61 protein-coding genes and 1 tRNA gene (1 of these 62 only partly in view) are annotated in these 53,517 nt (G+C 73.9%); 36 read left to right on the top strand and 26 right to left on the bottom strand.

What is annotated here, in order from left to right; genetic code table 11:
- Positions 1-527, bottom strand: partial view of a HEAT repeat domain-containing protein gene (locus tag AB0C78_RS39270; protein WP_360758374.1) — the 5' end (the start) only. It extends 685 nt beyond the left edge of the window; the window shows 527 of its 1,212 coding nt (coding positions 1-527); its start codon is at positions 525-527; its stop codon lies beyond the left edge, outside the window.
- 168 nt (positions 528-695) lie between these two features.
- Between AB0C78_RS39270 and AB0C78_RS39265 the strand changes: the two genes are divergently transcribed.
- Together AB0C78_RS39265 and AB0C78_RS39260 are read left to right on the top strand one after the other, a co-directional pair.
- Complete coding sequence (locus AB0C78_RS39265; protein WP_360758372.1) at positions 696-884, top strand: hypothetical protein; 189 nt, start codon at positions 696-698, stop codon at positions 882-884.
- 229 nt (positions 885-1,113) lie between these two features.
- On the top strand, positions 1,114-1,500 hold the full coding sequence (locus AB0C78_RS39260; protein WP_151545449.1) for an SCO5389 family protein: 387 nt from the start codon (positions 1,114-1,116) through the stop codon (positions 1,498-1,500).
- A 101-nt stretch (positions 1,501-1,601) separates the two neighbouring features.
- On the opposite strand, the gene AB0C78_RS39255 is transcribed toward AB0C78_RS39260, so the two are convergent.
- On the bottom strand, positions 1,602-2,588 hold the full coding sequence (locus AB0C78_RS39255; protein WP_360758369.1) for an LLM class flavin-dependent oxidoreductase: 987 nt from the start codon (positions 2,586-2,588) through the stop codon (positions 1,602-1,604).
- 55 nt (positions 2,589-2,643) lie between these two features.
- Between AB0C78_RS39255 and AB0C78_RS39250 the strand changes: the two genes are divergently transcribed.
- The 4 genes from AB0C78_RS39250 (at position 2,644) to AB0C78_RS39235 (ending at position 6,265) form a co-directional block, all read left to right on the top strand.
- Positions 2,644-4,215, top strand: coding sequence for a 3-hydroxybutyryl-CoA dehydrogenase (locus AB0C78_RS39250; protein WP_360758367.1), 1,572 nt, complete (start codon positions 2,644-2,646; stop codon positions 4,213-4,215).
- 13 nt (positions 4,216-4,228) lie between these two features.
- Positions 4,229-4,549, top strand: coding sequence for an ATP/GTP-binding protein (locus AB0C78_RS39245; RefSeq protein WP_360758365.1), 321 nt, complete (start codon positions 4,229-4,231; stop codon positions 4,547-4,549).
- An 85-nt stretch (positions 4,550-4,634) separates the two neighbouring features.
- The gene (locus AB0C78_RS39240; protein WP_190861950.1) at positions 4,635-5,357 is read left to right on the top strand and encodes an alpha/beta hydrolase; all 723 of its coding nucleotides are present in this window, start codon (positions 4,635-4,637) and stop codon (positions 5,355-5,357) included.
- Positions 5,358-5,473: 116 nt separating this feature from the next.
- The gene (locus AB0C78_RS39235) at positions 5,474-6,265 is read left to right on the top strand and encodes an alpha/beta hydrolase (protein ID WP_360758363.1); all 792 of its coding nucleotides are present in this window, start codon (positions 5,474-5,476) and stop codon (positions 6,263-6,265) included.
- 66 nt (positions 6,266-6,331) lie between these two features.
- Here AB0C78_RS39235 and AB0C78_RS39230 read toward each other — a convergent pair whose 3' ends face one another.
- From AB0C78_RS39230 to mce, 3 genes are all read right to left on the bottom strand, one after another.
- Positions 6,332-7,816, bottom strand: coding sequence for an AI-2E family transporter (locus AB0C78_RS39230; RefSeq protein ID WP_360758360.1), 1,485 nt, complete (start codon positions 7,814-7,816; stop codon positions 6,332-6,334).
- 155 nt (positions 7,817-7,971) lie between these two features.
- Positions 7,972-9,309 (bottom strand): DivIVA domain-containing protein, encoded by a 1,338-nt coding sequence (locus tag AB0C78_RS39225; protein ID WP_360758358.1) that lies wholly within the window; start codon positions 9,307-9,309, stop codon positions 7,972-7,974.
- Positions 9,310-9,712: 403 nt separating this feature from the next.
- Positions 9,713-10,135: a methylmalonyl-CoA epimerase gene (gene mce, locus AB0C78_RS39220; RefSeq protein WP_360758356.1), complete on the bottom strand. Its 423-nt coding sequence runs from the start codon at positions 10,133-10,135 to the stop codon at positions 9,713-9,715.
- Positions 10,136-10,241: 106 nt separating this feature from the next.
- Between mce and AB0C78_RS39215 the strand changes: the two genes are divergently transcribed.
- The gene (locus tag AB0C78_RS39215; RefSeq protein WP_360758354.1) at positions 10,242-11,432 is read left to right on the top strand and encodes an acetyl-CoA C-acetyltransferase; all 1,191 of its coding nucleotides are present in this window, start codon (positions 10,242-10,244) and stop codon (positions 11,430-11,432) included.
- A gap of 17 nt (positions 11,433-11,449) precedes the next feature.
- Here AB0C78_RS39215 and AB0C78_RS39210 read toward each other — a convergent pair whose 3' ends face one another.
- On the bottom strand, positions 11,450-12,145 hold the full coding sequence (locus tag AB0C78_RS39210; protein ID WP_360758352.1) for a DUF4230 domain-containing protein: 696 nt from the start codon (positions 12,143-12,145) through the stop codon (positions 11,450-11,452).
- Between the two features lie 35 nt (positions 12,146-12,180).
- Positions 12,181-12,978 (bottom strand): DUF2127 domain-containing protein, encoded by a 798-nt coding sequence (locus AB0C78_RS39205; protein ID WP_360758350.1) that lies wholly within the window; start codon positions 12,976-12,978, stop codon positions 12,181-12,183.
- Between the two features lie 142 nt (positions 12,979-13,120).
- Between AB0C78_RS39205 and AB0C78_RS39200 the strand changes: the two genes are divergently transcribed.
- Complete coding sequence (locus AB0C78_RS39200; RefSeq protein WP_360758348.1) at positions 13,121-13,441, top strand: DUF3817 domain-containing protein; 321 nt, start codon at positions 13,121-13,123, stop codon at positions 13,439-13,441.
- A 48-nt stretch (positions 13,442-13,489) separates the two neighbouring features.
- Here AB0C78_RS39200 and AB0C78_RS39195 read toward each other — a convergent pair whose 3' ends face one another.
- Positions 13,490-14,836 (bottom strand): hypothetical protein, encoded by a 1,347-nt coding sequence (locus tag AB0C78_RS39195; protein WP_360758346.1) that lies wholly within the window; start codon positions 14,834-14,836, stop codon positions 13,490-13,492.
- Positions 14,829-16,010, bottom strand: a complete 1,182-nt coding sequence (locus tag AB0C78_RS39190) for an ATP-binding cassette domain-containing protein (protein WP_360758344.1) — start codon at positions 16,008-16,010, stop codon at positions 14,829-14,831. Before AB0C78_RS39190 ends, AB0C78_RS39195 begins: the two co-directional genes overlap by 8 nt.
- Positions 16,011-16,472: 462 nt before the next feature.
- Between AB0C78_RS39190 and AB0C78_RS39185 the strand changes: the two genes are divergently transcribed.
- From AB0C78_RS39185 to AB0C78_RS39175, 3 genes are all read left to right on the top strand, one after another.
- Positions 16,473-17,417: a tetratricopeptide repeat protein gene (locus tag AB0C78_RS39185; protein ID WP_360758342.1), complete on the top strand. Its 945-nt coding sequence runs from the start codon at positions 16,473-16,475 to the stop codon at positions 17,415-17,417.
- Positions 17,418-17,530: 113 nt separating this feature from the next.
- Positions 17,531-18,304 carry a cytidylate kinase-like family protein gene (locus tag AB0C78_RS39180; RefSeq protein ID WP_360758340.1) on the top strand — a complete coding sequence of 258 codons (774 nt, stop codon included), beginning with the start codon at positions 17,531-17,533 and terminating at the stop codon, positions 18,302-18,304.
- 102 nt (positions 18,305-18,406) lie between these two features.
- Complete coding sequence (locus AB0C78_RS39175; RefSeq protein ID WP_360758338.1) at positions 18,407-19,810, top strand: NAD-dependent malic enzyme; 1,404 nt, start codon at positions 18,407-18,409, stop codon at positions 19,808-19,810.
- Between the two features lie 43 nt (positions 19,811-19,853).
- Here AB0C78_RS39175 and AB0C78_RS39170 read toward each other — a convergent pair whose 3' ends face one another.
- Positions 19,854-20,510 (bottom strand): hypothetical protein, encoded by a 657-nt coding sequence (locus AB0C78_RS39170; protein WP_360758336.1) that lies wholly within the window; start codon positions 20,508-20,510, stop codon positions 19,854-19,856.
- Between the two features lie 165 nt (positions 20,511-20,675).
- Between AB0C78_RS39170 and AB0C78_RS39165 the strand changes: the two genes are divergently transcribed.
- The 4 genes from AB0C78_RS39165 (at position 20,676) to AB0C78_RS39150 (ending at position 24,547) form a co-directional block, all read left to right on the top strand.
- The gene (locus AB0C78_RS39165; RefSeq protein ID WP_151546084.1) at positions 20,676-21,251 is read left to right on the top strand and encodes a YqgE/AlgH family protein; all 576 of its coding nucleotides are present in this window, start codon (positions 20,676-20,678) and stop codon (positions 21,249-21,251) included.
- 4 nt (positions 21,252-21,255) lie between these two features.
- Entirely contained in the window at positions 21,256-21,525 is a 270-nt protein-coding gene (locus AB0C78_RS39160; RefSeq protein WP_151546083.1) for a DUF3039 domain-containing protein, read from the top strand.
- A 235-nt stretch (positions 21,526-21,760) separates the two neighbouring features.
- Complete coding sequence (locus AB0C78_RS39155) at positions 21,761-22,687, top strand: zinc metalloprotease (RefSeq protein WP_360758333.1); 927 nt, start codon at positions 21,761-21,763, stop codon at positions 22,685-22,687.
- A 120-nt stretch (positions 22,688-22,807) separates the two neighbouring features.
- A complete protein-coding gene (locus AB0C78_RS39150) occupies positions 22,808-24,547 on the top strand; it encodes a DEAD/DEAH box helicase (protein ID WP_360758380.1) in 1,740 nt (579 codons plus the stop codon).
- Positions 24,548-24,574: 27 nt separating this feature from the next.
- Here AB0C78_RS39150 and AB0C78_RS39145 read toward each other — a convergent pair whose 3' ends face one another.
- The 3 genes from AB0C78_RS39145 to AB0C78_RS39135 form a co-directional block, all read right to left on the bottom strand.
- A complete protein-coding gene (locus tag AB0C78_RS39145) occupies positions 24,575-25,102 on the bottom strand; it encodes a gluconokinase (RefSeq protein ID WP_360758331.1) in 528 nt (175 codons plus the stop codon).
- 2 nt (positions 25,103-25,104) lie between these two features.
- On the bottom strand, positions 25,105-25,686 hold the full coding sequence (locus tag AB0C78_RS39140; RefSeq protein WP_360758329.1) for an isochorismatase family protein: 582 nt from the start codon (positions 25,684-25,686) through the stop codon (positions 25,105-25,107).
- A gap of 73 nt (positions 25,687-25,759) precedes the next feature.
- Positions 25,760-27,079, bottom strand: a complete 1,320-nt coding sequence (locus tag AB0C78_RS39135) for a nicotinate phosphoribosyltransferase (protein WP_360758327.1) — start codon at positions 27,077-27,079, stop codon at positions 25,760-25,762.
- Positions 27,080-27,306: 227 nt separating this feature from the next.
- Between AB0C78_RS39135 and clpS the strand changes: the two genes are divergently transcribed.
- The 17 genes from clpS (at position 27,307) to AB0C78_RS39050 (ending at position 39,061) form a co-directional block, all read left to right on the top strand.
- Positions 27,307-27,603: an ATP-dependent Clp protease adapter ClpS gene (gene clpS / locus AB0C78_RS39130; RefSeq protein ID WP_151546078.1), complete on the top strand. Its 297-nt coding sequence runs from the start codon at positions 27,307-27,309 to the stop codon at positions 27,601-27,603.
- 83 nt (positions 27,604-27,686) lie between these two features.
- Positions 27,687-28,214, top strand: coding sequence for a DUF2017 domain-containing protein (locus AB0C78_RS39125; RefSeq protein WP_360758325.1), 528 nt, complete (start codon positions 27,687-27,689; stop codon positions 28,212-28,214).
- A 162-nt stretch (positions 28,215-28,376) separates the two neighbouring features.
- A complete protein-coding gene (locus tag AB0C78_RS39120; RefSeq protein ID WP_360758323.1) occupies positions 28,377-29,312 on the top strand; it encodes an MEDS domain-containing protein in 936 nt (311 codons plus the stop codon).
- A 19-nt stretch (positions 29,313-29,331) separates the two neighbouring features.
- Positions 29,332-30,183: an MEDS domain-containing protein gene (locus AB0C78_RS39115; RefSeq protein WP_360758321.1), complete on the top strand. Its 852-nt coding sequence runs from the start codon at positions 29,332-29,334 to the stop codon at positions 30,181-30,183.
- The gene (locus AB0C78_RS39110) at positions 30,180-31,235 is read left to right on the top strand and encodes a sensor histidine kinase (protein WP_360758319.1); all 1,056 of its coding nucleotides are present in this window, start codon (positions 30,180-30,182) and stop codon (positions 31,233-31,235) included. The genes AB0C78_RS39115 and AB0C78_RS39110 overlap by 4 nt, the downstream gene beginning before the upstream one ends.
- 34 nt (positions 31,236-31,269) lie before the next feature.
- Entirely contained in the window at positions 31,270-31,689 is a 420-nt protein-coding gene (locus tag AB0C78_RS39105; protein ID WP_151547003.1) for a M67 family metallopeptidase, read from the top strand.
- 65 nt (positions 31,690-31,754) lie between these two features.
- Complete coding sequence (locus AB0C78_RS39100; RefSeq protein ID WP_360758316.1) at positions 31,755-31,883, top strand: hypothetical protein; 129 nt, start codon at positions 31,755-31,757, stop codon at positions 31,881-31,883.
- Between the two features lie 82 nt (positions 31,884-31,965).
- Positions 31,966-32,238: a MoaD/ThiS family protein gene (locus tag AB0C78_RS39095; protein WP_151547004.1), complete on the top strand. Its 273-nt coding sequence runs from the start codon at positions 31,966-31,968 to the stop codon at positions 32,236-32,238.
- Between the two features lie 22 nt (positions 32,239-32,260).
- Positions 32,261-33,208 carry a cysteine synthase gene (locus AB0C78_RS39090; protein ID WP_360758314.1) on the top strand — a complete coding sequence of 316 codons (948 nt, stop codon included), beginning with the start codon at positions 32,261-32,263 and terminating at the stop codon, positions 33,206-33,208.
- A 157-nt stretch (positions 33,209-33,365) separates the two neighbouring features.
- Positions 33,366-34,166 carry a thioesterase family protein gene (locus AB0C78_RS39085; RefSeq protein WP_360758312.1) on the top strand — a complete coding sequence of 267 codons (801 nt, stop codon included), beginning with the start codon at positions 33,366-33,368 and terminating at the stop codon, positions 34,164-34,166.
- A 150-nt stretch (positions 34,167-34,316) separates the two neighbouring features.
- Entirely contained in the window at positions 34,317-35,189 is an 873-nt protein-coding gene (gene murI, locus AB0C78_RS39080) for a glutamate racemase (RefSeq protein WP_360758310.1), read from the top strand.
- A gap of 30 nt (positions 35,190-35,219) precedes the next feature.
- On the top strand, positions 35,220-35,969 hold the full coding sequence (locus AB0C78_RS39075) for an MBL fold metallo-hydrolase (RefSeq protein WP_360758308.1): 750 nt from the start codon (positions 35,220-35,222) through the stop codon (positions 35,967-35,969).
- A gap of 30 nt (positions 35,970-35,999) precedes the next feature.
- The gene (rph, locus tag AB0C78_RS39070; RefSeq protein ID WP_151547008.1) at positions 36,000-36,719 is read left to right on the top strand and encodes a ribonuclease PH; all 720 of its coding nucleotides are present in this window, start codon (positions 36,000-36,002) and stop codon (positions 36,717-36,719) included.
- The gene (gene rdgB, locus AB0C78_RS39065; RefSeq protein ID WP_151547009.1) at positions 36,716-37,351 is read left to right on the top strand and encodes an RdgB/HAM1 family non-canonical purine NTP pyrophosphatase; all 636 of its coding nucleotides are present in this window, start codon (positions 36,716-36,718) and stop codon (positions 37,349-37,351) included. Before rph ends, rdgB begins: the two co-directional genes overlap by 4 nt.
- A 132-nt stretch (positions 37,352-37,483) precedes the next feature.
- Positions 37,484-38,023 carry a hypothetical protein gene (locus tag AB0C78_RS39060; protein ID WP_360758305.1) on the top strand — a complete coding sequence of 180 codons (540 nt, stop codon included), beginning with the start codon at positions 37,484-37,486 and terminating at the stop codon, positions 38,021-38,023.
- Between the two features lie 13 nt (positions 38,024-38,036).
- On the top strand, positions 38,037-38,549 hold the full coding sequence (locus AB0C78_RS39055) for a SigE family RNA polymerase sigma factor (RefSeq protein ID WP_360758303.1): 513 nt from the start codon (positions 38,037-38,039) through the stop codon (positions 38,547-38,549).
- Positions 38,546-39,061 carry a hypothetical protein gene (locus tag AB0C78_RS39050; RefSeq protein WP_360758302.1) on the top strand — a complete coding sequence of 172 codons (516 nt, stop codon included), beginning with the start codon at positions 38,546-38,548 and terminating at the stop codon, positions 39,059-39,061. Before AB0C78_RS39055 ends, AB0C78_RS39050 begins: the two co-directional genes overlap by 4 nt.
- 63 nt (positions 39,062-39,124) lie before the next feature.
- On the opposite strand, the gene AB0C78_RS39045 is transcribed toward AB0C78_RS39050, so the two are convergent.
- From AB0C78_RS39045 to AB0C78_RS39025, 5 genes are all read right to left on the bottom strand, one after another.
- Complete coding sequence (locus tag AB0C78_RS39045) at positions 39,125-39,448, bottom strand: STAS domain-containing protein (protein ID WP_151546470.1); 324 nt, start codon at positions 39,446-39,448, stop codon at positions 39,125-39,127.
- Positions 39,449-39,453: 5 nt separating this feature from the next.
- Positions 39,454-40,371 carry an anti-sigma factor RsbA family regulatory protein gene (locus AB0C78_RS39040; RefSeq protein ID WP_151546469.1) on the bottom strand — a complete coding sequence of 306 codons (918 nt, stop codon included), beginning with the start codon at positions 40,369-40,371 and terminating at the stop codon, positions 39,454-39,456.
- Positions 40,371-41,285, bottom strand: coding sequence for an MEDS domain-containing protein (locus AB0C78_RS39035; RefSeq protein WP_360758299.1), 915 nt, complete (start codon positions 41,283-41,285; stop codon positions 40,371-40,373). The genes AB0C78_RS39040 and AB0C78_RS39035 overlap by 1 nt, the downstream gene beginning before the upstream one ends.
- Positions 41,286-41,365: 80 nt before the next feature.
- The gene (locus AB0C78_RS39030) at positions 41,366-42,346 is read right to left on the bottom strand and encodes a sensor histidine kinase (RefSeq protein ID WP_360758297.1); all 981 of its coding nucleotides are present in this window, start codon (positions 42,344-42,346) and stop codon (positions 41,366-41,368) included.
- Between the two features lie 130 nt (positions 42,347-42,476).
- On the bottom strand, positions 42,477-43,142 hold the full coding sequence (locus AB0C78_RS39025; RefSeq protein ID WP_360758295.1) for a TetR family transcriptional regulator: 666 nt from the start codon (positions 43,140-43,142) through the stop codon (positions 42,477-42,479).
- A gap of 73 nt (positions 43,143-43,215) precedes the next feature.
- Between AB0C78_RS39025 and AB0C78_RS39020 the strand changes: the two genes are divergently transcribed.
- Positions 43,216-44,754, top strand: a complete 1,539-nt coding sequence (locus AB0C78_RS39020) for an MFS transporter (RefSeq protein WP_360758293.1) — start codon at positions 43,216-43,218, stop codon at positions 44,752-44,754.
- Between the two features lie 75 nt (positions 44,755-44,829).
- Here AB0C78_RS39020 and AB0C78_RS39015 read toward each other — a convergent pair whose 3' ends face one another.
- From AB0C78_RS39015 to AB0C78_RS39005, 3 genes are all read right to left on the bottom strand, one after another.
- Positions 44,830-45,072: a hypothetical protein gene (locus AB0C78_RS39015; RefSeq protein WP_360758291.1), complete on the bottom strand. Its 243-nt coding sequence runs from the start codon at positions 45,070-45,072 to the stop codon at positions 44,830-44,832.
- Positions 45,073-45,144: 72 nt separating this feature from the next.
- Complete coding sequence (locus AB0C78_RS39010) at positions 45,145-46,551, bottom strand: amidase (protein WP_360758289.1); 1,407 nt, start codon at positions 46,549-46,551, stop codon at positions 45,145-45,147.
- A 90-nt stretch (positions 46,552-46,641) separates the two neighbouring features.
- Positions 46,642-47,427, bottom strand: coding sequence for a GntR family transcriptional regulator (locus AB0C78_RS39005; protein ID WP_360758287.1), 786 nt, complete (start codon positions 47,425-47,427; stop codon positions 46,642-46,644).
- 338 nt (positions 47,428-47,765) lie between these two features.
- Between AB0C78_RS39005 and AB0C78_RS39000 the strand changes: the two genes are divergently transcribed.
- Positions 47,766-47,849 (top strand) — tRNA-Leu (locus AB0C78_RS39000).
- A gap of 70 nt (positions 47,850-47,919) precedes the next feature.
- Here the strand turns inward: AB0C78_RS39000 and bcp are convergent.
- Positions 47,920-48,387, bottom strand: a complete 468-nt coding sequence (bcp, locus tag AB0C78_RS38995) for a thioredoxin-dependent thiol peroxidase (RefSeq protein WP_360758285.1) — start codon at positions 48,385-48,387, stop codon at positions 47,920-47,922.
- 124 nt (positions 48,388-48,511) lie between these two features.
- On the opposite strand from bcp, the gene AB0C78_RS38990 reads away from it, so the two are divergent.
- On the top strand, positions 48,512-48,811 hold the full coding sequence (locus AB0C78_RS38990) for a DUF3618 domain-containing protein (RefSeq protein ID WP_360758283.1): 300 nt from the start codon (positions 48,512-48,514) through the stop codon (positions 48,809-48,811).
- Here AB0C78_RS38990 and AB0C78_RS38985 read toward each other — a convergent pair.
- The 4 genes from AB0C78_RS38985 to AB0C78_RS38970 form a co-directional block, all read right to left on the bottom strand.
- Positions 48,762-49,085, bottom strand: a complete 324-nt coding sequence (locus tag AB0C78_RS38985; RefSeq protein WP_360758281.1) for a zf-HC2 domain-containing protein — start codon at positions 49,083-49,085, stop codon at positions 48,762-48,764. The genes AB0C78_RS38990 and AB0C78_RS38985 overlap by 50 nt on opposite strands.
- 44 nt (positions 49,086-49,129) lie before the next feature.
- Complete coding sequence (locus AB0C78_RS38980) at positions 49,130-49,795, bottom strand: SIMPL domain-containing protein (protein ID WP_360758279.1); 666 nt, start codon at positions 49,793-49,795, stop codon at positions 49,130-49,132.
- 37 nt (positions 49,796-49,832) lie between these two features.
- A complete protein-coding gene (locus AB0C78_RS38975; protein ID WP_360758378.1) occupies positions 49,833-51,017 on the bottom strand; it encodes an amino acid deaminase/aldolase in 1,185 nt (394 codons plus the stop codon).
- Positions 51,018-51,132: 115 nt separating this feature from the next.
- A complete protein-coding gene (locus AB0C78_RS38970; protein ID WP_360758277.1) occupies positions 51,133-52,071 on the bottom strand; it encodes a PHB depolymerase family esterase in 939 nt (312 codons plus the stop codon).
- Positions 52,072-52,267: 196 nt separating this feature from the next.
- Here AB0C78_RS38970 and AB0C78_RS38965 point away from each other — a divergent pair, with 196 nt between their 5' ends.
- Complete coding sequence (locus AB0C78_RS38965; RefSeq protein WP_360758275.1) at positions 52,268-53,434, top strand: epoxide hydrolase family protein; 1,167 nt, start codon at positions 52,268-52,270, stop codon at positions 53,432-53,434.
- The last annotated feature ends 83 nt before the right edge of the window (positions 53,435-53,517 follow it).

Below are 53,517 nucleotides of genomic sequence, written 5' to 3'. Positions count from 1 at the left end.
ACGGGCAGCCCGGACCGGACGGCGTCGTAGGCGGCCAGTTCGGCTTCGGCGTTGCGCAGCAGGTAACCGGCGTCCACGAGCTGCCGGTGGCGCCGCCTGGAGGAGCGCTCGGCGCGATCGCCGGCCTCCTCGACCCAGGCGTCCAGCCGGCGTTCCTCGTCGGCGGGGTCGGCGGCGCGCAGCCGGGCGACCTCGCGCCGCCACCCGGCGATGTCGACGCCGGACGGCAGGTGCGACTCGTCGAAGCCGATCGCCATCCCGGCGGCCAGGTACAGCAGGTCGTCGCGGTCGGGGGTGGCGGGGTCGGCGGCGAGCGCGAGCAGGAACGGCACGGCGGCACCGGACGCCGGGTAGCGGCTGCCCTGGTGGTAGATGCTCGCGTAGAGCATGTGCAGCGCGTCTTGGCGGTCCTCCTGGCCCGGGGCTTGCAGCGTCCGCAGGAGGTCTGGGACGTCGTCGGCGGAGCCGTAGGCGTGGCCGAGCCCGGCCCAGTCGACGTCGTCAAGCCCCGCCAGGAGTTCGTCCATGCCGCGGGATTCTGCCAGCCGCGACCGACATCGCATTGGCCTGCATAAGAGCGTCTAAGACCCCCGTAAGGCCGGATATAGGGCGTCGTCCTGATGTGGGGGCGGGGGCCTTAGGACGAACCTCTTGGATGTCGGGTCGTTTCCGCGGCCCGCGACGGAGGAGGGGCCGTGTACCACCACGACATCATGCGGTCGATCATGCAGGAGCGGGCCCGCGAGCGGCGCGCCGAGGCGCGGGCGGCGCGGAACGCGACGCTGGCGCGGCGGGCGCGCGAGTTCTGGGAGGAGCGGGCGCAGCGGGGCACGCGCCCGGTGCGGCGGCCGTCCGGACGGCACGGAGCGGCGCCCGCGGGCTGACGGCGCGGGCCGCCGGCCGCCGGGCCGGCGGCTTCCCGAGTCGACGAGCGGACGCATTCCGGCCGGGACGAACGAGGCCTTCCGGCCGGGACGAACGGGGGCTCCCGGCCGGTCGGCCGCGGGTCGCGCATGGCTCATGTAAGGATCTCTGTCAAGCCTGGAATTGTCGGGATGCCGTGATTAGCGTCGCGGGTGGTGGGTTTCATCCGTCTGCGAAAGGACCCCCGCGATGTCCCTCGACGTGACCCCCGAACTCCTGGAGACGGCTCGCCAGGGCGAGATCGGCGACAGGGAGTTCGTCGAATGCATCAGGACGTCCCTCCCGTACGCGTGGGAGCTGATCAGCGGTCTGGTGGCGCGGCTGCAGGTGGACGGCGGCGAGTTCGCCGACAACCTGACGCCGCCGCCGGACGAGCGGGCGCGCGGCCAGTTGCTGCGCGTGCTGGCGAGCGACGCGATGCGCGGCACGCTGGAACGCTACTTCGGGGTGAAGCTGGCGTTCCAGAACTGCCATCGGGTCGCCGTCTTCCCGTCCGGCGATTCGGCGGCGTACCGCACGTTCGTGACGCCGCGCGAGCAGATCCTGAACCAGTCTCCGGAACTGCGCGACTGCTGATTCGGCGGCCCTCGCCGAATCGCTCCCGGACGCGCCGCCCTTCCGCGAAGGGCGGCGCGTCCGCGCGTCAGGAGAGCGCCCCATGTCACGGGAGCGCCGCGTCAGGAGAGGGCGGCGCGCGTTTTCGGGAGGACCTCCTCGCCGAGGCGGGCGATGTTCTCGAGCGTCGCGCGGTGCGATCCGGCGGCCTCGACCAGCAGGACGAGGTGCCGGATCCCGGTCCGCCCGGCGGTGGCGGCGAGCGCGGCGGCGCAGTCGTCGGGGGAGCCGACGGGGTGCAGGTCGCAGAGGCGGCGGGTGTAGGCGGCGGGGTCGCGGGACGGCCGGGGCCGGTCGTCGACGGGCACGTACCCGTCCAGGCCGGGGCCGAGCCAGCGCGGCATCTCGGCGAGCAGCGTCCGGACGGCCGCGTCTCGCGAGTCGGCGACCTGCGCGAGGTGGACGGAGACGTGCGGCAGATCCGGGTCGCCGTGGCGGGCGACGGCGGCGGCCTTCTCGTCGTCGCCGACGTGCATTCCGAGGAGCATCGGCAGGCCGCGTTCGGCGGCGACGGCCTCGGTGGCGGGAGAGGTGCACGCGACGGAGACCGGCGGCGGCACGTCCGTTCTCGGCACGACCGGGACTTCGCGGAACGAGAAATGCTCGCCCTGCCATCCGAGCCGTTCCGAGCGCAGCCAGGCGAGCAGCAGGTCGAGGGATTCGGCGAACCCTTCCTCGTAGCGGCGGAGCCCGGTTCCGAAGACCTCGAGACCGCGCCACGGGCCGCCGCGTCCGACGCCGAGCCGGAAACGCCCCCCGGAAAGCAGTGACAGCATCGCCGCCTGTTCCGCGAGCGCGACGGGATGCTGGTCGGAAAGGACGCTGACCGCCGTGCCGACGTGAATGCGGCCGGTCAGGGCGAGAATGTGACCCGCCATGAGCGTGGCGGACGGGATGACGCCGTAGGACATGAAATGGTGCTCGGCCAGCCACACGTCGTCGAATCCGGCGCGTTCCGCGGCGACGGCGGCCTCGACCGTGCGGGCCAGGGCGGCGGCGTCGTCCTGACCGGGATAGCGGGCGGCGAGCAGGAAGATTCCGAAGCGCACGTCCCGGTCGTACCCGGCATCCGGGCGGGCCGAGCGCTCTGGGAGACTGCGGTGCATGACTGGTGGTTCGTTCAGCAGGGTCGGGGTCGTCGGACTGGGCACCATGGGCGCGGGCATCGCGGAGGTGCTGGCGCGCGGCGGCCTCGCGGTCGTCGGCATCGAGGTGAACGAGGACGCGCTGGAGCGCGGCCGCGGCCACCTGGAGAAGTCGACGGGGCGCGCGGTGAAGCGCGGGAAGCTCACCGAGGACGCGCAGCGCGAGATCCTCGGCCGGGTGGCGCTGTCCACCGACTTCGCCGACCTCGGCGACTGCGACCTGGTCATCGAGGCGGTGCCGGAGCGGCTCGACCTGAAGCGGAAGGTGTTCGCGACGCTGGACGGGGTGTGCCGCGCCGACGCGGTGCTCGCCACCAACACCTCGTCGCTGTCGGTCACCGACATCGCGGTCACCACCGAGCGGCCCACCAAGATCGTCGGGGTGCACTTCTTCAACCCGGCGCCGGTCATGAAGCTCGTCGAGGTGATCCGCACGGTGCTCACCGAGCCGGACGCGGTGGACCGCGTCGCCGCGCTGGTGAAGGACCTCGGCAAGACCCCGGTGACGATCGGCGACCGCGCCGGGTTCGTCGCGAACCGGCTGCTGTTCGGCTACCTCAACCAGGCCGCCGGGATGCTGGAGTCCGGGCACGCGACCCGCGACGACATCGACACCGCGATGACGGCGGGCGCGGGCCTGCCGATGGGCCCGTTCACCCTGATGGACCTGATCGGCCTCGACACCTGCGTTGAGGTGCTGGAGGCGATCCACGCCGAGACCCGCGACCGGCGGCACGCGCCGTCGCCGCTGCTGCGCGAGCTGGTCACGGCGGGCCTGCTCGGCCGCAAGACGGGCCGCGGCTTCTACGACCACGGCGCGCCGAAGGAGGAGGCGCCCGCGCGGGCGGACGGTCCCGCGCCCGTCGTCGGCGTCCTCGGCACCGGTGCCCTCGCCGACGCGTTCGCGGCGATCTGCGACCGCGCCGGCGCGCAGGTCCGCGACGCCGCCGCCGACCTCGCCGACTGCGACCTGATCGTCGAGGCGTCCGGTGACGCCGGCGCGGGCCGGGAGCTGCTCGCCGCCGCGGCGCAGGCCGCCAAGCCCGGCGCGGTCCTCGCCGTCACGTCCGCGACGGTCCCGGTGGCCGAGGCGGCGATGGCGTCCGGACGTCCCGCCGACGTCGTCGGCCTGCACCTGCCGGACGCGGCGGGCGCGCTCGCGGAGATCGCGGAGACCGTCGCGACCGGCCCCGGCGTCGCCGACCGCGCCGCCGAGCTGGCCGGACGGCTCGGCCTCACCGCCGTCCGCTGCCGCGCCCGCGCCGGGTTCATCGTGGACGCGCTGCGCTTCCCCTACCTCAACGACGCCGCCGCGATGCTCGGCGCCGGCTACGCCGACCCGGACGCGATCGACGCCGCGATGACGCTCGGCTGCGGCTACCCGACGGGTCCGATCGCCGACCTCGACCGCCTCGGGATCGACCGGGCCGTGGCCGTGCTGCGCGCCCTGCACGCCGAGACCCGCGAGCCGGCCCTCGCGCCCGTCCCGCTGCTCACCGAGCACGTCACCGCGGGCGTGCCGATCCGCTGAATATCCTTGGGACATGAGCCCCCGCAAGAACCGCCGTGCCGTGTCCGGGAAACCGCCACAGGGCAGCGGCGGCGGGGGCTGGGCGCAGCGGACGGAGGACGGCCCGGACGGCGAATGGATCGTCCGGTCCATCGCCGGGGCGGGCGCGACGAAGGCGTACCGGTGCCCGGGCTGCGACCAGGAGATCCCGCCGGGTATCCCGCACGTCGTCGCGTGGCCGGCGGACGAGCGGGGCGGCGCCGACGACCGGCGGCACTGGCACCGCCCGTGCTGGCAGGCGCGGGCCCGCCGGGCGCCGCGCGTCCAGCGGAGCAGGAACGCGCCGCGCTACTAGCGCACGGCGTGACGAGCGCACGGCGCTACCAGCGCACGGCGCTACCAGTGCGAGCAGCGCACGGCATCACCGAGTGAGGGAGTCGATGGCGGAGATCAGGGCGGCGACGGTGCTCCCGGCGCGGCGCGAGGAGATCACCCTGCACACCTCCGACGGGCTGCGGCTCGTCGGTGAGCTGGCGCTGCCGCCGGACCGGCCGCCGGTCGCGACGCTGGTCTGCCTGCACCCGCTGCCGACCGCCGAGGGCATGATGGACAGCCACGTGCTGCGCAAGGCGTCCTACCGGCTGCCCGCGCTCGCGGGCCTCGCCGTCCTGCGGTTCAACACGCGGGGGACGACGTCGGCGCGCGGCACCAGCGAGGGCGAGTTCGGCGAGGGCGAGACCGAGCGCTTCGACGTCGCGGCGGCGCTGGAGTACACCGAGTACCACGACCTGCCGCGGCCGTGGCTGCTCGGCTGGTCGTTCGGCACAGAACTGGCGCTGCGCTGGGGGCTGGACCCGCTGGTCGAGGGCGCGATCCTGCTGTCGCCGCCGCTGAAGCGGGCCGGGGACGCCGACCTGGACGCGTGGGGCGCCGACGGGCGGCCGCTCGTCGCGCTCGTCCCGGAGTTCGACGACTACCTGCGCCCGGCGGAGGCGCGGGAGCGGTTCGCGCGCGCGCCGCAGGCGGAGGTGATCGGCGTGGACAACGCCAAGCACCTGTGGGTGGGAGAGCCGTACGTCCGGACCGTGCTGAACGAGATCGTCCGGCACGTCGCCCCGGACGCGTATCCGCTCCCCACAGAATGGGACGAACCGGACAGATAAACGCGCGCGGCCGATCGCGGCCACTCCCGTCCCACCGCCCCCGATCGCGGGTAACGATTGTCCGACCGCCGCGTGAACGCGGCGGCGTTTCGCGGACGCGGACGTGAGGGAACCGGATGACCGTGCAGCTGTACGCCAGGGACGTCGGGACGGGGACACCCCTCGTCCTGCTGCACGCCTTCCCGCTCTCCTCGGCGATGTGGCTCGAGCAGCGGCAGGGCCTCGCGAACCGGTTCCGCGTCATCACCCCGGACCTGCGCGGGTTCGGCGGCTCGCGGCTCGGCACCGACGAGCCCTCGGTCGACGCGATGGCCGACGACGTCGCGCACCTGTTCCGCCGCCTCGGCCTCCAGCGCGCCGTCGTCGGCGGCCTGTCCATGGGCGGGTACGTCGCGATGGCGCTGTGCCGCCGCCATCCCGACCTGGTCCTCGGCGTCGTCCTCGCGTCGACCCGCGCCGCCGCCGACACCCCCGGCGTCCGCGAGAACCGGCTGCGGCAGGCCGACGTGATCGACCGCGACGGCAGCGTCCAGGTCCTGCTGGACGAGATGCTGCCCGGGCTCGTCGGGCCGACCACCTACCGGCAGCGCGCCCTCGTGTACGGGCGCGTCCGCGGGCTCGTGCAGGCGACGCCCGCGCCGGCCGCCGCGTGGGCGCAGCGGGCGATGGCCGCGCGTCCCGAGTCGTTCGAGACGCTGCGCGGCCTCAAGGTGCCCGCGCTGGTGATGGTCGGCGACGAGGACACCCTCGCCACCGAGGACGAGGCGCGCGCCATGGCCGACGCCCTCCCGAACGCCGAGCTGCTCGTCATCCCGCGGGCCGGGCACCTGTGCGCCGTCGAGCAGCCCGACCTGTTCAACCAGGCCGTCGCCGAGTTCGCCGCCGCGGCGGCCCGCACCACCCGCTGACGGCGCGGCCCCGCCGACCGCGCAGACCCGCTGAGGGCGCGGACCCGCCGACCGCGCAGACCCGCGCTAGAGCGTCTCCTGCCGCGGCATGACCACCTCGCGGATCAGCAGCGAGATCGCCGCCGCCGTCGGGATCGCCAGCAGCGCCCCGACCACGCCGAGCAGCGCCGCGCCGACCAGCGCCGCGACGATCGTCACCGCCGGCTGCACGTCGACCGTCCGCTTCATGACCCGCGGATACACGAGGTAGTTCTCGACCTGCTGGTACACCACGTAGAAGATCACGCAGATGATGAGGTCGGTGGTCGTCCCGGTGAGGAACGCGACCAGGCAGACGATCACCGCGCCGATCGTCGCGCCGATCAGCGGGACGAGGTCCGTCACCGCGACGATCAGCGCCAGCGCCAGCGCGTACTTCACCCCGAGGATCGACAGGAAGATGTACGAGCAGAGCCCCGCGATGAACGCGATCGTGAACTGGCCGGCGACGTACCCGCCGATCCGGTCCAGGATCTCGTCGCCGAGCAGCGCGACGCGGGCCCGCCGGGAGCGCGGCGCGAGCTGGTAGAAGAACGTCTTGATCTGCGGCAGCGAGCTCATGAAGTAGAGCGTCAGGATCAGGATCGTGACGGTCTGGAACACGCCGTTGATCGCGACCTTGCCGATGCCGGTGGCGGTGTCGGTCAGCCCGTTCTGGAACCCGGGGCTGTTGACGGCCTTCTCCGCGCGCTTGAGCAGCCCGTAGCGCTTGTCCCAGTCGGCCAGCGTCTTGTTGTTCTGCAGCTGGTTCACGAAGTCGGGGATGGAGTGCCGCAGCTCGGTGACCTGCTCGGTGACCGGCTGGACGAGCGACGCGACGAACCCCGCGAAGAACAGGATCACGATCAGGAACACCGTGCCGACCGCGGCGCCGCGCGGTAGCCCGAACCGGCGCAGCCGCTCGACCGCCGGGTTCAGGCCGACCGCGAGGAACATCGCCACCACGATCATGACGAGCACCGACTTGGCGTTCGTCGCGGCCTTCACCAGCATCCACGCGGTGATCACGCCGAGCGCGGCGGTGAACCCGAACACGAACGGGTGGGCGCGGCCGAGCGGCTGCCCGGGCCGGCCGAACGGGAACAGCGGGTTCACGCCGGCCTCGCGGCGGCGCTGCTCCACGTCGTGCGCCGGGTCGGGCGCGTCCGGGTCGGGCACCGCGCCGCCGTCGCCGGGCGCCGGCGACCGCTCGGTCACCGGTTCGACCTCCGCCGGGCGCGTCCGCGGGCCGCCGGTCGCCGGATCGAGCTCCCAGGCGGGCTCCTCGTCCACGGCCTCGGGGTCGAGCGCGCCGGTGGGGGCCCCGGCGGCCGCGGCGCCGTCCCCGCCCTCCGCGTCCTTCCCGTCCTTCGCGGTCTCCGGATCCTTCGCGGACTCCGGGTCGTCCGGGGTCTCCGGGGCGTCCGTGGTGTCGGCGGGGGGTGCGGGCGCGGGGACCTTGCCGGCGGTGCCGGTGCGCGCCTTTCCGGGCGCCCCGTCCGGCCGGTCCTCGCTGGGGGTGTCGTCGGGCACGCCGCTCTCCTTCGCCGTCCTGCCGTCGTCGTTCACGGGTCCGGACGGAGGGCCGCCGACCACGCGTTACGGGTGTAGACGACGGAAAGCCCGGAGACGTTTCCGCCTCCAGGCTCTCCGTCGGGACGCTCCGGGCCGTCAGCCGGCCCGGCGGGTCACTCCTGCCACCAGTCCTCGTCGTCCTCGTCGGACTTCTTGGCCTGGGCCTGCTTGGCGGGCGCGGCCTTGCCGGCGGGCTGAGCGGGCTGCTGCTTCGGCTGGCCCTGCTGCTGCGCCGGGGCCGGCTTCGGCTCGGCGGCCGGGATGGCGGCCTTCTCCGGCGGCGCGGCCAGCTCGGGCTCGCCGCCCATCGCCGGGGCGACGCCGCCGATGAGCTGGCGCAGCTGGTTGAGGTGGCTGGTGATGCTGTCGCGCTGCCGGGTCAGCTCGTCGACCTGGCGCTGCGCGGCGGTGCGGACGCGGTCGGCCTCGGCCTTGGTCTCGGCGAGCAGCTGCTCGGCCTGCGACTTGGCCTCGGCGATGACGTTGTCGGAGTTCTTGCGCGCGTTGGCCATGAGCTGCTTGGCGTGCGAGTCGGCCTCGCGCCGGGTCTGCTCGGCCTGCTGGGTGGCCTTGGCTGCGCGCTGCTCGGCGGACGCGGCGCGCTGCTCGGCCTCGGCGACCAGCTTCTGGGTGGCGGCCTGCGCGGCGGCGTGCCGCTCGGCGTCCTGCCGGTCGGCCTCCTCGCGGCGGGCGGCGAGCTGGATCTCGAACTCGGCCTCGGCCTGTGCCCGCTGCGCCTCGCTCTCCTCCAGGATGCGCTGGGCCTGCGCGCGCATCTCGTCGGCCTGCCGCTTGGCGGTGGTGAGGATCTCGTCGCGCTCGCGCTTGGTGGACGCGCGCAGCTGCGCGACCTCGCGCTCGGTGGTGGTGCGCAGCTTGGCGATCTCGCGCTCGGCGGCGGCGCGCTTCTCGGCGACCTCGTGGTCGGCGGTGGCGCGCAGCTTGGCGACCTCGCGCTCGGTCGTGGAGGTCAGCTCGTCGGCCTCGCGGCGGGCGGAGGTGCGCACCTCCTCGGCCTCGCGCTCGGCGGCCTGGCGCATGTCGTCGCCCTCGCGCTGGGCGGTGGCGCGCAGCTCGGCGGCGTCGTTCTCGGCGGTGGCGCGCTGCTCGGCGGCGTCGACCTTCGCGGCGGCCTTGATCTCGTTGGCCTCGGAGCGGGCGGCCTGGACGAGCTCGGTGGCCTGCTCCTCGGCGAGCCGCAGCAGCTGCTCGATGCGGGCGCCGAGGCCGGAGTAGGTGGGACGTTCCTGCTCCTGCAGCTGCCGATGGGCGTCCGACAGCTCCCGCTGCAGGGCCTGGGACTGCTCGCGTGCCTGCCGGCCCTCGTTCTCGAGCTGTTTGATGTGCTCGTCGACCTGGTGCCGGTCGTAGCCACGGAGCACCACGTCGAAATCGCGCGGGGGCGTGTCCTCGAAGAAGTTGCTGAGCTGGGCGTCGATGTCGGACTGCATAGGGCTCAATCCTGATGTGACGGGGCTACGGGTGGTTCCGGGGACCGGTTGATCGCCTGGCATGGACGGCCGCCATGAAAGGGCGCGGTGCCCCAGACCTCTTCCGGTGGATGAAGCGTACTCCGGACACTGCCGTGTTGGGGGCTCATCTTGACGCGCTGCGTGGTTTGTCCCAGTTTGCGGTTACGGTGTCCGGTGCCCCGGGTGCCCAGGTACGGGGGCCGCAAATGCACCAGATGTGTCCGAATGCTCACAGAGCGGCGGTCTTGCACCCCACCGGCCTGCGAGGTGATATCGAACACGTCACGATCCGATCGCGCCCGCGCGGCGCGCGCGCGAGACCGCGCCGGTGCGCGGGCCGCGCCCCCGTCCCGCCGGATCCCGCGGCCCCCGCGCCCGCCGGCTAGGCCTTCTGGACCAGCTCGGTCAGCACGCCGTGGCAGTCCTTCGGGTGCAAAAAGTTGATCAAGGAACCCATGGAGCCGTTCCTCGGCGCGTCGTACAGCACCCGGACGCCCTTGCCGCCGATCTCCGCCGCCTCGTCCGCGACGGCCTGGTCCGTGCCGAACGCGATGTGGTGCACGCCCTCGCCGTTCTTGGCCAGCCACTTGGCGACCGCCGAGTCGTCCCGGATCGGCTCGATGAGCTGCAGGTAGCTGGCCGCGCCGTCGCCGGTCTCGTTGATCTTGAGCATGCACTCCCGGACGCCCTGCTCCTCGTTCACCTCGAAGTGCGCGTCGGTGAAGCCGTAGGTCGCCTGGTAGAACGCGACGGTGGCCTCCAGGTCGTGACAGGCAATGCCGATGTGGTCGATACGGGTCAGCATGGGCGTTTCTCCCTACGGACGGCCAGACAGGGGCGAACGGAAGCGTGCGCCGCTTCCCTGGGTATGGTGGCAAACGTCGCCGCAGCACCATCCTGGAGGCCCCCACATGACCGCCACGTCCGTGATCGTCGCCGGAGCGCGCACCCCCGTCGGGCGCCTGCAGGGCGCGCTGAAGGACTTCTCCGCAGCCGACCTCGGCGCCCACGCGATCAAGGCGGCGCTGGAGCGCGCGGGCGTCTCCGGCGACCAGGTGCAGTACGTGATCCTCGGGCAGGTGCTGCAGGCGGGCGCGGGGCAGATCCCGTCCCGGCAGGCGGCGGTCAAGGCCGGCATCCCGATGAACGTCCCGTCCATCACGATCAACAAGGTCTGCCTGTCCGGGCTGGACGCGATCGCGCTCGCCGACCAGCTGATCCGCGCCGGCGAGTTCGACATCGTGGTGGCGGGCGGCATGGAGTCGATGACGCAGGCCCCGCACCTGCTGCCGAAGTCCCGCGCCGGCTACAAGTACGGCTCGATCGAGGTCCTCGACCACATGGCCTACGACGCGCTGACCGACGCGTTCGACGGCATCGCGATGGGCGAGTCCACCGAGCACCACAACGCCAAGCTCGGCATCAGCCGCGAGGAGCAGGACGAGTTCTCCGCCCGCTCCCACCAGCGCGCCGCCGCGGCCATCAAGAACGGCGTGTTCGACGACGAGATCGCCCCGATCGAGATCCCGCAGCGCAAGGGCGACCCGATCGTGTTCGCCAAGGACGAGGGCGTGCGCGCCGACACCACCGCCGAGTCGCTCGCGCGGCTGCGCCCCGCGTTCAGCAAGGACGGGACGATCACCGCGGGGTCGTCCTCGCAGATCTCCGACGGCGCCGCCGCCGTCGTGGTGATGTCCAAGGCGAAGGCCGAGGAGCTCGGCCTGACCTGGCTCGCCGAGATCGGCGCGCACGGCAACGTCGCCGGCCCGGACAACTCGCTGCAGTCCCAGCCGTCCAACGCCATCAAGCACGCCCTCGGCAAGGAGGGCCTGACCGTCGACGACCTCGACCTCATCGAGATCAACGAGGCGTTCGCGTCGGTCGGTATCCAGTCGATGCGCGACCTCGGCGTCGGCCCCGAGAAGGTCAACGTCAACGGCGGCGCGATCGCGCTCGGCCACCCGGTCGGCATGTCCGGCGCCCGCATCGCGCTGCACCTCGCCTACGAGCTCAAGCGGCGCGGCGGCGGCGTCGGCGCGGCCGGGCTCTGCGGGGGCGGCGGCCAGGGCGACGCGCTGATCCTCCGCGTCCCGAACGCGTAACGCGTAACGGCGGGAGGCTACTGGGCGTTGGGCTGCTGGACGGTGACCGTCCTGAAGCCCAGCGCCTTCAGCATGTTCTCCAGCATCCGCTTGGTGTTGGCGTCCGCCTGCGCCGCCAGGTTGCTCTGCTGCGCCGCCGTCTGGATCTTCTGGCTCGCCAGGACGTACAGCTGCTGCTGGTTGTCGGGGTTGCTGCTGAAGAAGTCGCCGAACCGGTCGAACAGGCCGCGCTCGGTCGCGTAGACGTAGCTGCGCTTGGTGTCGAGGTTCGTCGGCTCGAGCTGGGCGTGCGGCAGCGTGATGACCGCGGCCGTCCGGTCGGCGTTCACCTTGACGGCGCCGGAGGCGATCTTCGAGAAGTCCACGTAGGCGTCGACGGAGCCGTTGCCCACGAACAGGGTCCGCTTGCCGCGCAGCGACGACGGCAGGAACTTCGCGTCCTTCTCCAGGTCGACGACGACCTGGAAGTTGCCGCTGGCGGCCTCGTACCGGTTCAGGTCGCGGATCGACTGCAGCAGCACCGGGCCGCTGCGGTCCTTCGTCTCCTCGTGGAACGGGTTCAGCCAGTGCGGCAGGCCGTCCACCGCCCGCTGCACGACGATGACGACCGCGATGGTCGCCACGACGAGCAGGAGGGCGGTGAGGAGACCGCGCCGGGGGACGGGTCGCACGCGCTGGGGGGCGGGCTCGCGGGCCGCGTCGTTCTTCGGCATGTCCCCCACATTCCCGGACTTACCGCCCACTCACCTCACCCGGGCGACCCGGCGGCGGGACGCGGCGTCCCCGCGACGTCCGGATCGGTCGCCGCGTGCTCCACCTCCATCAGCGACTCGCTGCGCAGATGCGCCTCGTGGGCCGCCCGGCCGCCGCGCACCCCGAACAGCCGTTTGGTGACGATGATGTAGACGATCAGACCGATATTGATGGCCAGCGCGCCGATGCGCAGCACGGTCACCTTCTCGGACAGCTCGTAGATCTCGACCGGCAGGCCGAAGCAGGTCGCGACGACCGCGAAGTACTCGCCCCAGCGCTGCAGCAGCCACAGCCCGACCGCCTCGATGATCTCGATCGCCGCGTACACCAGCAGCCCGATCGCGAGCCAGCGCAGCGTCCTCTCCTCCAGCCCGAACACGTGCCGGATCGAGGTGACGATCTTGGAGTGGTCCAGGTCCCAGCCGAACTGCTTGGCGATCGGCCGCAGCAGCGGGATCTCCTTCTCGAAGACCTGCTCGATGGAGCCGCGGCTCTGCGCGAACCGCCACACCCCGTACGCCGCCACCGCCACGATCAGCCCGCGGATCAGCCGCTCCACCGCGAAGAACCGCATGATGAACGCGTCCCGCAGCTCCTTGCCGCGCTTCACCAGCGGCGCCCGGTCCGCCGGGCCCGAGCCGTGCGGCTCGCCGTGCACGTACGCGCCGCAGCGCAGGCACCGCCACGCGTCCCCGACGGGGGACGACACCAGCAGCCGCTCGCGGAGCGGCTTCTCGTCGGGGGCGTAGGTGATGTGCCCCTTGCGCGCACAAGTCAGCAGGCTCCAGTCCACCCCGACACCTTAGAGCGGGTGGGTGCCCGGCATGTCGTCCCATCTTGGTAACGGTCCGTGCCCTGCACGTGAACGCGGGGCGTGTGAGCAGGGCCATAGGGGGGCGGGAAACCCGGAACGGGGGCGGGACGTTGAGGGGTCCGTGGACATCGTGCGCGCATTCCGTGTCGTCTCCATCGCCGAGGCGACCTCGTTCCTGGTCCTGCTGCTGATCGCCATGCCGCTGAAGTACGGCGCGGACCTGCCGGTGGCCGTCCAGGTGATGGGGCCCATCCACGGCATCCTGTTCCTCGCCTACGTCGGGCTGGCGTACGTCACCGGCGAGAAGCTCGGCTGGGGACTCAAGCGCACCGTGCTCGCGCTCATCGCCGCGGTGCTGCCCGTCGCTCCGTTCTTCGTCGAGCGGCACTGGGCCAAGCCGGCCGCCGCCCGTCCCGAGCCGCAGCCCGCCGGACGGGCCTGAGGCCCGCGACTTCCGCGTGACCGCGGCCGAATGGGGGTTCCGCCGCGGTCACGCGGGGGAACTCGCGCTGCCGAGCTCCCGCGGACCCGCCGGGACGGCCCGGTGCGCGTCCCGTGCCGTCCGTCCCGCGCCACGGTGGACGCGCCGGGGCGCGGGCCGGAAGTCCGCCGGGCCCAGCGCGCACGCCCGGTAGCCGGCGAAATGGCGGCGCAGCCATGCGCGCCGCCGGTCGTCGTCCCATGAGCCGAACCGGCGCGCCGCCACCGCGTCGCGGATCGCCGGCGGCTGCTCGCCGAGCAGCCACGCGTCCACCAGCGAGCCGTAGCCGCGCGGCCGTCCGGGGGCCGCGCACGCGCTCGCGTTCAGCAGGCCGTCCCGGATCTGCCGGACGGCCCGCTCCTGGTAGCCGGGCGACAGATCCTCGTCGAGGTGGATGCCGGCGACGCCGTCCGCCACCCCAGTGGGCGTCCAGCCCGGGAGCTGCTCGACGCGGGTGAACGCGCCCGGCGTGCCGCGCAGCCGCGCCGCGAGCGGCGTCACGGCCGTCATCAGCGAGGGCAGCGCCGCGCGGAGCGCCGGATGCACGCAGACGGTCAGCGGCCATTCCCGGCACACCCGCTCCGCCGGTGCGGGCGCCACCGTCCCGCCGGCGTCGCGCAGCCCGAGCGTCGCACCGCCGGTCGCCGCGAGCGCCAGGGTCAGCGGCAGGACGAGCAGGAACCGCCGCGTCGCCCACAGCACGTACCCGAGGACGAGCGCCGCCGTCAGCCCCGACGCCCACAGCACCTGGTAGGCGAGCACGCCCGCGCGCAGCGTGGTGAAGAGGTGGATGCGGCTGAACGCCGCAGGGGGGAGCAGGCTCAGCCAGGACGTCCCCGGCACGCGCACGGCCGCCCACAGGGCCGTCACGGCGAGCACGACAGCCGCCGTCGCCCGGTGCGGGACGACCCGTCCGGCCAGGTACCCGACCGCGACGTGCAGGACCAGCGCGCCCGCCCCGGCCACCACGCCTAGCGGGTGCGGATGCCCGGCCTCCTGCCGCAGCAGCGTGACCGCGACCACCAGCGCGGTCACCACCAGGTAGGACGCGAGCGCCGCCGCGGAGAGCAGCAGCAGGTCGAGCAGGGCGCCCGTGGCGGGCGAGCGCGCCGTCAGGTCGCGCAGGTAGTCGAGCGGGCGCTCCCGCACGGCCGTCCACGCGGCGAGCCCGGCCGCCGCCGGGCCGAGGAAGCGCACCGCGTTGAGCAGCGCGACGACGGAGTTGTCCCAGTACGCGACCGAGGGCAGCAGCGGCGGTCCCGCCGCCGCCGTCCCGACCGCGGAGAGGATCGGCACCGCGACCAGCAGCGCCGAGCGGCGGGCGTCCAGCCGGAGCACCCGACCGAGGTCAGACACCGGCGCCGCTCCCCGCGGCCGCCCGCCTCGCCCGCAGCCTCGTCACCGGCAGCGACACCTGCCGCAGCGCCGCGGGCCCCAGCGCGGCCGGACGCAGCGCCGCCGGCCGAAGGGCCGCCGGGCGCAGCGCGGCGGGACGCAGGGCGGCGGGCCGCAGCCTGACATGCGGCAGCGCGAGCCGCGCCGGCCGCCGCTTCGGCCCGCCGCGGCGCGGCCGACCGGCCGCGCCGCGCGTGCGCTTCTTCGGTGTGTGCGCGGACGCGTCGTCGCCGGTCGCGGCGGCCGCTGCGCGATGGTCCGCGGGGACCCGGTCGGCCCCGGCTCGCGGATCGGTCCCCATCAGGCGTCCGGCCGCGCCGCTCGCGTCGGCGGGACGGCCCGCCTCCGTGCCGAGATCGGCTCCGGCCGGCCGGTCCGCGGGCTCGTCCGCGAGGCGCCCGGCGGCGTCCGGGCGGTCGGCCGGGACGCGCCGGTCCGCGGCGGAGCGGCCCCGGCGGGCCGCCGCCGAGTGCGTGGGCTGCTCGCTGAGCCGGCCGCGGGCCAGCGTGAGCAGCCGGTCGCACCAGCCGGTGAGCGTCTCGGTGTCGTCCGCGCTGACCAGGACGGTCGGCGCCAGCGACCGCAGCACCGGGACCAGCTCGGCCATCGCGGCCGAGTACGCGGACCCGCCCGGGCCCGCCGCGCCGGTCGGCCACGGGTCGGCGGCGGCCCGCAGGTCGCCGAACGGGTCGTCCAGCACCAGCAGGTCGGGGCCGTGCACGCACGCGGCGGCGAGGCCGGCGCGCAGCCGGACGTCCGGCGGCAGCAGCGACAGCGCCGTCCCGGCGGCCTCGGCGAGGTCCAGCCGCTTCATGATGGACCGTGCCACTGAGGTGCTCGTGCGCTTGTAGTACGCCGCGTACGCGACGAACTCGCCCGCCGTCATGCTCTCCGCGCGGTCGAACCGGGCCGGCAGGTAGCCGATCCGGGCCCGCGCGGCCCGCAGGTCCGCGGCGTTCGCTATGTCATGCCCGAGAATGTGAAGCACGCCGGAATTGGGCCGGCGCAAGGTCGCGAACGTGGCCAGCAGAGTGGATTTACCGACACCAGGTGGACCGGCGAAGCCGACCACGCCTTCGGTCACGCCGAAGGTCACCGGGCGCAGGAGCCACCGCCCCCCGCGGCGGACACCCATTCCTCGGGCCACGATCGCGGAATGCTCCGCGATCACTTGTTTCCCCCCGTTGCTCGTCATGCGAGCGCGACGGTCGTCCGAGCCGGGCCGGTGGCCGCTCCCGGCGCCACGCGGCGCCCGTGCGCCCGGGCCGGCCGGATCGGCGGGGCCCGGGGCACCGGATCTCTTTTGCCGTCGCACGATGCATCGACATCGCGACTATAACCGGGCTTGGTGATGGCTGTCAGCAATCTTTTTGCCTTTACGGCAGGACGCCTGGATTCTTTGCCTTCCGACCGAAGGTGAGAATTCAAAAAAGGCGGACAATTGCGTTGGCATCCCTCGGAACGGGGCGTCGCGGTCGGCGGCCCGCGGCGGCGCCGGCGGCGCCCGGCGCGCGCGGCGGTCCGCTCCGAGCGGACGGGCGCACGGACCGGGCCGGTCATGGGGCAGGATGGACCCATGCCTTCTCGGGACTTTTCGTTGCACGGGGCCATTGACCTGGGGGCTCGCCAGGCGGCCGCCAGGAAGCAGCAGGAGCGCCGGGCGCAGGCCGGTGCCGCGCCCGCGGGCGGCCCGGCCGGCGGCGCGCCCGCCGGCGGGCCGTACGTCGTGGACGTCACCGACCAGACCTTCAACACCGAGGTCGTGGAGCGGTCGCAGACCGTCCCGGTCCTCGTCGACTTCTGGGCCGACTGGTGCGGCCCGTGCAAGCAGCTCGGCCCGATCCTGGAGAAGCTCGCCACCGAGGCGGCCGGCAAGTGGATCCTCGCCAAGGTCGACATCGACGCCAACCCGCAGCTCGGCGCGTACATGCAGCAGATGGGCGTGCGCGGCATCCCGTTCGTCGCGGCGGTCGTCGCCGGGCAGCTGCTGCCGTTCCTGAACGGCGCCGCGCCCGAGCCGCAGGTCCGGCAGGCGATCGACCAGCTCTTCGAGGCGCTGCGCCAGGAGGGCATCCTGCCGGAGCCCCCGCCGGGCGAGGAGGCCGCCGCCGGCGAGGCCGCGGCCCCGGCCGGGTCGGTGTACTCCGAGGCCGAGGACGCGCTGCAGCGCGGCGACCTCGACGGCGCGAAGGCCGCCTTCGAGCGGATCCTCGCCGGGAACCCGAGGGACGGCCAGGCCAAGCAGGGCCTCGCGCTCGTCGAGCTGAGCCTGCGCGTGGAGCGGCTGGACCCCGACCGCACCGTCCAGGAGGCGGCGGAGAAGCCCGGCGACGTGCAGGCCCAGATCCACGCCGCGGACGTCGAGATGGTGTCCGGCCGGATCGAGGACGCGTTCGGGCGGCTGCTCACCGCGGTGCGCGGCAGCGCGGGCGACGACCGCGACGCGGCCCGCACGCACCTGCTGTCGCTGTTCGAGCTGCTGCCCCCGGACGACCCCCGCGTCGCCAAGGCCCGCCGCTCGCTCCAGTCGGCGCTGTTCTGACGAGCCCGGCCCGGCGCGCTCGCGCGGCGGCGGGGCGCCGAACCGCCGTGCCCGCTTGGGATTGCGGCGCGTCCGGGCCGTTGGGGCGCGCCGAATCGGGCATGTAGTGCGGTGTGAGCGCTCGTGTCGTGACCATCTCCGCCGCGTTCGGCGCGCGGGGCGACGTGGTCGGCCCCGCGGTCGCCGAGCGCCTCGCGCTGCCGTTCCTCGACCGGGCCATACCCGTGCAGGTCGCCGGGGAGATCGGCTGCACGCTGGAGGAGGCGCTCGCGCACGACGGGCGCGCCGAGAGCGGCATCGGCCGCATCCTCGCGGGCGCGGCGCGGCTGCCGAACGTCGCGCTCGGCGCCATGGACGTCTACCTCCCCGAGCAGGCGATCATCCGTCCCGAGGAGTTCGTCGAGCACACCGAGCGCGTCATCCACCAGGCGGCGGAGCACGGCGGGGGCGTGCTGCTCGGCCGCGCCGCCGCGGTCGTGCTGGCCGGGCTGCCGGGCGTGCTGCACGTCCGGCTGGACGGGCCGCGGGAGCGGCGGCTGGCCGTCGCCGCGTACGAGCTGGCGAAGGCCGCCGCGGCCGGGACGGCTGGGTCGGCCGGGACGGCGGCGCCGGGCGGGACGGCGGCGCCGGGCGGGACGGCGGCGCCGGCCGGGCGCCGTGGCCGCGCCGCGGGCGGGACGCGGGGTCCGGGTGGGGCGACCGGGACGCCGGACCGCGATGTTGAGCGTATGCTCGATGACAACGACCGCGCCCGCACGGCCTACGTGAAGCACTTTTACGGGGCCGACCCCGCCGATCCGCGGCTCTACCATCTCGTGATCGACACCACGAGGCTGCCCGCTTCCGCCGCCGTCGACCTGATCGCGGCCGCGGCGCGGGCGCTGTGAGCCGCAGGCGGAGAGGGCGACGGCCCCCGGGCGTCCCGTGCCCCCATGGGACGTGGCGGCCGGGACGAGGACGTACCCGGTAGCAAGAGGGAGCAGGTTGTCGTGGCGAGCGTGCCCAGCGTTTCGTACTCCATCACCGTCCGGCTGGAGGTCCCGGCCGGCGGCAAGGCGGTCAGCCAGATCACGCACGTGGTCGAGAACGCCGGCGGCATCGTCACGGCCCTCGACGTCAACACGGCGGGGCACGAGACGCTGCGCATCGACGTGACGATCGCCACCCGCGACACCCAGCACGCCGAGGCGATCGCGAGCGCGCTGGAGAAGATCGACTCCATCAAGATCCACAAGGTCAGCGACCGGACCTTCCTGATGCACCTCGGCGGCAAGATCGAGATGCAGTCGAAGGTGCCGCTGCGCAACCGCGACGAGCTGTCGATGGCGTACACGCCCGGCGTCGCCCGGGTGTCGCTCGCGATCGCGCGCAACCCCGAGGACGTCCGCCGGCTGACGATCAAGCGCAACAGCGTCGCGGTCGTCACCGACGGGTCGGCGGTGCTCGGCCTCGGCAACATCGGCCCGGAGGCGGCGCTGCCGGTGATGGAGGGCAAGGCGGCGCTGTTCAAGCGGTTCGCCGGGATCGACGCGTGGCCGATCTGCCTGGACACCCAGGACACCGACGAGATCGTCCGGACGGTGCAGATCCTCGCGCCCGCGTTCGGCGGCATCAACCTGGAGGACATCTCCGCGCCGCGCTGCTTCGAGGTGGAGCGGCGGCTGCGCGAGCTGCTGGACATCCCGGTGTTCCACGACGACCAGCACGGCACCGCGATCTGCGTGCTGGCCGCGCTGACCAACGCGCTGCGGGTCGTCGGCAAGGACATCGGGAACGTGCGCATCACGATGGCGGGCGCGGGCGCCGCGGGCACCGCGATCCTGAAGCTGCTGATGCACGCCGGCGCGCGCGACCTGATCGTCTGCGACTACCGGGGCGCGGTGCACAAGGGCCGCGACGACCTGGACGACTCGCTGTGCTGGATCGCCGACCACACCAACACCGCCGGCTACTCCGGCGACCTGCGCGGCGCGGTGAAGGACGCGGACGTGTTCATCGGGGTGTCCGCGCCCGGCATCCTGAACGGCGACGACATCGCGACGATGAACGACGGCGCGATCGTGTTCGCGCTGGCGAACCCGGAGCCGGAGGTGTCGCCGGACGAGGCGCGCGAGCACGCCGCCGTCGTCGCGACGGGCCGCAGCGACTACCCGAACCAGATCAACAACGTGCTGGCGTTCCCGGGCGTGTTCCGGGGGCTGCTGGACGCGCAGGCCGACGGGGTCACCCAGGCGATGCTGGCGGCGGCGGCGCAGGCGCTGGCCGAGGTCGTGACGCCGGGCGAGCTGGGCCCGAACTACATCGTGCCGAGCGTGTTCCACCCGGACGTGGCGTCGCGCGTCGCGGGCGCCGTCCGCGAGGCCGCCGGCGGCCGTCCCCGCACCGAGGCCTGACCCGCCCCGCTCCGCCCGGCTCCGGCTCCGGCTCCGGAGCGGGCTAGTCGGTGGTCTTCTTCGCGAAGACCTGGTCGCGGCGGCGGGGCCAGATCCCGCCGTACCAGAAGATGACCACGCCGGTGAGCATCACGCCGACGCCGGTCGCGGCCCGGGCCCACAGGACGGTGTCCGGGCCGGTGTGCGGCAGCTTCGTCGGCGTGGTCTTGTGCGGCGCGGCGCCCGCGTGCTTGCAGTTGGCCGTGAGCGAGCGGGTCTCGATCTGCTTGTTGGCCCAGTCGACCTGGACGAGCGTCCGCCGGTCCTCCTTCAGCTCGACCGTGACGGTCTTGCTGTCGTGCGCCGCGACCGTCGCGGGGACCGTGGCGGAGTCGTCGTTCTTCAGGACGGTGAAGTCCTCGCGCTGCGTCCCGGTGTTGCGGACGGTGACGCGGACGGACCGCGACGGGCACGACACCGACCCGATGGTGGCGGAGACGGGCTGCGGCGCCGCCGTGCTCGTCGGGGTCTTCGACGGCTTGTGCGCCGACTTCGTCGGGGTGGGCGACGTCCCGGTGCCGCTCGGGCTGGGACTCGCCGACGTCGACGTGGTGGAGGACGCGCGCGCGCCCGAGCCCGATGACTTCATCAGGGCCGGTACGGCGATCAGTGCGCCGATGACGAGAAACACGGCGGCGATGATGACCCTGGGCAACTGCATCGCTGTCCTCCTGGCCCGTGGGGGGCTGAGCGGGCGCCGGGTGATCCGGGATCATTCTTAACCTAGGCGGTTGTGGTGCCGATATCCCCATCGCTAGGAATGCCTAACAGGCTAACGAGCGGGGGGACGTGCCGTGGGAGGTCCGCGCAACGCATGATGGAACCCATGGAAGACGGCATCAGGGTGGGGCTTCTGCTGGTCGCGACACCTCAGCTGGAGGATCCCAACTTCAGGCGCAGCGTCGTCCTGGTGGTCGAGCACGATGTCGACGGGGGCACCCTGGGGGTTGTCCTGAACCGGCCGACCGAGATTCCGGTCGACCGGGTGCTGCCGCCGTGGGCCGAGCTGGTGACGGGGCCGTCGGTGGTGTTCCAGGGCGGCCCGGTCGCGCTGGACAACGCGCTCGCCCTGGCCCGCCTGCCCGGCGAGGACGAGCCGCTCGGCTGGCGGGCGCTGGAGGGCGGCTCCGAGGTCGCCCGCGTCGGCCTGGTCGACCTGGAGGCCCCGCCCGGGCTGCTCGCGCCGGAGGTGCTGCAGCTGCGCGTGTTCGCCGGGTACGCCGGCTGGTCGGCCGGGCAGCTGCGCGGCGAGATCGAGGACGGCGCGTGGTACCTGGTGCCGGCGGAGGCGGGCGACGTGTTCGCCGGGGACCCGGACCGGCTGTGGCAGGAGGTGCTCCGCCGCCAGGGCGGTGACCTGGCGTTCGTCTCCACTTTCCCCGAGGACCCGACGCTGAACTAAGGTGATGGACGTGAGTACGAAGATCCTTCCCGAGAGCGACACCCAGCAGGACGTCCGGCCGGACCTCTCGCACGGTGACGGCGACCACGAGCGGTTCGCCCACTACGTGAAGAAGGCCAAGATCACCGAGAGCGCGGTGACCGGCACGCCGGTGATCGCGCTGTGCGGCAAGGTCTGGGTGCCGAACCGGGACCCGAAGAAGTACCCGGTCTGCCCGGAGTGCAAGGAGATCTACGAGTCCATGCAGCCGGGCGGGGACAAGGGCGACGAGTGACGGCCGGCTGAGAGCCGGATGAGGGCGCCGGACCGGGGGGTCCGCGCGCGCCCGTGACGGTCCCGCGGTCGGGGTCCGCCGGCAGGGCGGACGCGCCACCGCGGGGCCTTCGCCTTTCCGCGCCCGCTTTTCCAGTTCAGCTTTCCAAACGGGGACATACGGGGGACAGATGCGGCGGTTCGCCGGGGTTTCGCTGTGCGCACTGACGGTCACGGTGTGTGTGGCGTCGAGTTCGATGAGTGACGGCCCGCGTGCGCGGGCCAAGACCGTCCGGGCAGGCAAGCCCCTGGCGGCGGGCAAGGCCGTCACGGCAGGCAGGGACGGCTGCGCGCAGGGCGGTGCGGCCCGGGTGGCGCACCCGCGCGACCGGGACGGCGAGCTGACCCGCGGCCAGGTCGCCGCGATGCTCGGCGACCTGAGCAGGACGCTCCGCGAGCGGTACGGGACCGCGGACGAGCGGCGCTTCGACACGGCGCGGCGGCGGACGCTCGTGATCCCGGTCCGCTTCCACGCCCTCGCCGCCGGACGCGCGGGACGGCTGTCCGGTGCGTCCGTCCAGGGCCAGATCGCCACGCTGAACGCGGCGTACAGCGGGCGGACGGGCGGCGCCGACACCGGCGTGAGGTTCCGGCTCGCCGGCTACGACGTGACGAACAGGGCGTCCTGGTTCTACCACCCGCGCAAGTACCAGAGCCGCTTCAAGCCCAGGCTGCGCCGCGGCGGGCGCGGCACCCTCAACCTCTACTCGGCCTCCGTGGGCAGCGACGTCCTCGGGTTCTCGACCTTCCCGCAGTGGTACCGCAAGAGCCCGCGGATGGACGGCGTCGTGGTCGACTACCGCAGCCTTCCGCGCGGCTCGTACCGGCGCTTCAACCGCGGCTACACGGCCGTCCACGAGATCGGGCACTGGCTGGGGCTGCTGCACACCTTCCAGGGCGGGTGCACGCCGCCCGGCGACGGGGTGTCCGACACCCCGTACGAGGCGACGCCCGCGCAAGGATGCCCTCACTACAAGGACACCTGCCCGCAGCGCGGCGACGACCCCGTCCACAACTTCATGAACTACGGGTTCGACTCGTGCATGCGAAGCTTCACTCCAGGTCAGGGCCGCCGGATCCGTGCCGTGTGGGCCGCGTACCGGGCGCCGGGGCATGGGCGCTAGCGGCGCGGCGCGCGGGCGCGCGGCGGTGTGGATCGCGGCACAGGAGGGGCGGGGGCGGCGCGATCTGTCGGTGGGGCTCGGTAGCCTGCTATGACCGTGAGCACCTTCGCCGCATCGAGCATGCCCCCCGCGTTCCCCGAGCGGGCCGCCTGGGGGACCGCGCAGTCCCTGCGCGCCTGGCAGCAGCAGGCGCTGGAGGCTTACTTCGGGACGGACGGGCAGCAGCCGGGCCCGCGCGACTTCCTCACCGTCGCGACGCCCGGCGCCGGCAAGACGACGTTCGCGCTGCGCCTCGCCCGGGAGCTGCTGGAGCGGCGGATCATCGCGGCGATCACGATCGTCTGCCCGACCGAGCACCTCAAGCGGCAGTGGGCCGAGTCCGCCGCCCGTGTCGGCATCAAGATCAACCCCGAGTACCAGAACGGCGACGGCCCGGTCGGCAAGGACTTCCACGGCGTCGCCGTCACCTACGCGACCGTCGCGGCCCGCCCGGCGCTGCACCGCAACCGCACCGAGTCGCGCAAGTCCCTGGTGATCTTCGACGAGGTGCACCACGCGGGCGACGGCCTGTCCTGGGGCGACGCGGTCCGGGAGGCGTTCGAGCCCGCGACGCGGCGGCTCGCGCTGTCGGGCACCCCGTTCCGCACCGACATCAACCCGATCCCGTTCGTCCGCTACGAGGAGGGCCCGGACGGGATCAAGCGCAGCCAGGCCGACTACACCTACGGCTACGGCCCGGCGCTCGCCGACGGGGTCGTCCGGCCGGTGATCTTCCTGGCGTACGCGGGCGAGATGCGCTGGCGCACCCGCGCCGGCGACGAGATCACCGCGACGCTCGGCGAGCCGCTCACCCAGGACCAGACCGCGCAGGCGTGGCGGGCCGCGCTCGACCCCAAGGGCGACTGGATCAAGCAGGTCATCGCCGCCGCCGACCGCCGCCTCACCGAGCTGCGCCGCGTCATCCCCGACGCGGGCGGCCTCGTCATCGCCACCGACCACGAGACGGCCCGCGCCTACGCCAAGATGCTCCGCGCCGTCACCGGGCAGGGCGCCACGATCGTGCTGTCGGACGACCCGACCGCGTCGAAGAAGATCAAGGCGTTCAGCGAGACCGACGACCGGTGGATGGTCGCGGTCCGGATGGTGTCGGAGGGCGTCGACATCCCGCGGCTGTGCGTCGGCGTGTACGCCACGTCCACCAGCACGCCGCTCTTCTTCGCGCAGGCGATCGGCCGTTTCGTCCGGGCCCGCAAGCGCGGCGAGACCGCGTCGGTGTTCCTGCCGTCGGTGCCGACGCTGATGGGGCACGCCGCCGAGCTGGAGGAGGAGCGCGACCACGTCCTCGACCGGCCGGTCCGCGAGGACGGCCTCGACGACGACCTGCTCGCCGAGGCCAACCGCAGGCAGGACACCCCGGACGTCGGCGAGGAGCTGCCGTTCGAGACCGTCGAGGCGTCCGCGACGTTCGACCGCGTGCTGTACGACGGCGGCGAGTTCGGCATGCAGGCCCAGCCGGGCTCCGCCGAGGAGGAGGAGTTCCTCGGCATCCCGGGGCTGCTGGAGCCCGAGCAGGTGACGCAGCTGCTGCGCAAGCGGCAGGCCGACCAGATCGCGAGCGAGCGGCGGCGCAAGACCGGCGACCCGCGCGCCGACCGCACCGCCGCCGAGGACCTGCACGCCCTGCGCAAGGAGCTGAACGGCCTGGTCAACGCGTGGAACCACCGCACCGGCCAGCCGCAGGGCGTGATCCACAGCCAGCTCCGCTCGGCGTGCGGCGGGCCGCCCGTCCCGCAGGCCAGCGCGGAGGAGATCCGCAAGCGGATCGGCAAGATCCGCGAATGGGCCGCCAAGCGCGCCTGACGCCGAGGGCACCGCGTTCGAGCACGGTCAGTGCTTGGGCGACAGGTCCAGGGACTTCATGATGCGGGCCACCGTCTCGTCGGGGGAGTCGGTGATGGGGACGGTCAGGACGTGCTCGTCCGGGGCGGGGCGCTCCAGGTCGGCGAACTGGCTGTCCAGCAGGCCGGCGCCGAAGAAGTGGCCGTGCCGCTTGCGCATCCGCTCGGCGATGACGTCGCGGTCGCCGTCGAGCATGACGGTGCGGACGGCGGGGCGGCCGCCGGTCAGCTGGTCGCGGTAGGCGCGCTTCAGCGCGGAGCAGCTGACGACGCCGGGCCGGCCGGAGTCGAGCCGGCCGTCGATCCACGCGGCGATCGCGCGCAGCCAGGGGGCGCGGTCGGCGTCGGTCAGCGGATGCCCGGCCCGCATCTTGGCGACGTTCGCGGGGGAGTGGAACGCGTCGGCCTCCGCGTAGTCCCAGCCGAGGCGCTCGGCGAGCAGGCCGCCGACGGTGCTCTTGCCGCTGCCGGACACGCCGGCGATGAGGATGACCTCGATATCGGGGGGATTGCTCACGTTCAGCCGCTCACGACCGGGTCGCCGGAGAGGGCGACGCCCTCGCGGCCGAGCTCGTCCAGGGCGCGGTCGACGGTGGCCTTGCCGACGCCCGCCGTCAGGTCGAGCAGGACGGTGGTGCGCAGGCCGGCCCGGGCCGCGTCGACGGCGGTGGCGCGGACGCAGTGGTCGGTGGCGATGCCGACGACGTCGACGGCGTCGACGCCGCGGGACGCGAGCCAGTCCGCGAGCGGGACGTCGTCGTCGGAGACGCCCTCGAAGCCGCTGTAGGCGGCGGTCTCGCGGCCCTTGCTGAACACGGCCTCGATGGGGGCGAGCGCCAGGTTCGGGTGGAAGTCGGCGCCGGGGGTGCCGATCACGCAGTGCGGCGGCCAGCTGTCGACGAAGTCGGGCCGGTCGGAGAAGTGGTCGCCGGGGTCGAGGTGGAAGTCGCGGGTCGCGACGATGTGCGCGTAGCCGCCGCCGCGCTCGGCGACGTGGCCGGAGATGGCCGTGGCCACGCCCGCGCCGCCCGCGACGGCGAGCGACCCGCCCTCGCAGAAGTCGTTCTGCACGTCCACGATGATCAGAGCCTTCTTGCCCATGACCGCTCCTCTACCGGTGTCTCCCCGCCGTCGACGCTACCCCAGCGGCGCCCGTGCCCTTCCGCGGGCGCCGTCAGGCGCGCGGGCCGCCCTCGACGAACTCGGTCGGCACGGCGGGCTCGCCCTTGGACAGCTGGAGCGCCGTCGGGGGCAGCTCCGCGACGGACCGGACGTGCCGGTCCCGGGCGTCCCGCAGCGACTCCCGTCTGACGATCTCCCCGTCGCGGACCAGCGGGACGTGCAGGACGCGGTCGCGCCGTCCCGGCACCGGCTCCCCGATCGACACCGTCTCGGCGTAGGCGGTGCCGTGCGCGTCGACGCGCCGCACGGCGGACTTGCGGCCGCCGCGGCTGGGCTTGCCGGTGGACCGCTTCGCGACCGGGCGCATGGCCGCGGCCTCGTCCGGGGCGTCCGCGCGGGCGACGAGCTTGTAGACGAGCGAGGCGGTCGGCGCGCCGGACCCCGTCACCAGGGACGTCCCCACCCCGTACCCGTCGACGGGCGCGGCGGCGAGCGCGGCGATGCCGTACTCGTCGAGGTCGCCGGTCACCACGATGCGGGTGTCGTGCGCGCCGAGCGAGTCGAGCTGCTCGCGGACGCGGCGGGCCACCACGCCGAGGTCGCCGCTGTCGATCCGGACGGCGCCGAGGGACGGCCCGGCGAGCTCCACGGCCGTCCGGACGGCCCGCTCGACGTCGTAGGTGTCGACCAGCAGCGTCGTCCCGTCGCCGAGCGACGCCAGCTGCGCCTCGAACGCGTGCCGCTCGCTGTCGTGCAGGAGCGTGAAGGAGTGGGCGCTCGTCCCGGCGGTGGGGACGCCGTAGAGGCGGCCCGCCTCCAGGTTGGACGTGGTGGTGAACCCGGCGATGTAGGCGGCGCGGGCGGCGGCGACGGCGGCGCGCTCGTGGGTGCGGCGCGACCCCATCTCGATGATCGGCCGGCCCTGCGCGGCATGCACCATCCGGGACGCGGCGGACGCGATCGCGCAGTCGTGGTTGAGGATCGACAGGACGACGGTCTCCAGCAGGACCGCCTCGGCGAACGTCCCCTCGACCACCAGGATCGGCGATTCCGGGAAGTAGCAGTCGCCTTCGGCATAACCCCAGACGTTCCCGGAGAAGCGGTACTTCTCCAGCCACTGCGCCGTCGGGTCGTCGACGATCCCGTTCGCGGTGAGGAACTCCAGTTCCGCGGTGTCGAACCGGAACGCCTCGATCGCGTCCAGCAGCCGCCCGATCCCCGCGACGACGCCGTACCGGCGGCCCGCGGGCAGGCTGCGCGCGAACACCTCGAAGACCGCGCGCCGCCCGGCCGTGCCGCTGCGCAGCGCGGCCTGCAGCATCGTCAGCTCGTACTGGTCGGTGAGCAGGGCGGTTCCGTCGTCAACGTCCACAGGTGGAACCCTAAGGCCAGGTGCGGGCACCATGGAGGTGCGGGCCGCCGCACCCGGCGCAGATCACACCGGGCGCGGTGAAGATCGCCCCGGACGGCGCGCGGGCGCATAGCATCGGGTGCCGTGGGCGGACCGACAACGCGGGGAAAGGGGGAGACGCGGCCGATGAGCGTCACGAGCAGGGCGGGCGAGGCGGGGCTGCCGAGCACGCCGGGCGGAGCGAGCTCATGAGCACGGCGCCCGCACCCGTCGAGCTGGAGCGGCCCGACGCCGAGGAGGACGTGCGCGCCGACCGGCCTTGGCTGGCGATCGTCTGGAACGACCCGATCAACCTGATGTCGTACGTCACGTACGTGTTCCAGACCGTCTTCGGCTATCCGAAGAGCAAGGCCGAGAAGCTGATGCTGGACGTCCACCACAAGGGCCGCGCCGTCGTGGCCAAGGGCACCCGCGAGGAGATGGAGCGGGACGTGGAGATCCTGCACTCCTACGGGCTGTGGGCCACCGTCAAGCGGGACGACTGAACCGATCCCGAACGGCGTTCCGGGGGTGCGGGGCCGCCGTCCCCCCTCGGGAGCCACCGAAGCCTTCTGGGCGGAGCGATCCGATGAGCAACGTGAAGAAGACCCGCAAGGGCGTCGTCGTCCGGCTGGAGCCGGAGGAGGCGGCGCTGGTGCGGGCGCTGATGGAGCAGCTGGTCACGCTCCTCGGGGACGTCCCGGGCGAGGACGGCGAGCTGGCCTCCGTCGGCATCGCCGAGAACGCCGTCAAGCCGGACGATCCGGTGCTGGCGCGGCTGTTCCCCGACGCCTACCGCGAGGACGGCGAGGCGGCGGGGGAGTTCCGCCGCTACACCGAGATGGGGCTGCGCGACGGCAAGCGCGAAGCGGCCCGCACGGTGCTGGACGCGCTGAAGGACCCGGGCGCCGACATCGTCCTCGACAAGGAGCAGGCGCAGATCTGGCTGCGCGCGCTGAACGACGTGCGGCTCGCGCTCGGCACCCGGCTGGACATCAGCGAGGAGTGGTACGAGGAGGCCGAGCAGCTCGACCCGCGCGACCCGCGGACGCCGATGTTCGCCGCCTACGACTGGCTGACGATGCTGCAGGAAGGGCTCGTCCGGGCCCTCTGGTAGGAGCCGGTCCGGCCGCCGGGCGGGCGTTCCCGTCCGCACCCGGCCATCGGCGGCATCACCGATTGTCGGGACGCGGACGCCCTGAGTGGTGTCCACTGGAGGGCGAGGGGACGCCGCCAGTCCCGCCGCGGAAGGCGGGCCTTACGCCAACCGGAGGCCGCGATGCCGGCAGAGACCGGTCACAGCAAGTCCGTGGGCTCGATGGAGCTCGGCGACCACCTGTGCCTTTTCTTCGACAGCGACGCCGAACGGCGGTCCGTGATGGCCGCCTACGTCCGCGACGGGGTGCGCGCGAACCACAAGGTGATCTACATCTCCGACGCGGTGCCCGCGCGGGACGTCGCCGCGTGGCTCGGCGGCGGCGACGGCGGGCCCGACACCGTCGGCCCCCCGCGCGAGGACGACACCGGCTTCGACTTCGCCGCCGCGATGGACGCCGGGCACTTCGTCGTCCGCACCGCCGAGGAGACGTTCCTGGCCAGCGGCCGGTTCGACCCGGACGAGAGCCTGGCGCTGATGGCCACGGAGATCGACCTCGCGCTCGTGCAGGGCTACTCGGGGGTCCGGATCGCCGGGGAGGCGCGGTTCTCGCTGCGCCGCTGGCCCGGGACCGAGCGGCACGGCGACTTCGAGCGGATGCTCGACCAGGTGTTCATGACCACCGACCTGAAGGCGATGGCGATCTGCCAGTTCGACCGCCGCTGGTTCGACGAGGCGCGGCTGGCGGAGCTGGAGGCCGGCCACATGGGCCGGGTCCGGGCGAACGACCACTACGACGACGGCGCGCTGCGCATCACGCCGACGTTCACGCCGCCGGGCGCGGCGCTGACCGGGGTGCTGGACGCCGAGACCGGCCCGGCCGCGGAGAAGGTGCTGGCGTCGGTCGCGTCCACGGCGGGGCTGCTCTGCCTGGACCTGCACGGCCTGACCCGCTGCGACGACGCCGGGCTGCGGCTGCTGGCCGACGCGGACAATCCGGGCCTCGGCCTGGGCCGTGGGCTGCTGCTGCGCGGCGCCGACCCCGAGCTCGCCGGCCGGCTGCGCGAGTCGGGGCTGCTCGCGCGGTCGGGAGTGTCGGTCGAGGAACGGACCGGCTGAGCGGAGGGACGGTTCGCGCATGGCGGTCGGGCACCGCGCGGCGGTCGGCGAGATGCGCTTCGGCGACCACTTCTTCCTCGCCTACGACAACGGCGCGGAACGGTACGCCGTGCTGGCCGCCTACCTGCGCGCCGGGCTGCGGGCCGGGCACGCCCTCGTCCACCTGGCCGACGGCGAGCCCGCGGACGCCGTGCGGGACCGGCTGCGGGCGCTGTTCGCGGCGGACGCCCCCGACCTGCTCGCGGCGGTCAACGACGGCCGGCTGGCCGTGCCCGGGGCTTCGGGCCGCCCGCCCGGCGAGGTGATCGCGGCGGCCGGCGGGCCTGGCCGGCGCGCCGGGGTCCGGGTGAGCGTCGAGGCGTCGCCGTCGTCGCGCGGCTGGCCCGGCACCGCCGGGTTCGCGGCGTTCGAGGACGCCGTGGGCCGCGCCGTGGCCGCGGCCGGGGACGCGATGGCGCTGTGCCAGTTCGACCGGCACTGGTTCGGGCCCGGCGGGCTCGGCGCGCTGGAGGCGTGCCACGGCGGGCCGGTCGGCGCCGGCGCGGTCTTCGACGACGGCGTGCTGCGGATCGATCCGCTGTTCGCGCCGCCCGGCCTCCGGCTGTCCGGCTCCATCGACGAGTCGACGCTGCCGGGGCTGCTGGCGGCGCTGCGCGGGCTCGACGGTCGCGCCGCGCACGTGTGCCTGGACCTGGCCGGTGTGGAGTTCTGCGACCTCGCGGGGCTGCGCGCGCTGGTCGGCGTGAACGAGTGGAGCATCGTGCCCGACCGGCTGGTCGTCCTGCGGTCGGCGCCCCGCTGCGTGGAGATGATGATGCGCGTGACCGGCTGGGAGGGTGCGCCCGGGATCGTCCACGAGGGGGTCCGGTGACCGCCCCCGGGGCCGGGCCGCCGCAGGCGCGGGGGCTCGCGCCGGACGCGCCGCCGCAGGCCGGCGGCGGTGGCGTGCTGGTGCACCGCGCCGTCCCGTACGGGTGGCCGCGCGAGCTGGCGCAGACCGCCGTCCCGTACCTGGAGGCCGGGTGCGTCGCGGGCGACGCGGTCGTGGTGATCGCGTCCGAGCCGGTCCGGGCGACGCTGCGGGAGCGGCTCGGCGCGCAGGCCCGCGCGGGGATCGAGTTCATCGACTCCGCCGACTGGTTCGGCGGCCCGATGCGGGCGCTGGCCGGCTACCACGACCGGATGCGCGCCGACTGGTGGCCGCGCGGCCGGCTGCGGCTGCTCGCCGAGCCGGTGTGGGACGGGCTGACGCCGCTGGAGACGCGCGAGTGGCAGCGGCACGAGTCGCTGCTGAACGTGGTGTTCGCCGGCACCCCCACCATGATCATGTGCGCGTACGACGCGGTGGCGCTGCCGCCGCCGGTGCTGGACGCGATGGCCCGCACGCATCCGGAGCTGGTCGGCCCGGACGGCCCGCGGCCGAGCCCCGAGTACACCGACCCGGCCGAGTTCTACGCCGAGTGCAACGCGGGCCCGCTCCCGCCGCCCCCGGCGTCCGCCGCGCACCGCACGTTCGGCGCGGGCGGGCTGCCGTCGCTGCGCGCGTTCCTCGCCGCCGAGGCGGCGCGGCTCGGGCTGCCGGAGGGCCGGACGCTGCCGTTCGTGCTGGCGGTCAACGAGGTCGCCACGATGATCATCCGGGCCGGCGGCGGGCGCGGCTCGGCGCTGCTGTGGGCGCGGTCGGGCGAGCTGGTCTGCGAGCTGGCCGACCCCGGCCGCATGCTCGCCGACCGGTTCCTCGGCTACACCCCGCCGCCGCCCGGCCCGCCGCCGTCCGCCGGGCAGGCGGCGCCGGGCGCGCCGGCCGGGCGGGGCGCCGACGGAGCGATGTGGGCGGTGCGCCGGCTCTGCCACATCGTGCAGATCAGGACCGGCGCCCACGGCACCCGCGTGCGGATGCACATCCGGCTGGACCACGGGTGAGGGACGCGGCGGCGGGGGCGGTAGCCTTCGGGGCATGCTGACGATCGAGCGTGCCCTGGTCGAGAAGATCGTCGCGCATGCGCGCGCCGACCATCCGGACGAGGCGTGCGGCATCATCGCCGGCCCGATCGGGTCGGACCGGCCCGTCCGGTACGTCGCGATGACGAACGCCGAGCGGTCCCCGACGTTCTACCGGTTCGACTCGCAGGAGCAGCTGAAGCTGTGGCGGGAGATGGACGACCGCGACGAGGAGCCGGTGGTGATCTACCACTCGCACACCGCGACCGAGGCGTACCCGTCCCGCACCGACATCTCCTACGCGTCGGAGCCGAACGCGCACTACGTGCTGGTGTCCACCCGCGACGAGGACACCGAGGAGTTCCGGTCGTACCGGATCGTGGACGGCGAGGTGACCGAGGAAGAGGTCCGCGTCGTCGACACCTACGACGCCTGATCGCCGGGGTCACCGGGTCGATGGCGGTGGGGAGCGGGCCGGACGCGGCCGGTAAACTGGTCGACATGTGGACGAGCGGGGACGTGACGGGCGTGCGGCGCCGCGTCCCGTGCTCCGCGGTGCCACCCGTACAGAGCTTCCTGTTCGGGCATTCGCGCGCCGAGGTCGTCTACGACTGTTCGCCGACGCGCTGATCCTGCCCGGAATTCCCCCGCTGCCCGCCCGGTTGTGACGCAGAGGGCGGGGAGCCCCGTACGACCAAAGGAGATCATCGCGATGGCGATCGAGGTCCGGATCCCGACGATCCTGCGCAACCTCACCGACGGCGCCAAGGCCGTCGAGGGCAAGGGCGGCACGCTCGACGAGCTGTTCGCCGACCTGGACACCCGCCACCCCGGCCTGCGCGACCGGCTGGTGGACGACAAGGGCCTGCGCAAGTTCGTCAACGTCTACCTCAACGACGAGGACGTCCGGTTCCTCGGCGGGCTGGAGACCGAGGTCTCCGACGGCGACGGCGTGACGATCCTGCCGGCCGTCGCGGGCGGCTGAGCCGGGCCGGGGACGAGCGCACATGCGATTCGACTCGCTGCTGGACTCGCTCGGCGGCACCCCGCTGGTCGGGCTGCCGCGGCTGTCGCCGTCCGAGGACGTCCGGCTCTGGGCGAAGCTCGAGGACCGCAACCCGACCGGGTCGGTGAAGGACCGTCCCGCCTTCTACATGATCGAGAAGGCGGAGAAGGACGGGCTGCTGACGCCGGGCTGCACGATCCTGGAGCCGACGTCCGGGAACACCGGCATCTCCCTCGCCATGGTCGCCAAGCTGCGCGGCTACCGGATGGTGTGCGTGATGCCGGAGAACACCTCGGCGGAGCGCCGCCAGCTGCTGGAGATGTGGGGGGCGGAGATCATCTCCTCGCCCGCCGCGGGCGGGTCGAACGAGGCCGTCCGGGTGGCGAAGGGCCTGGCGGCCGAGAACCCCGACTGGGTGATGCTGTACCAGTACGGGAACGAGGCCAACGCGCAGGCGCACTACGAGACGACGGGCCCGGAGATCCTCGCGGACCTGCCGTCGGTCACGCACTTCGTCGCGGGCCTCGGCACCACCGGCACGCTGATGGGCGTCGGCCGGTACCTGCGCGAGCAGGTGCCCGGCGTGAAGATCGTCGCGGCGGAGCCGCGGTACGGCGAGCTGGTGTACGGGCTCCGCAACATCGACGAGGGCTTCATCCCCGAGCTGTACGACGACTCGGTCCTGACGACCCGGTTCTCGGTGGGGTCGCGGGACGCGCTGCGCCGCACCCGCGAGCTGCTGGAGCAGGAGGGCATCTTCGCGGGGATCTCCACCGGCGGCGCGCTGCACGCCGCGATCGGCATGGCGAACAAGGCGGTGAAGGCGGGCGAGCGCGCCGACATCGTGTTCATCGTCGCCGACGGCGGCTGGAAGTACCTGTCCACCGGCGCGTACGGCGGCACCCTGGAGGAGGCCGAGGCGCGCCTCGAAGGCCAGCTCTGGGCCTGACGCTCCACACGGGCCCCGCTTCGGGGGCCAAGGCCGGGGCGGCGTGATCCCGGCCACGGCGCCGCTCCCGGCCGGCGCGGTACAGTTCATACTCGAACGTGATTCTAGAACCGTGCCGGCCGGGTGGACGCCCGCCGGACGCCCCGGGAGATGACGGATGAGCGGGTTCGAGGCGGCCACCGCGGTGAAGCGGATCGGCGACGGCCGGTACGAGGTCGACCTGGACGGCGACTTCGGCTTCGCCGAGGCGCTGAACGGCGGCTACCTGATGGCCGTCCTGGACCGCGCCGCCGTCGACGCCTCCCCGCACGAGCACCCCATCTCCACCGCGGCGACGTTCCTGCGTCCCGCCAAGCCCGGCCGCGCGGAACTGGTCGTCGACACCCGCAAGGCCGGCCGCACCGCCGCGACCTCGCTGGTCGGCCTCGTCCAGGACGGGCGCCCCGTGGTGGAGGCGCTGATCACCACCGGCACGCTCGGCGCCGCCGCCGAGCCCGTGTTCGCCGGGCCCGCGCCCGCCGTTCCCGTCCCGCCGCTGGAGGAGTGCACCAGCATGCTGCCGGACGAGGGCACCGAGGGCTTCGCCGGGCAGGTCGACATGCGCTTCGACCGCTCCACGATGGGCTGGCTGGACGGCACGCCGAGCGGCCGGCCGGAGATCCGCGCCTGGTTCCGGCTCCGCGACGGCTACGGCCCGGACGCCGTCTCCCTCGCCCTCACCGTCGACGCGCTGCCGCCCGTCGCGCTGAACCTCGGCTCCAAGGGCTGGGCGCCGACCGTCGAGCTCACCTGGCACATGCGGGCCGTCCCCGCGCCCGGCTGGCTCGCCGTGCACGGCACCGGGCGGCTGCTGTCGGACGGCTGGTTCGACGAGGAGGTCGAGGTGTGGGACTCCACCGGACGCCTCGTCGCGCAGAGCCGGCAGATCGCCCGGGTGGGCATCGGCGTCAAGAAGTGACCGGAGTGACACGCTGGACCGGCGTTTCGCGCGCCCGGCGACGGGATCACGCGCGCATCCCGTGAACTGGAGCGTTTTCCAACGGATGACGGTGTGATGTCCAACGCATGACGCACCTGTACGGGGGTAAGTCGCCTAGCCTGTAGGACCATGTCAGCGACCGGCGACCTCGACGCGATGGACCTCTCTTCCGGTGGCCGGTCGGACCTTCCGATCGGGATCTTCGACAGCGGGTTCGGGGGCCTCACCGTGGCCCGCGCCATCCTCGACCAGCTGCCGAACGAGCCGATCGTCTACCTCGGCGACTCGGCCCGCCAGCCGTACGGGCCGCGCCCCATCGCCGAGGTCCGCGCGTTCGCGCTGGAGATGCTGGACCGGCTCGTCGACGAGGGCGTGAAGATGCTGGTGATCGCCTGCAACAGCGCCAGCTCGGCGATGCTGCGCGACGCCCGCGAGCGCTACGACGTCCCGGTCGTCGAGGTGATCAACCCGGCGACCCGGCGCGCGGCCCGCGCCACCTCCAACGGGCGGGTCGGGCTGATCGCGACGAACGCCACCGTCACGAGCCGCGCCTACGACGACGCGTTCGCCGCCGCCCCGCACATCGAGCTGGTCAGCGCCGCGTGCCCGCGCTTCGTCGAGTTCGTCGAGGCGGGCGTGACGATGGGCCCGGACCTGCTGGACGCGGCGCGCGGGTACCTGCGGCCGATCGTGGACGCGGGCTGCGACACCCTCATCCTCGGCTGCACGCATTACCCACTGCTGACCGGCGTCATCTCGTATGTCGTCGGCGACGGGGTCACACTGGTGTCAAGCGCCGACGAGACCGCCAAGGACGTGTATCGAGTGCTGCACGACCAGGGGCTGGCCCGCGACGAGGGGACGCCCCGGCCACGGCACCGGTTCCGCGCGACCGGTGACCCCGGCGTGTTCGCCGAGCTCGGCCGGCGCTTCCTCGGGCCGGAGATCGACGCGGTGGAGACCGCGTCCGAATCCGTCCTGAACAAGGCTCTGACCACCTGATTCCTCGGGGACACAAGAGGAGGAGTGAGCGTGCGGGTCACAGTGATCGGCTGCTCCGGCAGTTTCCCGGGGCCGGACAGCCCCGCGTCCAGCTATCTGATCGAGGCGGACGGCTTCGCGCTGGTGCTCGATCTCGGCAACGGCGCGCTCGGGTCCCTGCAGCGCTTCCGCTCGTTGCAGGAGATCGACGCGGTGTGCATCTCGCACCTGCATGCCGACCACTGCCTGGACCTGTGCGGCTTCTGGGTGGCGCGCACCTACCATCCGGACGGCCCGCAGCCGCGGCTGCCGGTGCACGGCCCCGAGGGGACAGCGGTACGGATGGCGAAGGCGTACGACCTCGAACCCGAGCCGGGGATGTGCGAGACGTTCGACTTCCACGTGCTGCGCCGCGGCCCGTACGAGATCGGCCCGTTCCGGGTGACGACCGCGCTGATGCCGCACCCGGTGGAGGCGTACGCGTTCCGCATCGAGCACGACGGCCGGGCCCTGGCGTACTCCGGCGACACGGGCGTGTCCGACACGCTCGTGGACCTGGCGCGCGGCGCCGACCTGTTCCTGTGCGAGGCGTCGTTCCTGGAGGGCCCGGACCTGCCGTCCGAGCTGCACCTGACCGCGCGGGAGGCCGGCGAGCACGCCGCCCGCGCCGACGTCGGACGGCTCGTCCTCACCCATCTGGTGCCGTGGAACGACCAGGACACCTCGCTGAAGGAGGCCCGGACGAGCGGGTACGGCGGCGACATCGAGCTGGCCCGGGTGGGCGCCTCCTACGAGCTGTGACCGCATCCGGCGGGCACTAGGGTGGTGCGCATGGCACGCCCCGATGATCGCGCATCCGACCAGCTCCGTCCCGTCCGCATCCAGCGCGGATGGCTCGACCACGCGGAGGGGTCGGTGCTCGTCGAGTTCGGCCGGACCCGGGTGCTGTGCGCGGCGTCCGTGCAGGACTCGGTGCCGCGCTGGCGGCGCGACTCCGGGCTCGGCTGGGTCACCGCCGAGTACGCGATGCTGCCGCGCGCCACCAACACCCGCAACGACCGCGAGTCGATCAAGGGCCGGGTCGGCGGCCGCACCCACGAGATCTCCCGGCTGATCGGCCGGTCCGTCCGGGCCTGCCTGGACTTCAAGGCGCTCGGCGAGAACACCGTCCAGCTGGACTGCGACGTGCTGCAGGCCGACGGCGGCACCCGCACCGCGGCGATCACCGGCGCGTACGTCGCGCTCGCCGACGCGGTGTCGTGGATGCGCGAGCGCAAGCTGCTGCGCGGGAACCCGCTGGTCACCTCGGTCGCGGCGGTCAGCGTCGGCGTCGTCGCGGGGGAGGCGCGGCTCGACCTGTGCTACGAGGAGGACTCGGCCGCCGGCACCGACATGAACGTGGTGTGCACCGGCGACGGCAGGTTCGTCGAGGTGCAGGGCACCGCCGAGGGCGCCCCGTTCGACCGCGCCGAGCTGGACGCGCTGCTCGACCTCGCCGCGGGCGGCTGCGCCGAGCTGACCCGGTTGCAGAAGGAAGCGCTCGCCCGGTGACGCGGATCGTGCTGGCGACCCGCAACGCGGGCAAGATCGCCGAACTGGAGCGGATCCTCGGCGGCATCGACGTGGCGGGCCTCGCCGAGTTCCCGGACGCCCCCGAGGTGCCGGAGACCGAGCTGACCTTCGAGGGCAACGCGCTGCTGAAGGCCCGCGCGATCGCCGCGCACACCGGCCTGCCCGCCGTCGCCGACGACTCGGGGCTGTGCGTGGACGCGCTGAACGGCATGCCGGGCGTGCTGTCGGCCCGCTGGTCGGGGCGGTTCGGCGACGCCACCGGCGACAAGGACGCCGCGAACCTGCGGCTCGTCCTCGACCAGCTCGGCGACGTCGCCGACGGCCTGCGCGGCGCCGCGTTCGTGTGCGCGGCGGCGCTGGTCGTCCCGGCGCACGGCGACCGCGGCGCGGTCGAGCACACCGTCGAGGGCCGGATGCGCGGGACCATCGTCCGGGCGCCGCGCGGCACCGGCGGCTTCGGTTACGACCCGGTGTTCCTGCCGGACGGCGAGACCCGCACCACCGCGGAGATGGCGCCGGAGGAGAAGGACGCGATCAGCCACCGGGGCAAGGCGTTCCGGGCGCTGGCCGGGCTGCTGCCCGACGCGCTCGCCGCCGCCGGCCACCCCTAGGGGCGGCAGCGGACCGGGCGGGGCGCCGGGGGCTCGTGGCGGCGGGGAGAAAATGTCGGGCTCCATGACAACCCGGCGGCCGCCGGCGGGGGTTCTCAAGGGTGTACGGACACCGTCCCCCCGAGGAGCAACATGATCGACAAGGGTCGCATCCGCCGCGGGCCGATGCTCGCGCTGGCCGGCGTGCTGGGCGCGGGCGCGCTCGCCGCCGGAGTCTGGGCGGCCGCGGACTCCGGCTCGTCACCGCAGGTCAGGGCGGTCTCGGAGCGGAACGCGCTGGCGCACACCGCGACGCCCGCGCCGGTTCCGCCGAAGGCGCCGGGACGGCCCTGCGCGTCGCCGCGCCCGTCCACCCGCACCCCGGAACCGGTGCCGCCGAAGAACGCGCGGCCGGGCACCCCGCCCGGCGTGCGGTCCGCGAGCCCGCGCCCCGTCGCGCCGCACACCACGCCGAAGCCGACGGCGTCCCCGACGAAGGCGCGTCCGGTGCCGTCGCCGACGAAGGCGCGCCCGGAGCCCGCCCCGGCGCACTGCGGCCCGCGGCCGGGCGTTCCGGTCCCGACCCGGACGGCGGCGCCGCAGCCGGTGCCGTCCACGCCCCCGACCGCGTCGCCGGCGCCGACCAGGCGGCCGGCGAAGCCGGCGCCCGTCCCCTCGGCGTCCCGGAGGTAGCCGCCTGTCCACGATGAGCGCCCAGGAGATCCGCGGGGCGGAGATCACGTTCGACGAGTTCGTGACCGCCACCGCGGGCCGGCTGCTGCGCACGGCCGTGTTCCTCGTCTACGACCGGCACCTCGCCGAGGACCTGCTGCAGACCGCCTACGAGCGGGTCGCCCGCAAGTGGAAGCGGGTGTCGGGCGGCAACCCGGAGGCGTACGCGCGCCGGGTGCTGGTGAACCTCGCCATCGACGAGAACAAGCGGCGCGCCCGCCGCCGGGACACTCCGGTCGGGTCGGTGGCGGACGTGGAGCGCCTCGCCGGGGCGCCCCCGGCGGCGGGGGCCGCCGGGGGCGACCTGGACGAGGTGCTCCGCGCGCTGCCCGCCAAGCAGCGCGCGGTGGTCGTGCTGCGCTACTGGTGCGACCTGGAGGAGAAGGAGATCGCCGAGACGCTCGGGATCTCCCGGGGAACGGTGAAGAGCCACACCGCGCGGGCCATGGCGGCGCTGCGGGAGCACATGAAGGAGGGCCGGGCGTGAACGACGAGCTCGAAGCCCTGCTGCGCGACCACTACCGGGCGGCCGCCGACCACGTCACCGCGGGCCCCGGCACGGTCCGCAGGTTCCAGGACGCGGGCCGGGCGGCCCGCCTCCCGGAACGCGCCCGGTGGCGCTGGGCGTTCCCGGCGCTGGCGGCGGCGGTGACCGCGGCGGTCCTGGTGACGATCGCGCTGTTCCTGTGGCCGGGCGGAGGCCGGCCGGCGAGGCCGCACCCGATGGGGCCGCCCGCGTCCCCGTCCGCCCCGGCGACGACGCCGCCCGCCGCGACGCCTCCGGGACGGCCGTCGGTGTCGCCGACGCGGATGCCGGAACCCGGCGTCCCGTCCCGGGGGCGGTCCGGTGCCGACCCGACGCCCCGGCCGACCGGCAGCCGCGACCCCCGGACGGTCCCGCCCGCGCACGGCGGCACGACGCCGTACCCGTCGTCGAGCCCGATGGGCCCCGGCTCGAAGCAGCCGCGCACGGCACCCACCCCGACCAGCGGGAACTAGGCGGGAGCTAGGCGAACCCGGCGGGAACTTGGCGAACCGGGAACTTGGCGAACCGGGCGAGAGCTAGGCGGGGTCGCCGAAGCAGAGGCCGGGGAGGGTGCCCCAGCCGACCGTCTCCAGGACGGCGCGCATCTGCGGCGGCGTCCGGTCGAGCACCACGGGCGCGCCGCACGCGCGGCTCCACGCGGCGTCCCCGAGCAGGGCGATCCCTCCGAGGTCGATGAAGTCGAGCCCGCCGAGGTCCAGATGGAACTCGCGGTCGGGCGGCAGCTCCGCCAGCGCCGACTCCAGCGCCCGGACGAGCATCGCGTGCCGGGCGGCGTCCAGCTCGCCGATCAGCGCGAGACCGGCGGGCTCGTCCGTGCGGACGATCCTCAGCGGCTCCACGCCGGCTACCTGATGTGCAGCCGGACGAAGGTGCCGTCCCAGCCGGCCCGCAGCTCCATCAGGTCGACGAGGAGCCGCACGGTCCACAGCCCGAACCCGCGCTGCAGCGCCGAGTCGGGCGGGATGAAGCCGGTGAGCGGGGTCGGCGCGGGCCGCCACAGCCCGTTGTCGCCGACCTCGCAGAGCAGTTCTGGGCCGTCCTGCCAGATCCACATCCCGACCGGGGGGACGCCGTGCTGCAGCGCGTTCGCCGCGACCTCGTTCACCGCGGTGACGAGGTTCTGCGCGGGCCGCTTGGCGAGGCCGTGCAGCAGCGCCCGCTCGGCGACGAACGAGCGCAGCGCGTGCAGGTCGTCGTCCTCGACGGCGAAGTACTCGGCGTCGCCGGGACGGGAGAAGCGCAGGCTCCGGTCGCAGTTCGCGCCGAACGTCACCGGGTCGACGTAGGCGCCGCTGGCGAGCGCGGGGCCGTCGGTCACCATCATCGGGTGGGTGCGCCGCGCCTCCTCCAGGATCCGCGGCGACAGCGCCTCGCTGTCGTAGGGGCACAGCGCGCGCGCCCCGGAGTCCTTGAACACCTCGTTGATCAGCGACTCGTAGCGGATCCACTCCAGGGTCTGCCGCTCGTCCCAGCCCCGCCACACCGGCTCGGCCAGCGCGCACACGGTCCGCGGCGCGAACTTGTTCACCAGGGCCTGGTAGTCGCGCAGGGTCCGGACGGGGTGCAGGTAGAACGTCGCCGCGTCCACCCATTCGATCTCGGCGTCGTCGCCGAACAGGTCGTGCAGCGCCGACAGGTTCGGCTCCTGGGCGACGGCGACGACGGCCTGGCCCGCCTCCAGCCCGGACCGCAGGAACGGCTCGGTCACCGCGAGGAAGTGGTCCGTGCCGCCGTACACGAACGCCCTGTGCTCCAAGCTCATCAGGCCATGCCCTCCGTCTCCGTGAACGCGCGTTCGCGGCCGCGTTCGAGACCGGGCAGCCGGTGCCAGCCGACCATCTCGATGACGTTCTCCACGTCGGGCGGCAGATGGTCGAGCACCAGCGCCTCGTCGGCCGGCAGGACGGTGGCCTGCTGCGCCAGCAGGTTCAGCCCGCCGAGGTCGATGAAGCCGAGGTCGGTGAAGTCGAGGTGGACGCGCCGCCGGGCCAGGCACACCTGCGCGAGCTGCTCGGCGAACACCTGGTGCCGGGCGGCGTCCAGCTCGCCCTCGACCCGCAGCCCGTTCGGCTCGAAGGTACGGACGATCTTCAGGATCCCGTCGTCGAACTCGGGGTCGACCTCCACGAGCACCTCGTGCGTGTCGCGCAGGGCGGCGAGCTCGTCGGGCGGACAGGCGTGCCGGTCGATCTGGCAGATCGCCATCGCCATCGTGCTGGGCGAGACGGCGTCGCCGACCCGGTGCTCGCAGCCCAGCATCTCGGCGATGTCGGAGCGCCCCGGCTCGCTGAGCAGCCAGCTGTAGTCGGTGGTCAGCCGGACGGCGCGGAAGCCCTGGCCGAACGCCGCGTCCACCTCCCGGCCGATCGTCTCCAGCATCCGGCCGGGTTCGAAGGCGCCGCGCCGGTCGAGGCAGGCGTCCCGGCGGGAGATGACGCGCAGCTGGCCCGTCCTGCTGTAGGCGTGCACGTCCACGCCGTGCCGGGGGCCGACGCCGGGCAGCAGCTCGGCCGGGGCGTCGGTCACGTAGACGACCTTCTCGTTGGTCTCGAGCCCCTCCCGGACGAAGGGGCCGATGACCCTGTCGCGCTCCTCGAGGCCGCTGTAGGCCAGCCAGCTGTGGTCGCCGGGCCGGATGTCTTTGACGGGTCGCTTGGCGAACCAGGGTGTCTCCATGGCCTGCCCATCGAGGTCGGTACGGATTCGTTCAGCGTACGCCCGCGGCGGGTATTTGGAAGCCCAACGCATCGAGTTCCTCACACTCCGTTCACGGCGGCCGGGACGGCGGGCAGGCGCAGCCGCAGCCGCACGGTACTGCCGCCGCGTCCGGTGCGGATCTGGACGATCGAGCAGAGCAGCCGCACCGCCCACAGCCCGAACCGGCCGCCGGTCGCGGTGCCGGACGGGCGGGGCGGGACGAGCCCGTAGCCGGAGCCGGGCTCCCAGCTGCCCCTGTCGGTGACCTCGCACACGAGGGCGGGGTCGCGGCCGGACGGCTCGGTCCACATCCGCAGCATGATCGGGGGAGCGCCGTGCCGGAGCGCGTTGGTGACGACCTCGGTGACTGCGACCAGCAGCCGCTGCAGGTCCTCGTCGGGCAGCGGGGTGCGGCGCGCGTACTCGGTGACGTAGGCGCGCAGCCAGAACAGGTCGGGCCGGTCGATCTCGAGTTCGTCGGCGTCGCCGGGCGGCGGGGGCAGGGGCTCGCCGTCGCATTGCGCGCTGTAGGCCCACGGGTCCATGTAGAGGGGGTTGGCGATGGACCTGGCGCCGCGCACCGTCTCGGGGTGGGTGCGGCGCCCGGCCGCGACCACGCCGGCGGGCAGCGACGAGGAGTAGGGGCACATGATGGCGGCGCCGGTGCCGCGGAAGGCGATGTTCACCATGGCCTCGACGCGCTGCCATTCCAGGACCTCGAGCGGCGGGCGCGACGCCCACACGACCGGTTCGCCGAGGACGCGGAGCCGGCGGCCGCGCCAGGCGATGTCGTCGGCGTCGCTCAGGCAGTCGGCGAGGGTCCGCGCGGGGTGGGAGTACCAGGTGCCCGGTTCGACGAACTCGACGGACGCGGCGGTGGGGCCGAGCGCCTCGCGCAGCAGCATCTCGCGGGCGATCCCGCAGACGGCCAGGACGCGGTCGCCCGCCTCGGCGCCGTCCCGCAGGAAGGGCAGGGCGCCGTCGAGGAGGTCGTCGACCCGGTCGTACGGCAGGACGCAATGGGTGAAGGATTCGCTCACGGCGGCCCCAGGTCGCGTCTTCGGTCCCGGCGTTCCCCTTGTGCCTGCCGCGGCGCCGGCAGACCCAACAAGGGTAGGCCGACCGCCCGTCCGCGCGCCGGGCCGTCCCGCAAAAACCGCGACCGGTTTTTCACATAGTGCGACGGGATGCGGGGCGCGGCCGCCGGTACAGGACGGCGCGCATGCCGGGCGCGAGCGCGGCGATTAATTCATCGGCCGTCATCGAGGCGAGCGGTTCCACGGCGAGGATGTAGCGGCCGAAGATCACGCCGGCGAGCTGGGCGCCGGCCGCGGCGGCGCGGTGGCGCGCGTCGGGGCCGCCGACCTGCTCGGCGATCCGGTCGATCATCTCGCGGCCGACGACGTCGCGCAGCAGCCCCATCAGCTCGGCGTCCTGCGTCGCCGCGCGCACCATGAAGGCCAGCTGCCGGCCGCGCTCGGGGTCGTCCCAGGTGCCGAGCATCGCGCGCAGGACGCGTTCGGGCAGCGTGGCGGGGTCGCCGGGGAGCGCGGCGGCCAGCACGTCCGGCGGGTTGGCCAGCAGCCCGAGCACCGCGCCGAACAGGCCCTTCTTGGAGCCGAAGAAGTAGCTGATCAGGGCGGCGTCGACGTCGGCCTCGGCGGCGATGGAGCGCAGCGTGACCTTGGCGTACCCGTCGGCGAGGAACCGGCCGCGGGCCACCGCGAGGATCTGCGCGCGGGTGTCGGGGCTGCCGCGCCGCCGTCCCCGCGAGGCCCGGGCGGCCGCCGGCCGCGCGGGCGCGGCCCGGGCCGCGCTCCCGGATTTATTCATCATGGTTGAAATGTAGTGCCGCGGGCGCCAGATTCGAAGTGTCACAGCGAAGAGATCCCGCAACCAGGAGGCTCCGATGGCCACCACCGGAACGGCGCCCGGAGGGCAGGTCCACCGGGCCGTGCTGCCGGCCGTCATGCTCGCCCTCGCCACCGTCGTGTCGGCGGTCGCGTCCCTCAACACCGCGATCCCGTCCATCGCCCGCGACACCGGCGCCACCCAGACCCAGCTGTCCTGGATCATCGACGCCTACGCGCTGGTGTTCGCGGCGCTGCTGCTCCTCGGCGGCGCGATCGGCGACCGCTACGGCCGGCGCCGCGCGCTCGCCGCCGGGCTCGTCATCTTCGGCGCCGGGTCCGCCGCCGCGATGTTCGCCAGCGACCCCGGCTGGCTGATCGCGATGCGCGGCGTCCTCGGCGTCGGGGCCGCACTGGTGATGCCCGCGACGCTGTCCACGATCACCTCGACGTTCCCGCCCCGGCAGCGGACCCGCGCGGTCGGCGCCTGGGCCGGCGTCGCCGGCGCCAGCGCGATCTTCGGCCTGCTGGTCTCCGGCAGCCTGCTGGAGCAGTGGTCGTGGCGGTCGGTGTTCCTGCTGAACATCGTGCTCGCCGTGATCGCCCTCGCCGCGACCCTCGCGGTCGTCCCCGAGTCCGCCGACCCGGACGCGCCGAGGCTCGACGTCACCGGCGCCCTCATCACCGTCGTGGGCCTCGGCGCCGGCGTCTACTCGATCATCGAGGCGCCCACCGAGGGCTGGACGAGCGCCCGCACCCTGATCGGCCTCGGCGCCGCCGTCGTCGTCCTCGCCGGGTTCGTCGGCTGGGAGCTGACCCGGCGCGACCCGCTGCTCGACCCGCGGCTGTTCAAGCACCGCGCCTTCTCCGCCGGCACCCTCTCGATCACCGTCCAGTTCTTCGCCTTCTTTGGCTTCGTCTTCATCGTCCTGCAGTACCTGCAGCTCGTGAAGGACGACGGCCCGCTGCTCGCCGCCAGCAGCCTGCTGCCGATGGCCGCCGCGATGATGCCGTCCGCCCGCGGCATCGCGCCCCGCGCCGCCGCGAAGGTCGGGCCGCGCCGCGTCATCGTCGCCGGCCTCATCCTGGTGAGCGTCGGCATGCTGGTCCTGTCCCTGCTCGACACCGGCACCAGCTACTGGGTCATGCTGGGCGGCCTCATCCCGCTCGGCGCCGGGATGGGCCTCGCCATGACGCCCGCCACCGCGTCCATCACCGACGCGCTCCCGGCCGAGAAGCAGGGCGTCGGGTCGGCGATGAACGACCTGGCCCGCGAGCTCGGCGGCGCCCTCGGCATCGCGGTCCTCGGCAGCGTCCTGCAGTCCGGCTACCGCTCGAACCTCGACACCACCGGCCTGCCCGGGCCGGTCGCCGAGCACGCCCGGACGTCCCTGGCGATGGCGGCGCACGCCGGCCCCCAGGTGATGCGGCAGGCGCAGGCCGCGTTCGTGGACGGCCTGCACACCGCGCTGCTGTCCGCCGCGGTCGTCCTCGCCGTCACCGCCGTGCTGGTGGGCGTCCTCTACCGGCGCCCCGCCCCGGCCCCGGCCGACGCCCGCGAGGGCCAGGAGACCGCCGCCGCGGAGCCGGCGAATTGACCGCCCGCCACCCGGCGATCGCGACGGCACGCGAAAGGGCCCCCGCAGGACGCGGGGGCCCTTTCCCTGTGCGGCTCAGGCGGCCCAGTCGGCCATGCGGGCGTCGGCCCGGAAGCGCAGGGCCGGGTCGGCGTACCGGGCCTCAGGGACCGCGTAGAGGGCGTCCACCCCCGCCTGCTGGAGCGGGTAGGAGGCGGCGAGCTCCGCCAGCTCGGACGCCGACAGCGGCAGCGCGGCACGGGACATCATCAGGCCCACCTCCGCGATGACGCGCGGGTCGTCGGCGGGCGGCGCGGCGCTCAGGACGTTCTCGGTCAAGGTTCCTCCAGGGTTCGCAACGCCCGGTCGCTCCGGGCGGGACGGCGGCTGTGCGGCGGGTCGCCGGGGCGGTCAGGCGGCGACGAGGGCGGGGACGCGGCGGTGCCAGTCGGTGACCTGCTGGAACGCGTCCGCCGCGCGCAGCACGCCCGCCTCCCCGAACGCCGGGCCGGCGAACTGGATCGACAGCGGCAGCCCGGCGGCGGTCGCGCCCATCGGGGCGGCCAGCACGGGGTTCCCGACGCAGTCCCAGTACTGGGTGAAGATCGTGCGGAACAGGCCCTCGACGTCGATCCGGCCCGCCTCGTCGGTCAGCTCCTCGTAGCGCGGCGCGCCGATCGCCGCCGTGGGGCAGACGATCACGTCGACGTCGTCGAACATCCGCGCCACCGCGTCCTGCGCGACCCGCCGCACCCGCTGCGCCTGGACGTAGTCGGCGCCGGTGACGAGCGCGCCCCGCGCCAGCATGAGGCGGGTCGCCGCGAAGTAGTCGCCCCAGCGTTCCACCAGGTCGTTGCGGTGGTAGGCGAACGCCTCCGCGCACATCGTGACGAGGTTGGCGGTGAGCATCTCCGTCCAGAACGGCAGCTCGGCGTCCACGAGCGTCGCGCCGAGCCCGGTGAGGACGCCGAGCGCCGCGTCGAAGGCGGGGGCGAGCGCGGGATCGGCCTCGTCGGGGAAGTGCCCGGCCCGCACGACCCCGACCCGCACGCCCTCCAGCGACCCGTCGAACTCCGGCCCGCCGTACGGCACGCCGACGCTGTCGGGGTCGCTCGCGTGCGGTCCCGCGATGACGTCCAGGACGGCGGCGCAGTCGCGGGCGCTGCGGGCCAGCGGGCCGACGTGGTCGAGGCTGTAGCCGAGCGGCGCCACGCCCGACTTCGGCACCCGGCCGAACGTCGGCATCAGCCCGGTGACCCCGCAGAACGCCGACGGGATGCGGATGCTGCCCGCCGTGTCCGTGCCGAGCCCGGCGAAGAACAGCCCGGCGGCGACGCCGTTGCCCGTCCCGGAGCTGGAGCCGCCCGGCCACGTCGCGGTGTCCCACGGGTTGCGCGGCATCGGGAACGGCTTGGACGGGTCGGGCATCCCGCACGCGAACTCCATCGTGGTGACCTTGCCGGTGATCACCGCGCCCGCCTCCTTCAGCCGGGACACCACCGGCGCGTCCCGTCCCTGCGCCCAGGCCCGGTCGAGGACGAGGCTCTGCGCCGTCGTCGGCCCCTCGGCCATCGCGATGATGTCCTTGACGCCGAACGGGACGCCCTGCAGCGGGCCGCGGTCGATCCCTTCGGCCAGCTCCCGGTCGGCGCGTTCGGCCTGCTCCAGGGCGTAGTCGTCGAAGCGCGCCAGGTAGGTGCCGAGGTCGCCGTCGTGCCGGTCGGCGGCGGCGAGGGCCTCCTCGGTCAGCCGGACGCTCGTCACCGCGCCGGCGCGCAGCGCCTCGGCGGCCTCGGTCAGGGTGAGGGGTGTCTCCATGGTTCTCCTTGAGGGCATGCCGCGGCCGGCCGTCCCTCCGCGCCGCGAGCGCGGGGCCGGTCGCCGGGATCTTCGCGATGAAAAGGTGGGTCAGCGGGGCGCGGACGCGCGCGGAAGGCGGGAGACCAGCAGGAACCGGTCGCCCCTGTGGTGGATGTGCGCGAGGTCGAAGGGGCGGCCGCCGGGCGCGCGGATGACCTGCTCCATGGTCACGACCGGCGCCCCCTCGGCGAGGCCGAGCAGCCCGGCCGTGGCGGCGTCGGCGGGCAGGCAGCCGAGGACGAACTCCGACTCGCCCAGGGGCAGCCCCGCCTCGGCGAGCAGCGCGTACCAGTCCGAGACGAACGGAACGTCGCGGAGGCGCTCCGCCTCGGGGAACAGCACGTAGTTGGTCGCCATGGCCACCGGTTCGTCGCCGAGCAGCGCGACGTACTCCAGGCGCAGGCACGGTTCTCCGGCCCGGGCGCCGAGCCGGTCGGCGGCGACCGCCGGCAGCGGGATGACGGAACGGTCCAGCACGCGCGGCCGCATCCGCCGGTCGAACACGCTGCCCGCGCCGGGGTCGGCCGCGCCGTGCGCCTCCGCGAGCGGGGCGAGCACCGCCTCCGCGACCGCGTGGGTGCCGACGCCCTGCCGCCGCTCGACGAGCCCCTCGGTCCGCAACAGCGCGAGCGCCTCGCGGACCGTCGCCCGCGTCACGCCGTGCGCGGCCATCAGCTCGGGCTCGCCGGGCAGCTGGCCGCCGGGGTAGGCGCCGCGCAGGACCGCCGACCGCAGCAGGTCCCGGACCCGCCGCACGTCCGCCCCGGCCTGTGCCCCCGCCGCCCGGGCCCGTGCTCCCGCCGCCGCTGCCTTCCACGGCCTGGTCGCAGTCATGTGCGGGGACGTTAGGCGGACGCCGTTGCCCCCGCATGTTCCGGCAGTTGCCGGTGTGTTACGTTCCACGACCGCCATCGCACCTCCCGCGTCCGGCCTTGCCGACGTGCAAGGACGCTAGGCAGGAGCCGTTGCGGGAGCGTGTCGCCGCGATTGCGCCAGGTTACGCCGCGTCCCGCCGCGGTTCTCGCGCGCTTGCCTGCGGAAACGTGAGGACGGGTGCGGCGATTCGCCGAGTTGCGCCCGGCAACGCCGTCGATGGGGCGGGCCGCCGGTAATCCGCCGACATGCCGACCAGCCAGGACGCTAAGCTGAGCACGCTCCTGCACGGAGCATGCGCGGGCGTGGCGAAGTAGGCATACGCGGCAGGTTTAGGTCCTGTTGGTGGAGACACCGTGGGGGTTCGAGTCCCCCCGCCCGCACCCATCCGGCGCCGAGTCGCGGCGTGTCGCCCCTAGGACGGCTTCCATAAGGGCGACACCCGACGGAGGGTCAGACCGCCAGGTCGCGGCGGAGGCGCTCCACGTGGCCGGTGGCCTTCACGTTGTAGTACGCCTTCTCGATCTTGCCGTCGGCGTCGATGATGAACGTCGAGCGGATCACGCCGACGACGACCTTGCCGTACAGCTTCTTCTCCCCGTAGGCGCCGTACGCCTGCAGGACCTCGGCGTCCGGGTCGGACAGCAGCGGGAAGGTCAGGCCCTCCTTCTCGCGGAACTTCGCGAGCTTGGCGGGCTTGTCGGGGGAGACGCCGACGACGGCGACGCCCGCCGCCTCCAGCTCGGCCAGGCTGCCCTGGAAGTCGACGGACTCCTTGGTGCAGCCGGGGGTCATGGCCGCCGGGTAGAAGTACAGGATCACCCGCCTGCCGCGGAACGAGGCCAGCGAGACCGGGGACGCGTCGGCGTCCGGAAGCTCGAAATCGGGGGCGACGTCGCCCGGCTCTAGCCGCTCTGACACCCTGTGCCGCCTTTCGCTCGGATGGTGGATCCAACGGTACCGCCCGGGGTCCGGCGGGCGTCCGGCGGGAAGACCTGCAACACTGTTCGGATCATGCTTCGCTCGACACGACAAGGACAACGGCATGGCTGACCGCGACCCGGAGGCGCTGGAGCGGGAGATCGAGCGCACCCGCCTGGAACTCGCCCGCACGATCGACGAGCTGGCCGAGCGGGTCAACCCGAAGAACCTCGCGCACAAGGGCACCGAGCGGATAAAGGAGGAGGCCGGGCAGCTCGTCCAGGCCGTGAACGCGATGGTGCGGCCCGAGGGCGAGGACGGCGAGCCCGGTCAGCTCGACAAGCGCGTCGTGTACGCGGGCGCCGCCGCCGCGGTCACCCTGACCGTCCTCGTCCTGTGGCGCCGTAAGCGCAGGCGCCGCTGAAACCGCCGATGACGGAGGCGCCGGACCGCGACCCGCGGCCGGCGCCTTCGCTTTCGCGCGCCCGGGCGGCCCGGCCCGCGCGCCGGTGGCGGCCGGCGGCGCGGGCCGTTCGGGCGAGGAGCTCGGCGACGCCGCGCAGCTCGGCCAGCTCGGCGCGGCACGGCGGGCAGCCGCGCAGGTGCGCGGACAGCGCCTCGGCCTCGGCCCCGGCGAGCCGCCCGAGGGCGTAGACGCCGAGGCCGGGCCGGTACTCGCCGCAGCCGGATGCCTCCACGCCCACCAGTACGTCGGCGGGCCCGGACCCGTTCAGCGCGGCGGTCAGCCGAGGTCGGGTGCGGTGGCGGTGAAGCGGGCCTCGACGGCGGCGCGGACGATCTGCGTCTCCGGCTCCAGGTCGATCGGCTCGGGCTCGCCCGCGTCGGCGGCGCCGGCGAACGCGCCCGCCAGGGTGACCGGCCGCGCCATGCCCTCGTCGCGTCCGAGGCCCTCGTCGGACAGCTCGACCAGGCCGGTGAGCCGCGCGCCGAGCGCCCCCGCGTACCGGCGGGCGCGCGCGACGGCCTCGTGCGCGGCATGCTCGGCGGCCCGCCGGAAGACGTCGCTGTCGCGGCGCAGGTCCCAGTCGGGGCCGTCCACCCGGGTCCGTTCGAGGTCGCCGAGCCGGGTGACCAGCTCGCCGAGCACGGTGAAGTCGGCGACCGTCACCTTGATCAGGACGGTGCCCTGGTAGGCGCGGATGTCGCCCTCCCGGCGCCGGTACTTCACCAGCGGCGTGATGACGAGCCCGCCCGTCTCCGTCTTCTCCACCGCGTCGCCGTAGGAGCCGATCAGGTCGAGCGCGGCACGGTTGCGCTCGGTGAGCCGGTCCAGCGCGGTGCGCCGGTCCGGCTCCTGCGACTGGACGTGCACCGACAGCCGGGCGATCTCCGGCTCGGCCTCCAGCACCGCCTCGCCGCGCACACTGATCAACGGAGCGTCGCTCATACCGCCAACCTAGCCGGTGGCGGGGCGGGGCACGCGCCTAGAGGAACGTCCGCCCCTCACCCCGGTAGGTCGGGACGGTCCGGACGAACCGGTCGCCGTCGATGAGGTGCAGGTCGGCGAACCGCTCGCACAGCTCGCCGGCCTTGGTGTGCCGGAACCAGACCCGGTCGCCGATCCGCAGGTCGTCGGCGGTGCGGCCGAGCAGCGGCGTCTGCACCTCGCCCGCGCCCTCGTTCGGGTCGAAGGACAGCCCGGAGGGCAGGTAGGGGCGGGGGAGCCGGACGTCGTCGGCGGGGCCGGAGGCGAGGTAGCCGCCGCCGAGGCAGGTCGCGACGCCGGGGGCGGGCCGGCGGACGACGGGCAGCGCGAACAGCGCGGCGGGCCGTCCGGTGAAGTTGGAGTAGTAGTCGAACAGGTGCGGCTGGTAGAGCCCGGAGCCCGCGGCGATCTCGGTGACGGCGCGCTCGGCGGCGGTCTTCTCCACGCTGCCGGTGCCGCCGCCGTTGACGAACTCCAGTTCGGTCAGGTCGCGGACGGCCTTGACGATCGCGGCGCGCCGCCGGGCCAGCTCCATCCGGGACCGCTGCTGCATGGCGCGGATGACGCGGCCGCGCGCGGGCCGCCCGGGCGGCAGGTCGCCGACGCCGGCGATCTGCGACTCGTAGGCCATCAGCCCGACCAGGTGCAGGCCGGGCCGCTTGAGGATCCGCTCGGCGAACGCGGCGACGTCGGCGGGGGTGCGCAGCGGGGAGCGCAGCGCGCCGATCCGGACGCGGCCACCGAGGGGCCGGTAGGAGGCGTCGATGTCGACGCAGATCCGGATGCGGGCGTCGCCGGCGGCGTCCTCGATGAGGTCGAGGTGCTCGGGGCAGTCGACCATCAGGGTGATCGCGCGGGCGGCGGCGGGGTCGGCGGCGAGCTCGGCGATCGCGGTGCGGTCGGCGGTCGGGTAGGCGACGAGGATGTCGTCGCAGGTGCCCTGCCGGGCGAGCCAGAGCGCCTCGGGAAGGGTGAACGCCATGATCCCGGCGAAGCCGTCCATGGCGAGCGCCTCCTCCAGGAGGGCGCGGCAGCGCACCGACTTGCTCGCGATCCTGACGGGCTTGCCGGCGGCGCGGCGCACCAGGTCGGCGGCGTTGGCGCGGAAGGCCGCGAGGTCGACGACGGCGAACGGCGCCTCAAGGCCGGCGGTCGCGGCGTCGTAGCGGTCCCGGAGGTTCATGTGTGCCACACTGCCACAATAGCGGTAAATGTGAAAAGCTCTCACATACCGCCCGGGGTGCGGTGAGCGGCCTCCGGCGCGCCGGTCAGCCCCGGTCAGGCCCCGGTCAGCCCCGTCAGCCCTTGCGGGGATGCGCGTCGAAGAACCTCCACAGCATCTCACTCGCCTCCGCCGGCCACGCGTGCGTCCCGCCCTGGATCTTGCAGAACGTCACCTCGACGCCCTGCGCGCCCTTGCCCGTCCCCTGGCAGTCGGTGTTGCCGCTGAGCGCCTTCACGTCCTCGTGCGGCTTCGGCAGCTTCGCCAGTTTCCGCCAGAAGTCCACCGCCTGCGACACGGGCGGGAACGGCCGCTTGTCGTTGAAGTCGCGGTTCCCGCCGCCGTTGAACGGGACGCTGCGGTCCGCCGTCCCGTGGAAGATCATCGCCGACACCGGGCGGTCCGGGTCGCACTTGGTGACCAGCGACCCCTCGACCACCCCGATCGCGGCGACCTTGCCGGGCTTCTCGCAGGCCAGCTTGTACGCCATGCCCGCGCCGTTGGAGAAGCCGGTGACGAACACCCGGTCCGGGTCGGCGAGCCCGGCGCCGGTCAGCTTGTCGATCAGCTTGCTCAGGAACCCGACGTCGTCGATGTTGCCGATCTTCGCGGCGCCGCAGCAGCTCCCGGCGTTCCAGGTCGTCATGAACCCGTCCGGGTAGGCGACCACGAAGCCCTTGTCGTCCGAGATCTTGTCGAAGCCGGTCAGCGACTCCATCTTGTTCATGTTGGCGAGGCCGCCGTGCAGCGCGAGCACCAGGGCGGGCCTGTCGGCGGGCTTGCCGTCCTTCCACTTCCCGTCCGCCACCTTGGCCGGGATGTGCAGCAGGTACTCCCGGTGCCCGGGCGTGCCCACGTCGATCTTCTCCTTGTGGGTGCCGGCGGCGGTCGCGATCCCGTCGACCGTCGCGGGCCGCTTCCCGCCCTCGCCGCCGCCCTTGCCGCCGCCGCCCTTGCTCGTGCAGGCCGCGAGGACGAGGGACAGGGCCAATGCGACAACCAGGATCCGGCGCATGCGAGCAAAAGTAACCTCAACGGCTCCCCTCAAACTACTCACGAGTAGACAAGCCGGTTGACCTGCCGGGTTGTGCTCTCCAACTCGGCTCGCTTCCGGGTTGGAAGTTCCAACCCGCCCGGCTCTGTCTTGGAACGGAATGTTTCGTTCTGCTATAGTGGGCGTAGTGCGACACCATCGAAAGGGGCCGTTCACCATGGCTGAGAGCAGCGCGAACACCGAGATCAGGCCGTTCCGCGCCGAGATCCCGCAGGCCGACCTGGACGACCTCCGCGACCGGCTGGCCCGCGTCCGGTTCGCCGACGAGCTCCCCCGCGACCAGGTCACCACCGGGCGGCCGACCGGCCCCGTGCAGCCCGGCTGGGAGTACGGCGTGCCCGTCTCGTTCGTCCGCGACCTCGTCGCCCGCTGGCGCGACGAGTACGACTGGCGGGCCCACGAGGCGCGGCTCAACGCCGTCCCGCAGTTCACCACCGAGATCGACGGCCAGCTCGTGCACTTCGCGCACGTCCGCTCCCCGGAGCCGGACGCCACGCCGCTGATCCTCACGCACGGCTGGCCCAACACCTTCGCCGAGTACCTCGACCTGATCGGCCCGCTCACCGACCCGCGCGCACACGGCGCCGACCCGTCCACCGCCTTCCACGTCGTGATCCCGTCCCTGCCCGGGTTCGGCTTCTCCGGCCACACCATCGAGAAGGGCTGGGGCGCCGCCCGCACCGCCGACGCCTGGCACGAGCTGATGCGCCGCCTCGGCTACGACCGCTACGGCGCCCACGGCAACGACGCCGGCGCCATCGTCAGCCCCGAGATCGGACGCCGCCACCCCGACGCCGTCATCGGCGTCCACGTCAACCAGATCTTCTCGTTCCCGTCCGGCGACCCCGCCGAGTTCGAGGGCCTCAGCCCCGAGGACATGCAGTACCTGCAGTTCCTGCAGCAGTTCGTCGAGCACGCCGTCCACGACCGCGCGCAGCAGGCGCAGCCGCAGACCCTCGCGCACGCGCTCGCCGACTCCCCGTCCGGCCAGCTCGCCTGGATCGGCCAGCTCCTCGGCGGCGTCCCCGACCCGGACACCATCCTGACCAGCGCGTCGATCTACTGGTTCACCAACACGGCCGCCTCATCCGCGCGCTTCTACTACGAGAACGCCCACGAGGAGAAGGCGACCGGACCGACCACGTTCCCGATCGGGCTCGCCTCGTTCGCCTACGACTTCCGCCCCCTGCGCCGCTTCGCCGAACGCGACCACACCAACATCGTCCACTGGAACGAGTACGACCGCGGCGGCCACTGGGCCGCCCACGACGCCCCCGACCTCCTGGTCGCCGACATCCGCGAGATGTTCGGCAAGCTGGCCTGACCCCCGCGCCGCCGCCCGCGCGCCCCCGCGCCGCGCCGCCGCCGCCGCGCCGCGCCGCCGCCCGCGCGCCCCCGCGCCGCGCC

The sequence above is a fragment of the Actinomadura sp. NPDC048394 genome, from assembly GCF_040651755.1.
Classification (GTDB): Bacteria; Actinomycetota; Actinomycetes; order Streptosporangiales; family Streptosporangiaceae; genus Spirillospora; species Spirillospora montaniterrae.
Note: the sequence above shows the minus strand (reverse complement) of the source record. Positions and strands in the feature narration are given on the sequence as shown.

Excerpts from the sequence above, each read along its gene's own strand:
- AB0C78_RS39260 (WP_151545449.1), top strand. The coding sequence starts at position 1,114 with ATGTCCCTCGACGTGACCCCCGAACTCCTGGAGACGGCTCGCCAGGGC.
- AB0C78_RS39250 (WP_360758367.1), top strand. The coding sequence starts at position 2,644 with ATGACTGGTGGTTCGTTCAGCAGGGTCGGGGTCGTCGGACTGGGCACC.
- AB0C78_RS39245 (WP_360758365.1), top strand. The coding sequence starts at position 4,229 with ATGAGCCCCCGCAAGAACCGCCGTGCCGTGTCCGGGAAACCGCCACAG.
- AB0C78_RS39240 (WP_190861950.1), top strand. The coding sequence starts at position 4,635 with ATGGCGGAGATCAGGGCGGCGACGGTGCTCCCGGCGCGGCGCGAGGAG.
- AB0C78_RS39235 (WP_360758363.1), top strand. The coding sequence starts at position 5,474 with ATGACCGTGCAGCTGTACGCCAGGGACGTCGGGACGGGGACACCCCTC.
- AB0C78_RS39225 (WP_360758358.1), bottom strand. The coding sequence starts at position 9,309 with ATGCAGTCCGACATCGACGCCCAGCTCAGCAACTTCTTCGAGGACACG.
- mce (WP_360758356.1), bottom strand. The coding sequence starts at position 10,135 with ATGCTGACCCGTATCGACCACATCGGCATTGCCTGTCACGACCTGGAG.
- AB0C78_RS39215 (WP_360758354.1), top strand. The coding sequence starts at position 10,242 with ATGACCGCCACGTCCGTGATCGTCGCCGGAGCGCGCACCCCCGTCGGG.
- AB0C78_RS39210 (WP_360758352.1), bottom strand. The coding sequence starts at position 12,145 with ATGCCGAAGAACGACGCGGCCCGCGAGCCCGCCCCCCAGCGCGTGCGA.
- AB0C78_RS39190 (WP_360758344.1), bottom strand. The coding sequence starts at position 16,010 with ATGGGTGTCCGCCGCGGGGGGCGGTGGCTCCTGCGCCCGGTGACCTTC.
- AB0C78_RS39170 (WP_360758336.1), bottom strand. The coding sequence starts at position 20,510 with ATGCAGTTGCCCAGGGTCATCATCGCCGCCGTGTTTCTCGTCATCGGC.
- AB0C78_RS39165 (WP_151546084.1), top strand. The coding sequence starts at position 20,676 with ATGGAAGACGGCATCAGGGTGGGGCTTCTGCTGGTCGCGACACCTCAG.
- AB0C78_RS39160 (WP_151546083.1), top strand. The coding sequence starts at position 21,256 with ATGGACGTGAGTACGAAGATCCTTCCCGAGAGCGACACCCAGCAGGAC.
- AB0C78_RS39155 (WP_360758333.1), top strand. The coding sequence starts at position 21,761 with ATGAGTGACGGCCCGCGTGCGCGGGCCAAGACCGTCCGGGCAGGCAAG.
- AB0C78_RS39150 (WP_360758380.1), top strand. The coding sequence starts at position 22,808 with ATGCCCCCCGCGTTCCCCGAGCGGGCCGCCTGGGGGACCGCGCAGTCC.
- AB0C78_RS39140 (WP_360758329.1), bottom strand. The coding sequence starts at position 25,686 with ATGGGCAAGAAGGCTCTGATCATCGTGGACGTGCAGAACGACTTCTGC.
- clpS (WP_151546078.1), top strand. The coding sequence starts at position 27,307 with ATGAGCACGGCGCCCGCACCCGTCGAGCTGGAGCGGCCCGACGCCGAG.
- AB0C78_RS39125 (WP_360758325.1), top strand. The coding sequence starts at position 27,687 with ATGAGCAACGTGAAGAAGACCCGCAAGGGCGTCGTCGTCCGGCTGGAG.
- AB0C78_RS39120 (WP_360758323.1), top strand. The coding sequence starts at position 28,377 with ATGCCGGCAGAGACCGGTCACAGCAAGTCCGTGGGCTCGATGGAGCTC.
- AB0C78_RS39115 (WP_360758321.1), top strand. The coding sequence starts at position 29,332 with ATGGCGGTCGGGCACCGCGCGGCGGTCGGCGAGATGCGCTTCGGCGAC.
- AB0C78_RS39105 (WP_151547003.1), top strand. The coding sequence starts at position 31,270 with ATGCTGACGATCGAGCGTGCCCTGGTCGAGAAGATCGTCGCGCATGCG.
- AB0C78_RS39100 (WP_360758316.1), top strand. The coding sequence starts at position 31,755 with ATGTGGACGAGCGGGGACGTGACGGGCGTGCGGCGCCGCGTCCCGTGC.
- AB0C78_RS39095 (WP_151547004.1), top strand. The coding sequence starts at position 31,966 with ATGGCGATCGAGGTCCGGATCCCGACGATCCTGCGCAACCTCACCGAC.
- AB0C78_RS39090 (WP_360758314.1), top strand. The coding sequence starts at position 32,261 with ATGCGATTCGACTCGCTGCTGGACTCGCTCGGCGGCACCCCGCTGGTC.
- AB0C78_RS39085 (WP_360758312.1), top strand. The coding sequence starts at position 33,366 with ATGAGCGGGTTCGAGGCGGCCACCGCGGTGAAGCGGATCGGCGACGGC.
- murI (WP_360758310.1), top strand. The coding sequence starts at position 34,317 with ATGTCAGCGACCGGCGACCTCGACGCGATGGACCTCTCTTCCGGTGGC.
- rph (WP_151547008.1), top strand. The coding sequence starts at position 36,000 with ATGGCACGCCCCGATGATCGCGCATCCGACCAGCTCCGTCCCGTCCGC.
- AB0C78_RS39060 (WP_360758305.1), top strand. The coding sequence starts at position 37,484 with ATGATCGACAAGGGTCGCATCCGCCGCGGGCCGATGCTCGCGCTGGCC.
- AB0C78_RS39055 (WP_360758303.1), top strand. The coding sequence starts at position 38,037 with ATGAGCGCCCAGGAGATCCGCGGGGCGGAGATCACGTTCGACGAGTTC.
- AB0C78_RS39040 (WP_151546469.1), bottom strand. The coding sequence starts at position 40,371 with ATGAGCTTGGAGCACAGGGCGTTCGTGTACGGCGGCACGGACCACTTC.
- AB0C78_RS39035 (WP_360758299.1), bottom strand. The coding sequence starts at position 41,285 with ATGGAGACACCCTGGTTCGCCAAGCGACCCGTCAAAGACATCCGGCCC.
- AB0C78_RS39025 (WP_360758295.1), bottom strand. The coding sequence starts at position 43,142 with ATGATGAATAAATCCGGGAGCGCGGCCCGGGCCGCGCCCGCGCGGCCG.
- AB0C78_RS39020 (WP_360758293.1), top strand. The coding sequence starts at position 43,216 with ATGGCCACCACCGGAACGGCGCCCGGAGGGCAGGTCCACCGGGCCGTG.
- AB0C78_RS39010 (WP_360758289.1), bottom strand. The coding sequence starts at position 46,551 with ATGGAGACACCCCTCACCCTGACCGAGGCCGCCGAGGCGCTGCGCGCC.
- AB0C78_RS39005 (WP_360758287.1), bottom strand. The coding sequence starts at position 47,427 with ATGACTGCGACCAGGCCGTGGAAGGCAGCGGCGGCGGGAGCACGGGCC.
- AB0C78_RS38990 (WP_360758283.1), top strand. The coding sequence starts at position 48,512 with ATGGCTGACCGCGACCCGGAGGCGCTGGAGCGGGAGATCGAGCGCACC.
- AB0C78_RS38980 (WP_360758279.1), bottom strand. The coding sequence starts at position 49,795 with ATGAGCGACGCTCCGTTGATCAGTGTGCGCGGCGAGGCGGTGCTGGAG.
- AB0C78_RS38975 (WP_360758378.1), bottom strand. The coding sequence starts at position 51,017 with ATGAACCTCCGGGACCGCTACGACGCCGCGACCGCCGGCCTTGAGGCG.
- AB0C78_RS38970 (WP_360758277.1), bottom strand. The coding sequence starts at position 52,071 with ATGCGCCGGATCCTGGTTGTCGCATTGGCCCTGTCCCTCGTCCTCGCG.
- AB0C78_RS38965 (WP_360758275.1), top strand. The coding sequence starts at position 52,268 with ATGGCTGAGAGCAGCGCGAACACCGAGATCAGGCCGTTCCGCGCCGAG.